Genomic DNA, 57,671 nt, shown 5'->3' with positions numbered 1-57,671 from the left:
TATAAATATGTGGAGACAGACGATTGAAGCAGTACTGGATGAAACTGAAATATTTACAGATTAATAATCGAATAGGATGAAGCAATGTCGAAAGAAAATTTGTCCGGTTTGTGGGCGTAAGCTTTGGTTACATAGTTTTTATAAATGTGCTTCCGGGTATAGTTCACATTGTAAGGAATGTGTAAGGGAAGAAAAGAGGCAGGAGTATGCTAGAAACCGTAAAGTTCCTGATGGTTGCTTTTTCCATGAGGCAAAAGGGCGGCTAGTGGAACATAAGGGATATAGTACTCGGATTTTGTGGACGGGGAATATGCTTAGTTTATTGAAACGGTACTATCCAACTACCCGGAATGAGGAATTAGCTGAATTAATAGGGGTATCTCCTAGGACAGTTACGCGTAAAGCTCGCGAATTGGGATTAGTTAAGGATCCCGACTGGTTGAAAGAAGTGTATAACTACAATCGAAGGGATGCGCAAGCAGCTAGTAAACGTAAGGGATATCCTGGATCTTTTCAACCAGGTTGTAGGACTGGTGAGAAATACTGGTTTAAGAAAAAAATGAATAGATAATTTAATAATGAGCGAAAAATCAATATCAATTTCTAAGGAGCAAGTTATTTGGCTTAGAGAAATGTACGAAACCTACCGGGCATTACTGGAAGGGACTCCCGATGATGGAAATGCGGCGGAGCTAAAGCAAGTGAAAAAGCATGTTCTTCCGCTTATTAAGGAATTAGAGAAGATTACTAAATGACGTATAACAAATTAAAAAGGAATCAAATGATAATAGCGTGGTTCTCATGTGGTGTAACATCCGCAGAATATAAGGAGTAGAAAGTATGAGAGAAAGTATTTTGCCTGAAAGTAAGGGGGAAGAGCCTGTAAAGGAGGATCGCCGATTAAGAAACCTAAAGTATCAAATGAGAAAGAAAGGTTATGTTATCAACGACAAAGACCGTGTATGCGTCCTTGCTGATGAAGATAGACGATCTCCATTACAAGAAAAGAGAATTAAGACATTTTCTTTTCGCCTACAATATAAAATGCTTTAGTTAGTGGATATATCCCCAAAAAGATAGAAAAAAGTTTGTAACCGTGTAACTTTAGAAGTTATGATTAAAGTTAGTGACATTTATAGCAAAACGCATGATGGACTAGATATAATCTTAGATTATTATCCACAGGCCGAAGGATGCGTCGATAACAAAAAGAAATTTAAACGCCGCCCGGAAGAAGACGACGCTTCGGCATGTATCAAGAAATTCAAAGTAAATAACGACTATGAAGTCTATAAGGTAACGGACTTCGGGGATCAGTCTACAGCAATGTCCCCGGTTGATATTTGCATGTATGAAGAAGGTATCTCTTTTTCAGAAGCGATTTTTAAGCTGGCAAGTCGTTATAATGTGACTAACGAACTAAATAAGTCAGTCAATAAGCCGGATATCAGAAAGCGACCGGCTAAAGCTGACGAAAAGGAAGGATCCCGCTTCTTTGAACTTGAAAAAACATTCACGGCAGATCAACTTAAGATCATGGGCCCGCGCGTAAAGCAGGAACATATTGATCGGTTAAATTGGTACGTGGCAAAATCGATTTCTTATGTTAAGAATAGGGAAGTTACCACTAAATACACAACGCCTACCTATCCTATATTTATGCGTGAATGTATTGTACAGTCTAGTAATGATCCTGAAAAGGTTGTTAAGTTCTACAAGATATATGAACCGTTGAACCCGGATAAACAATGGCGTTTTAGTTATACCCCTGATGGGGTGAAGCCCAAAGAATTTATTAACGGTCTGGAAGAACTAAAGAAATTGTACCGGGAATATAATGCGAAAGAAGAAGCTTTATTTAAACAGGATCCCAAAAATGAGGATAAACCTTATAAAGAAAAAAAGCTGGAAGAAGCTTTCATTTGTTCAGGTGAACGTGATTCACTTTGTGTTGCTTCGCTTGGCTATTCTCCTTTGTGGTTTAATTCTGAAACCTACAAAGTAAGCCCGGAAGAGATTAAGGAAATATATAAGTATGTAGAGAAACTATATAATATACCGGATATCGATTCGACCGGTATAAGGAAGGCTACGGAATTAGCACTTAAGTATATGGATATCTTAACGGTCTGGCTACCTTCTTGGCTGACTACCTATAAAGATTGGCGCGGGAAACCACGAAAAGATTTCCGGGATTTCATGGAGTTAAGGCAAAAAAATGAAGATTTTAGGAACCTTCTTAAAATGGCTATGCCAGCCCGATTTTGGGAGATAACGCAAAACGAGAAAACCGGGAAGAAACAGTACGAAATAGATGCGGATTGCCTACATTATTTTTTGAAACTAAACGGATTTCATGCCTTAAGGGATGAAAATTCGGCTAATACTCAATATGTACGCGTAGTAGGACGGATCGTTTCGTCTATAAAGGGAAAGGATATAAGAACTTTCCTTCGCCAATTTGCGAGGGAACGTTATTTGGATCGGAATATTCGTAATTTGATCCTAAACTCGCCACGTATGAGCGATGGGGCATTGGAGAATCTGGACGAAATAACGCTGGACTTTACAAGTTATACCAGGAAGAGTCAGTATTTTTTCTTCCCTAATGCAGTATGGGAAGTTACAGGGGGTAAGATAGAAACCCAATTGGCGAACATGGGCATTACAGACCGCTATGTTTGGGAAGAAAATGTAATACCGCACAATGTTAAAGTATTGCCAGATATGTTTACGATAAAACGAAATAAGCTTTCAGATGGGACAGATGCTTGGGATATCGATATACACGAACATGCTAGTAATATTTTTCGATACTTAATTAATACGAGTAGAACACACTGGCGGAAAGAGCTTGAATATTCTCTGGATCACTTGGATAATGAGGAAGCGGATCGATATCGACTAGAACATATTTTTGATATTGCAGGGCCTAACCTGGAACCGGCAGAAATAGCGGAGCAAAAACAGAACTTGATAAATAAGATTTTTGCGATCGGCTATATTCTTCACCGGTATAAATCCCCTTCCCGTGCCTGGTCACCTTATGCGATGGATAATAAACTAGGAGAAGACGGGGACAGTAACGGAAGATCCGGAAAATCTTTTCTTTTTAAAACTTTCGATCACTTTATGAAGACTGTTAAGTTATCCGGCCGTAATCCTAAATTAATGGATAATCCCCACGTGTTCGATCAGATCACCCAACACACCGACTTTTTATTAATAGATGATTGCGATAGATATACTTCTACCGGTTTGTTTTACGACGTTATTTCGTCTGATATGACCGTAAACCCGAAGAACAATCAATCATTCAACATACCTTATAAGGATAGCCCGAAAATTGGATTTACAACAAACTTTGTGCCGGTGGATTTTGATCCATCAACAGAAGGAAGGTTGCTTTATATGGTATTTTCAGACTATTATCACCAACGTACACCGGATAATGACTATTTGGAAACAAGATCTATTCGGGATGATTTCGGTAAGAATTTGCTAACAGACTATAACGAGGAAGAATGGAACCAGGATATTAACTTCATGTTGCAATGTTGCAAGTTCTATCTTTCATTGATTGATGATTCAGTTAAGATACTGCCCCCAATGGATAACATCATGCGTCGAAAATATAAAGCTGATATGGGAGCCGGTTTTGAAGATTGGGCTAAAGGATACTTTGCCGAAGATGGGGATAAGGTTAATGTATTAGTTGATAGGCAATCCGCTTTTCAGGACTTTATAAACTTTTCTGGTATGCGTAAATGTACCATGCAGCGTTTTACGAAAGCTCTAAAAGGATTTGCGAATCTTACGCCTTATGTGAAATGTCTTAATCCAGAAGTTATGCGAAATAGTTCTGGACGTATCACCAGGAAGATAGACGGTAAATCCTGTGATATGATCTATATTCAGACTGTTAGCGCCACTGGAATTAATGATATGGAGATGGGGGAGAGTGAAGCAAACCGGACGCCTGCGCAGACAGTGATTGAAGGTTTTACCGATACAAAAACTGATTCTGGGAATGTGCCTTTCTAAATATAAACTAAAAAGCTACCAGGAATTTAGGGATTTGATGCAGGTGCCCGGATTCTATGAATTTGCTAAGCCGGTATACGACTTTTTGGAAGTGATGGAAGAAGGGACTATCTTCAATTTCGCTACAAAATGCCAGGACGAACAAAAACTGGAATGGTTTATTAAGATAGCATGTTTGTTTATATGGTGCGGGCATTTTGAGTATGAGTTTAACGATGATTTTACAAAGATAAGGCGTAAACGTCTTATGGAGATCGAAAAAAAATGGAAAGAAGAGTATTACGAAAGGTTACGAAACAGCTAACCATGTGACTACATTGCGTCCAGGACTGTAACGAAGGGTACAAAGTAAAGAGGTCAGATACGAAAGTGTCTGGCCTTTTTACTTGAAAAGCGCCCGGCGCCAGCCGCCCTGCCTTTCGGTTTCCCCTTACCCCTTCCCTTTTTACTACTAAAATTTTGTAACTCTGTATCCTATGTTTGAAAAAGAAGATAAGTAACTAATAATAAGAAAGATAATCGGTTTCAAATTTGGTTGCAAACTTGGTTACAAACTTGGTTACAAAAAAACAGTGTTTGTAACCTTGCATTTTGTGACGGTGGGAAATAGCCTGGTTACAAACTGTTTTTTCTCTTATTTTTTTGTATCATGGTTTTGTGACTAAATTAAAATATTGATATATAGTAAGTTAAGATAAGAAAGTTACAGGTTACAAAATTACAAAGATTTAGAGCGAAATTTGAAAAAACAGACGATTGAAGAGTATGTTTAACAAGCGGTAAATTTATCGCTTATTAAATAGTGTAAATATATTTATATTCTCCGTTATGGAATCAATGATTTAATTTATTGTATATATAATGCTGTTAATCAATATTTTATTTATATTTTTGTAGCAAAATTCAAATCATGGTAACAACGAAAATAACAATCGAGGCACATTTAGCGGAATATTGCTGGTCTAAATTTTCCGCAGATCCAGACGGGGCACCAGTGAAGTTTCCCGATAATTTGGATATCTATCATCTTATTTATGATTTGCTAGAAAAACGACCGATAAACAGTTCTAGGGATCAGGGTAATTTAGAAATTATATTGCCGGATCGTAGGGAAGGGGATCTGGCCGGTGGGAAATCCCCGGAACGTTTCAATTATCTAGGAATACGCAGTCAGAAAATACTTAATAAGAAAATAAAATTGATGATGCGTGCAGAACTTCACGATCTGATTGATGAAAATAAACACAAATTCGGGATCGATCAGATCCAGTCTGTACACTACTTTATGAAAAAATACTGCATTGAATCAATAACCGAAGAAGCATTGCAGAAGGATTACCAGCGATGGAGAGATAATATAAGACGTTCAAGTAAAAAACGTCCATACAAGAAAAAATAGAAGTTTTTTTCACCTACGAAGTGTATCTTAATGTCCTTTTTTTGCTGGAATTTTGCCGGAAAAATGCCGGAAAAATGCGGAGTAATTGAATATCAAATAGTTATATAGTATGAGAACAAAGAAAACACCTTATTCAGCAGCTAATTCGCTTCGACTGATACCGATAGGCAAAATAAATCGTTTTGCCCTAATTATGTCACGTGCTTTTGTTTCCTTCCAAAATGGAGATTATGAGATTCCAATCGTGCCAGGATCATTTACACCTGACATCCAACCGGAAGAAGCAGAAGGCGGCCTTATATATAATGTAGGGCATACGTTTAATGTTGCCCTGATCGATATAGCTAATGAACACTTGCTGGCTGCATTGAGCAAGCAAGAGTTAATCGCCATTTATACCAATGAAGCCGGTTGCGAAATTGTATCTGGAACACAACAAACACCCTTGGCGTTTACTTATGCAAAGGTAGCCGGGCAATATCAATGTAAACTAACCGGGATAATGTCACATTCAGAAGCCTTTTACAGTCCTTTCTAGCCCGCTTTTAAACGGTTTCTTTTGCAGAAAAAAGAAACCGTGGATAAAATTCAGCAGATTTTTAATGAGAAATGGGCGATCGAGGCAAAGGATTATCACCACCTTTTGTCACTTATCTTGCCTTCTATAAATAACGGTAACTTAGCAGCTATTGAACAGCATCTTTTGCAAAATAAGGTTACGGCTTATGCCGCTATGCCTTATGTGGCGGATCGATGGGAACTGGAAGACGCTTCGTTACCGGAAAATTCAGTCGTTATACTTACCTGTGATGGCGTTTTATATTCTTGGGAAACTTACCGTTTGGAACAATTTATTGCAAAAGCCCTAGCAAATCCAAAGATAGCCGGTATTGTCTTATTTGTAAACGGCCCTGGCGGAATGATTACCCGTGTGGATCTTTTGGAAAGAATGATCCGGGAATCTTCTAAACCAATTGCAGCATACATTACCGGTGTATGTGCTTCCGCGCATTTTTGGTTTGTGTCTGCATGTGGGCGGAAATTCGTTTCTTCCCCAATGGACGAAATAGGATCCTGCGGGATTATCTACACTTATCAAAGCTTTAAAAAGTATTATGAAGAGCTAGGCGTTGAGCTTAAGGATATTTATCCTGATAGTGCGGATCTGAAAAATAAAATGATTCGTGATATGGAAGAGAAACAGGATGATAGCCTTATTAAAGAGAAGCTTTCTTTTTATCACAATCTTTTTGCACAGGCAGTTGCCAGGAATCTGGGCATAAAATACGATCGAAACGATCCTCTTTTTCGTGGGCAAACCTATTTTGCTGATGTAGCCCTGGCAAATGGTTATGTAGATGCTTATGGTACGTTGGAAGATGCTATCGTATGGGTATTATCACAAGCGACACTAAAAAGGGCTAATGAGATAATTTAATATTCACTTTTTAATCAATTTGTTTTATGAAAAATCGTTTTTCACAATTCGTTCCGGCTGTAATGGCTATTCTGGGGATTAAGGACTGGAATAAGGACGCGGACAAAAAAAACGCTTTACTGGCAGAAGAGAAAGAAAAGCTTAAAAACATGGGCTTTAATGAAACTTTTCTCACTGGTTTTTGTGAAGCGTTAAGTAATGACTTCCCGGATGATAAACCGCAAGGAAGTACGGAAAATGGAACTGTTATCCCGGAAGATAGTGCTTCCAATGCAGTAATAAAAGGTTTGCTAGCTGATATTACAGCCAAATTAGCTACCGCGCAGGTAGAAATCGAAACTCTGGCTAAAGAAAAAGGAGAACTTTCTACGGAAGTAGCAGCTAAGAGAACAGAGATTACCGGTCTTAATCAAAAAATTAAAACGCTCTCTGATATGGCAGAACTGGACAAGGGAACCGGGGCACAAAACGGGACTATTATACCGGATGCTAAAAACATTGTTTTGAATTGGGATGATGATAAGCAGCTAGGCGGTATTACCGGTGAAATGTACGGTATGGATAGAGCTTATAATCAGCGTTTACGTGCTGAAATGCTTTATCGTAAGGGTATTGCAGTTCAGGTACCTACGGCTAGTTCTATCGATTATTCTAGGCTGAAAGAAGATTTAGGCGCTTTCTATCGTGTACCGTGGCAGGATCGTTTGCAATCTTTTTTGATGGTTTTGCCATCTATCGAGAGTATTTTCCCTTTGGAGAGTGGTTATCAAGATCTAGCAGTATTAACTAATATCTGGTTAGGTGAGTTTTCACAAGCAGATAATACCGCTAGTGACTTCGATAATGTCACTAAGGGCAATTATGAGTTTGACAATGAAACGCTGCGTATGTTTAGCGTTATGTTTGCTCATAAGTTCAAGGATTTAAAAGCGCTGGAAAAATCTTGGATCGGAAGCTACAACAAGGAAGGATCCCAGGTTATTAAGTGGTCTTTTATTGAATACATTCTCGCAGAGACAGCGAAGAAGCTGCATAACGAACGTGAACAGCGCCGTGTTAATGGTGTGCGTAAAGAACCGGATCTGAATAAGCCGGGCCGTGCTATGGGGGCCGCTGATGGTATCTATGAATTTCTGAATAAGAAAGTAGTAGGCCATATTGATATCAATAATGGTAAGCTGGTTTATCAGGTGAAGCCGTTTGAGCTTGGTACTTTGTCACCAGAGAATATCGGGGAAAAAGTTTATCAGGCTACATCAATGATACCAGCCGTTCTTCGCGATTCTGGTACATTAGCTTTGTATATGCCTTCTCACATGATTGTGTGGTACCACAAGTACAATGAACTGCATTATGCGCAGAATCAAGACTACAAGGCTAATATTATGTACGTGAAAGAATATCCGTCGGTGAAACTTATAGCAGTGCCGAACGCTGATAATCACCATCGTATTTTTTGGACGCTGGAAGGTAATATCCATACATTCGAAGATCAGCCGGGAGAAATGACGAAATTCAATATTGAGCAGCAAGACTGGACTTTGAAAGTATGGAGTAACTGGAAAGAATCTACCTGGGCTTATGCAGTAGGATTCAAATACACAAAGAAAGAAGACATGGACTATTCGCGTCAGATGATTTTCTGCAATGAATACGACCGTCCGGCATCTTATTTTATCGAAGCCGATAAGGATACGCAGCCGTCTGCAAAGTATCATACTTCTATTGTAACTGTTGCTAATACTAATCTATTGGCTATTACTGATATTGAAGATGCAGAGGTCGGGAAGATTGTTACGCTGAAATGTGGCAATACGAATAAGGGCGTTAAGATTGATAAGTCCGGTAATTTCTCCCTTATTTCGGAAGCTTGGAACCCTAAAAAGGGTGATATGATCCGTTTAATGAAACGTGATGACGGGAAATTTATTGAGATAGGCCGCGAGACTGGCGCCGCCGATGCTTTGCAGTTTGCCCCAGATGAAACAACGCCTTCTTTACAGGGTGGATCTGTTTTCGTAACAGGTGAAAATACGAAAGCTACGGCAATCACCAACTTTACAGATGCAATCGCCGGAAAAACTTACACGATCCACGGAAGTGGTAAAGAAAATGCTAGTACAATTGCAACCGGCGGAAGTTTTGTTTTAACGTCCGCCCTAACGTTAAGTACCGGTAAGTTTATCAAGCTGGTTAAAACTGACGATGGCAAGTTCTACGAAGTTGCACGCGGCTAATTATTGGTGGGGGAATATTTTCCCCTACCTATTATTAATCTCAAAAAAATAGCTATATGAAAACTTACATTAAAACATCTGTACCCAGACCGGCAGGAAGTCCGGGTAAGGGAATAACGCCTAAAGATGTTCTTACGTTGATCGACGTTGAAGACATTGTTTCTTTTCCGCCGCGTGATGGTGCCGGTGTCGTCCTGGTTGGTGATATTGTAGTAAAACCGTCGGCGTACTCTGTGGATCTTTATATTACGCCTGGTACGGTTGAACTGGCTTCTAACGGTGAAGGTGAAACCGATGCGAAAGGTTTTACGCCTTCGGTTAAAGGGAAGCATCCAGGGAATAAAAGAGAAGTGCGCGAATTTAAGACGAACTGGCTAGGTCGTCATTGTATTGCTATTTTGCAGTATTGTAACGGGGAACCAGCAGATATTATCGGATCACCATGTAACCCGATTGAAATGTCTGTGAACTATACAGGCAATAAAGATGCAAATTCTTCTGAATTTACTTTTACGCAAATTAGCAAGGGGGACGATATCGGAATTTATGAAGGCACGATCCCGCACGAAGAACCCCTGGCAGTAGTTCCGGCGGCTGCAACGGAAATAACCTTCAAAGGTACAGGGCAATATCAGCTAAGTGCCGGAGCTGCGAAAATAGCAACTGTTACAGGTGCTCAACATGGCGACGTCTTAACGTTGATTGGTATTACGGCTGGTGTTGCACCAACAGTAGAAACCGGCGCTTCGTCTGTCTTTTTATTGCAAGCTGGTAAGGTGTTCACCGCGTCACCTGGAAGCCAGATCACATTTAAGGCTTTTGATACCGGAGGTGGGGCAATGAAATTTGTTGAGCAATCAAGATACGAGGCTTAATTTTTTTACTTGTAACTACTTGTAAGCCCTGGGCAGTGATGTTCGGGGCTTTTTTAGTCCTTTGCCTGGCAATTGCCTTTTTTAATCTTTGTGTCTCACTTAATAAATTAATCAAATGAAAGAACAAATTATTTCCTATTTACAAGGGCCTAGAAACTTCGCGGAAGGTGTGGCGCTTTATGAAATATTCGGAGTAAATCGCATGTTGAAAGCTAAATTTCGGCAGATTGGAGAATGTGAAATGACTAAAGGAGCGCTTTTCGAAGAATTACGTAAGCTGGCCGGATTATCTGAAATGGATTTTTCTTCAATGCGCAGAACTGCATACAAGAAGCCGGAACCGATACCAGAAACCGTTAAATCTGTTTTGCCTAAAACGTATGTAGATGATTCACTTATCGCATTGGCTGACCGCTTCGGTGTTACTGTTGATGAACTTGTTAGCGATGAATTTATCGAGAAAGTGTTATCAGCAGACGAAAACCAAGATAAAGTAGACGAACTGGAAGAGGAACTAGAGGAAGCAAAATCAAAGTATTGTGAAGTCCCTGAAACTGTACGTAAAACAATTCGTTTCCGGGAAGAATTTCCCTTCTTAAATGAAAAGGATTGTCCGAATGAGTTTAAAATATTGGTATCAGATATGTTTTCAGCTTATGACCTGTACCGGGAAAGTCATGAGATGTTAGCCAATACACCGGATGATGTTGCAAGTGAGGAAACGTTCAGATGGGCTAAGACAGCAGTAGAAAATTATCTGGATAACCGGGAAATGTGGGAAGAACTGGAATATTACCGGGAAAATCATAAGATATTAGGGAAAGCAAAAATTATGCAGGAACTCGCTGAAAGAAATGAAATTTCAGCTTTGCCGGATCTGGATCTCGTGAAGCAACTGAATAATGCAAAGTCGAATATATCCAAAGGTAAGAATGACCTTGAAAAATCCGACAACGAAGAAAAAAAAGCAAAGGCCCAAGCGAAAATCGAAAAATGGACTAACAAAAAAGATATCCTGGAAAAAGAAATCGAAGCTAGAAAAAAAAACTAGGTTTCCATCTTTGCAAACTGGAAATAAAGCGGGCTACATGGCGAGCTATGAAAACCCGCTTTTCTCACCCGTGCGATCGATCCGAAGTCGGGATCCAGAGTCAGAAAGTAGGTGCTGAAATTCAGTCTGATTATGAACGTCTTAATATTTTAAATAATGAATAACTTACCGGTAGACTCTTTCTTTTTCGATATAGAGCAAAGGGAAGATATACAGCGAATGGCAGCGTTAGGATACAGCCCTAAAGAGATAGCAATTTATCTAGGCGTAGATGTTGATTCTTTTGTAAAGGATGCTTATATAGAGGGTACAACAATTAACGGAATAATCCGGCAGGGAATATTAGTTTCTAGGGCTAACCCGGAAATGAAACTGCATGAACAGGCCGAAGGGGGGAATATAATTGCTATTCAACAACTGGAGAAGGTGAATAGGAGACGAACATTTGAAATAATTGTAGAGCAAATCGATGAAGATGAATGTAACTAAGCCGACACGGCTAGATCTTGAAAATATAGATATTAACCAGATCACACAGATTTTATCTACTGGTGATTTAGATACCTTACCGCCAGAGGAACGCGCCTACTACGAGCTTATGGAAATGGTTAGAGGGCTAAGGGCTAGAATGAGGTATAACGGTAAGGTAATAACAAAAGCTGGTATTATCAAGTTACTTAAGTCAGAAATTTACGGTTTGTCTGACTGGATGGCCCGACAGGTTTATTCTGATTCTATAAATTTCTTCTACGCACAAGAAAATATAAGGCCGGAAGCATTTGCGAACCTATACGCCGAGAAGCTGGAAAAGTGGGCAGATTCTATGTTTCTGATGGGGAAAGGTGAAGAAGCTTCGCGTATTCTGGAACGTGCCGCTAAATTAAGGTTACGCTTTGCTTCGACTGAAACAGAAATCCCGGAAGAACTTCTAAATAAAAAACAGATAGTCATTTATACGACAAAACGATCTGATCTAGGTGTACCGGAAACGGATCGAAAAGAGCTGGAAGAGTTTATCGATGAAATTCCAGATATACCAATGATTGTACGGGATAGGCTAAAAGAAGATGCACAGATAAAGAAATTTAATCTTAAAAAACGAATGATCGAAGATGCCGAAGAGTTCAGAGAAGACGATACAGAGGATTAATACCGATGATGTTGAAGTAAGATATTCACATATTATAAAGGTACTGACGGACTGGATAGATACTACTAATCTAATCACAAGTGCCGGTCGTGGAATGGCTAAAAGTACTGTTATACAGGCCAGACGCTCTGCCGATTGTGTTTATGATATGCCAGGTGCGGCGCTTGCTTTTGCAGCTAATACCTACACGAATTTAACAGATAATATAATGCCAGCGGTAAAAACAGGCTGGGAGTTAATGGGGCTTTATGAAGGTGTACACTACATTTCTAACAAACGCCCGCCTGAATCTTGGCGAAAAAGGTGCAGTATAATAGTAGATGATTATAAAAATACTATTTCATTTTGGAATGGATCTATAATTTTTCTAGGATCCCTAGATCATCCGTCTTTGTTGGCTGGTAAGTCAGTAGTTCATTTATTCTTTGACGAAGCTAAATACGATCAAGATAAGAAGGTTAATAGAGCTATGCCGATTTTGCGTGGTGATGCCATTCGTTACGGGCATAGTCATTACTTTTTAGGGGTAACCATTACTACGGACATGCCGGATGTTTTGGAGGGAGAATATGACTGGTATTTTCGTTATGTAAAGCTGATGAAGCCAGAACGTATTCTAAAAATAGTCCAAGCGGCAGGGGAACTAAATGAACTGCGTATTAAGCTAGTACGGGAAGAAAATAAAGAATCTCCTTCTCCTGATAAACTAAGACGGATTAAAAAAAAGATAATCTATTATGAAGCTGCCTTACTTAAGATGCGGAAGGGGGAAAGTTATTTTATTAATGCTTCTAGCTTTACGAACATTGATATTCTAACAATTGGGTATATAAAGCAACTTTTTAACGGAACACTTGAATTACACGAATTTAAAAAATCGGTGGTAGGTATGCGCCCTGGGCTTCGCCGAGATATCCGTTTTTATGTGGCTTTTTCTGAAAAGCATAAATATACAGATGGTGTGTATCATGGGGAACCGGCAGTAAATTCTAGGGATCTGCGCTTTTTACACCATGATAACCCGATAGATGCAGGCGTCGATTTTGGTAATCAACTATCCCTAATCATAGGGCAGGAAGACGGTGCATATTACCGATTACATAAGAATTTTTTTGAGTTACCGCCTAATTGGTTTAGAGAATTGGCAGATCAATTCTTAGGCTTTTTCCTGAATCACGAGGAAAAGGAATTAAACTTGTATTATGATCGTGCCGGAAATAATTTTGAAAAGCAGAAAGAAGACTATGCGCGAAAATTGAAAGAAGCTATCGAGATAGACGGGGAAGGCAACCGGACAGGATGGATCGTTAATCTTATGAGTCGCAAACAAGCTAATATCCGGCAAGATGAAGAATACGACTTTATGTTGGAGCTAATGAAGGGGGAAAACAGAGCATTACCAATTCTTTTAATTGATGCAGTTAATTGCAAAGAAGCCGTGTCTAGTATTGAGAAGGCACCAGCCGGGATCCGATACAAGGGGCAGCAAAAGATAGTTTATAAGATTAAGAAGTCGGAGAAACTGGCACCTAAGAAATTGCCTATGCTTTCTACGAACTTCTCTGATGCTTTTAAATACTTAATGATGCGTAAGCTCTGGCGGCGGGCTATTAGGGGCAAAGGCAAGGCTAGTAATGCCAGCCCTTACGTGCCGGGATTCGATGACATGGAAGGGTGATGAAGGCAATTGCCCCAATAGGCCGACCTTATACCGGGGTCGGCCTTTTTTGTCGCCAAAGTTGCGAAATGTTAATAATATTAACGTAATTAATCATATTTCACATTTCAAAAAACGAGGCAATCGCCTTTCGACTTCTGAGCGGCTCGGTCTTCGGTGTGTGACTAAAAAAAAGAATACGTACCCGTTTATGCTTATTCTCTTGTTTTTCAGTGCTTTGTAGTGAGGATGAGCAAAATTTACCCTTCAAATACAGTGTTTTTCTGTTTTTTGAGACAAAAACAGGTTCAAAAACGGGAAATTCTGCACTTTTTAGATTTCACATAGATGTTATTCATGTATATTATGATTAAAAATAAAAAATATATCTCTTAAAAACTTCCACATTTGGGAATTTTTTGTATCTTTGTATCAAACAAAAAGAAGTTATGAAAATAATCGATTCTGAAAAGCTGGAAGAGTTCATAAAAAAACATGCGGATGCTAGTAACGCTATCGAAAAATGGGTAGAAAAAATAGAGGCCGCAGACTGGAAAAATCACAATGAACTGAAAAATGATTTTCTTTCAGCCGATTATGTGGGAAATAACCGGTATGTGTTCAATATCCGAGGAAATAATTATCGAATAGTTGCGATCGTTGTTTTCTTTGCTGGTAGAATGACTATTCGCTTTATTGGTACCCACAAAGAATATGATAGGATCGACGCTAAGAATTATTAAAAAGGAGGGCATTATGAAAATTAGTAGTGATTCCCAATACAGGGAATATAAAAAGGAAATGGAAGTTTTGATCCAGAAGGGAACAAAGCTTGGTGATATGGAATTGCTTTCAGAAGCAGACAAAGAAGAATTTGTACGCCTTACTGATGCGATTTATGAATGGGAGGCCGCTTATCATCCTTTGCCTGGTAAGGTATCGACAGTAATAACGGACGCTATCAAACAACGTATGAGCATAGGCAATATAAAACAGAAGGATGCCGCTAAAAAACTGGGTGTCTCTGAATCTCGTGTAAGTGAACTTTTATCCGGTAGGCGATCGCTTAATTTAAACATGGTGAAACGTTTACGCGATAATTTTGGAATATCGGCTGATTTTATTCTGGATAATATGTAAAAAGTGAAATAATAATAAGACGAGAAAGCTTTATCTAATCGGATAAAGCTTTTTTATTTGTGGCTTTTTCTCTACATTTACCAGCTAATCATAATATAATGCAGTATGAACACACTAAAGCCGAATTTTGCCACAAAAGAAGATAACGGCGTGAATCTTTTGCGTAAATCTTCAAAGATATTTTTAATAGTCTCGCAAATAGCCGGAATTATAGGGGCTTTTGCCGGGATAATGGATTTTGATAGTTTAGGAATACCGGTTATTGCAATAGCCATTTTAATCTTTGTTGCAGGGTATTTAGTACGTGGTTTTGCTTTATGTATTGCTACGATTGCGGAAAATTCCGAAAAACATAAAGAGTAGCCAGTTAATCAGAATATATCTATTTATTTATAGGGTGCATCGGGAACGGTGTGCCCTTTCTTTTGTCCTTTACCTACACATCTTAAAAGCTCATATTTGCCTAAAAATAGAGCAATATGAATGAAATATTAATTACTACAGTAATCAGTTCTATTTGTACTGGTGGTATTACTTGGCTTTTTACTCTAAAATATACTAGGAAACAGGCCGAAGCTGATGCGATGCTATCCGTGCAAAACGTATATCAGCAGATAATTGAAGATCTTAAAACGGATCGGGTGGAGTTGAAAGAAAATATCAAGGAACTGGCGCTAAAGGTGAGTGAGAACGAACGAGAAATTAAAGCAATGAAGCCGAATCTTTGCGGGCGGAAGGCATGTACACAAAGAATACCAATCAATTAATTATATGAAAAAATATGCTTTGTATATTGTACTATCGGGAGTCTTCCTTGCTAGTTGTAGCCGCGCAACGATCGATCACCGGAAAACAAATGAAACGGTATTGTCAGACAGCGTTAAAGCTCGCACAGATACGCGAGAGGAACAAGATAAGCAGCAGGGACATAGTACAGAACGTAATACTAGAACTGACGAGGAAAACCGCGTCGTTATTAAATTTGATACGGAAAAGCCAGTTACGAAAGAAACAGGTTTACCACCAATCAAAGAAATCTCTTTTACCGGTTCCACCACTAATCAAGAAAAAGAACTTTATACGGAGATCGACACGGAGAAAAATATAAAATCAGTAATAAACGATTCAACAGCAGTAAATCGTAAGACTGATAAGAAAGAAGATATTAAGACGAGCAAAGAAATTAAGCCTTCGACTAGTTTATGGAAGGCTTTGTTATATATCTGCCTTATTGTTTTCTCCTATTATTTATTTGATGTATTGCGGGCACACTGGCCGAAAATAAAACAGTTATGGCGAAGGGTATTCAAACTATAAACCTATATACCGCTATCGAGCAGATGAAGCAAATTTCCGCAGATGGTGACACTTTTTCTATAACATTTAGAAAATACGATCGTCAGCGGAGATCTGGCGGGGATTCGGTTAGGTTGAAATGTGCTAGATTACGGCCTAAAACATCGGATGCAGAGATCGAAAATTCTAGCTATAAATTATTTCTAACTGATACAGAAACAGGCAAACCGCTAAATTGTTGGCAAATACTTGTTACAGAGTTCAACGGGATCAAAATTTACGTTTAATATGGAAATCAGAAGAACAGGCAATTTCGGATTTATAGATACAGGGGAAGGACAATTAATTTCCTTTGCCATGGGGAAAGGCTGGGCGCCTTCTTCTATTAATTTTAGCAGGCCGGATAGTTGGCAGACTAAGAAAATAAGAGTTAATGGAATTGATATCGTGCCGATGGGCGCTAATAACGACTTACCAGGAGACGTACAGCGTTTACTAGATAATTTCTACGGTGGGGAAGGTATCATGGGGAAAATACAGGGCCTACAATGGGGAGAAGGCCCGCGTTTTTTTGAAGATGCCATCGACGAAGGAAATAATAAGTTTTATCGGAAATGGATACTAGATGATAAGATCCAGGAAGATTTAGAGCGCTGGGATCATCGCGAGTTTATGTTACGATCCTTAGTTGATCTTATCCACATGCAGGGGTTTTGGACTAAGTTTATTAGAAACCGGGGGCCGCGTATTGGTGCAGCAGGTAAATTTCTAAAGTTGGAACATATACCTTATAAAAAATGCCGTTTTGAATATCCAGACGATAACCACGACTTTCCGCAAAATGTATATGTAGGTGATTGGCCGTTTCCGGATCCTACTAAATTGGCTAAATATCCGGTTTTTAACCCGGCAGATCCTTTTAAACATCCGATATCAGTTGGCTATTTCAATATTTATTCTTTTTGTAAAGATTTCGTAAGCACACCTCGTTTTCTTGGCGCTTTCCCATGGCTAGAGCTGGCCGGTACGATTGCGCCATTACTGGCCGCTTATAATGCTAATTCGTCGGCCTTAAGCTTGCACATTGAGAGCCCGCAGGGATATTGGGATGCAGCGGAAGAACGAATAAAAGACATTTGCAAGCGTAAAGGTATTGCTTATTCCGCTAAAATGCTGGAAGACTTTAAAGATGAAGCAATGGAAAAGTATGCGGCAGGTGTTACCGGACGCCAGAATGTCGGTAAATATATGCACACTACTAAATTTTGGAACGCGGAAGCCAATAACTTTGAAGGATGGACGATCACGCCTATCGATAAAAAGATAAAAGAGTATATCGAGAGCCAGATAAAAATAGCTAATAAGGCGGATGCTGCGGCGACTTCTGGTTTTGGGCTGGATCCAGTTTTATCAAACCTTATCATGGAAAATAAGTTATCCAGCGGATCCGAGAAGCTTTATTCTATAAAGGTTTATAATGCCAGTGAAACAGCTATACCGGATATGATACTTTGTAAACCGTTGATGCACTATATACGTGCGAATTTTCCGGGAAGTAAGACGCAAATAGGGCTTTATCGAAGTATTGTCAATGCGGAAGAGAACATTTCACCAAGTAGCAGAGTAAAAGAAAATGCGTAAACTTTTTGCGTCAGACATACCCAAAGAACCGGAATTACCTTTGCATGTCGATTCAGGGCCGGAAGAAACTACGGAAGCAGCAGAACAGCCAGGGAAACATGTACAATGTAAAAGGATGAAAGGGCGGCATTTCGATAAACGTGTAAAAAGTGAACTTGCACTAGAAAAGGAATTACCCTGGCATTTTGAACCGGGATGTTCCTATCACTGTATCAGCTTTGGGGATGTGGATAGCTTAACTTATTTACGTGCCATAGTCAAACAGCAGAAGATCGAATATTGCCTAATATCTACCTGGTGTATGGCTATTACTGATGCAAAGGAAATTGAAAACTGGATTGAAAAAGGATATATCGGACGAATTGATTTTTATGTGGGTGAAATTTTCCAGGGAAGTTATTCCGGTGTTTATTCCTATCTAAAGGATGTAGCAAAAAGGAATAATGGGCGGATCTGCATATTTAAGAATCATAGTAAAGTAATGGCCGGTTTTGGGGAACATTTCGATTTTGTTATCGAAAGTTCTGCAAATATCAACACAAATCCCAGGTGTGAACAGGCTACAATAACGATCGATACCGGACTATCCTGTTTTTATAAAGACTTTTTCGATGAAGTGAATAGCTTTAACGGAGACTTTGAAGGGTGGAATAAGTATGAATTTAACCAGAATAAGAAGTGATGAAAACAATCTTTGATAAAAATAACAATGGTACGTCGGAGCTAGTCGAAGCGCTAGGAATGATTGACGCTGCAACCGATTTCTCTAAGTGGAAACCTTACATACCATTAAGTGTAAGGCGCTTAACAGCTATCATAGGGCCGGAAGTTTACGACAAAGTGGTAGAATTTTATCACTCTACGGAGCCAGATTCAAAAACAGAAGAAAAGTATAATACTCTTCTTTTGTTGATGCAGCAGTCCGTAGCTTTATTTACATGGATCAAGATTATCCCCACACTAGACGCCCAACACGGGAACACAGGCCGGCAAAAGCGGTTAGGTGAACATGAAAAGGGACTTACTGCCATACAGGAATATAAAGACGAAACAAATATCCTTAATCTGGCTTATGAATCGGTAGACGCTTTGATCGCTTATTTAGATAAAGAGAACTTCGATTTCTGGTTGAAGTCAGAGAAGAAAAGAGCTATAAATCAGCTCTTAATAAGAAGCAAAGAAAAATTCGATATTTATTATACAATCGGGAGCCATCGTCTTTTTTTAACTCTTATACCGATTATCCGGGAAATGCAAGATCGCTATATTGTCCCGATAATTACGCGGAAGCGGTACGAACAGTTACTTTCAGGGAATGAACTAGGCGAAGACTTTAACGATGCAGTATGCAGACCTTTGGCCCTTCTAACGATGCAGAAGGCAGTTGAACGTTTGCCTGTTGAAGTTCTTCCAGATGGGGTAGTTCAGGTACAACAGGCCGGAACCGTTAAAGAAAAGATTAAGGCCGAAGCCGAAGCCAGGAAAGCAGTGTCTAAAAGTCTGGGAGACGATGCGGGAAAAGATCTTATAGCGTTACAAGACTTTATCGCTACTATTGAAGCCGAACCGGATGAACCGGATTTGTATTTACCTAAAGCAACTATACAATCTAAAGGTATAACGTTTTAGTATGCAAGAGTTTACGTATAATAATAAAACTAGGATGATCCCGGAAGATCTGGAAGAACTTTCGCCAGAACAATATTATCGATATTTGGAACTTGTAATAATGATGAATACCGATAACATTTCACCTTTTGAAATGAAATGCAAGCTTATTTCTTTACTCTTAAATATGAAGTGTAACTTTGTAATGTGCAGAGAGTCAATCGTTAATGAAATAAATGCCCAACTGGGCAAAATGAACTGTTTTTTTTATATAAAAGAGGAAGGGGATAAAGTAATTTACGATCCACATATTAAGACGGGACGTAATTTATTACCATCATATAAAGGCTGGATAGGGCCAGAAGATATGCTTAATGATATTACATACGGGCAATTTGTACAATGCCTAAACCTGGTTAGGGCAATGGAAGTAACCAGAAGGGATAAGGATAACGAGCAAGCAGATTATTTAATGTCTGAATTTGGTAGGATACTTTATAAGAACGAAGATCCCAAAGCAGGGGAAATACCGCCGCTGGTATGCTTTCACTCTTATATCTTCTTTTGTGCAGTATGGGAGTTGATTTGCACCGTTCCCATTCCGATAAATGGCGAGGAAATCAACTTTTCTATTTTATTTCAGGAACAAGGGGAAAAAAGGATTGATGATAAAACGGGGTGGATAGGGATCTCCTTTGAAATTGCATCTTCTGGCGTTTTTGGCAATGTGAAACAGATTAATGAAACTCCCTTTTGGGACATTTTACTATATCTGTATAAATGTCGTTTTGAATCTTTACACAATAAAAAATAGTATATAATGAAAACAAGTGATGCAGCAAAACAGGCCATAGGAACTTTTGAAGGCTTGAAATTGAAAGCGTATCGGTGCCCTAGCGGAGTCCTAACAATTGGGTACGGTCACACTAAAGGAGTATATGAAGGTATGCAAATAACCAAAGAGCAGGCACTAACCTTTCTTGCTTTGGATTTAGCGGATGTTGAAAGGAATCTTAATACCCGCTTCCCCTCAATCAGTCAAAACAAATTTGATGCGATGATAAGTCTTTCATTTAACATCGGGATCCAGGCATTTAATACATCCACTTTGTATCGTAAAGCAAAAGCGAATCTAAATGATCCGAGTATTCGGATAGAGTTTATGAAATGGGTACACAGCAAAGGAAAGGTACTTCCTGGACTGGTAGAGCGTAGAACGTGGGAAGCAAACCTTTATTTTTCTTAGCCATGGTAGATTTACAAGAGTATGAAAATTATTGGAACGGGATTCGGAATCGGATCCCGGAAATAAAAAAAGTAATTCCGGCTACTTTTGAACCGGATATGGGGAATGTAGTACAGGGACTTAAGCCGGAAGAACTTCCAGTACTGTTTTTCATTATTCCTAATGCACAAGGGAAAAGTAAAGACATCGATAATATATCGGAAGCGAATCTTTGTGTTATTCTGATAATGGATAAGACGGATCCGCAAAGGAAGAAAGCTTATCAGGTGCAAAAGGAAACACAACCTATCGCAGAAAAGATAAAAAAACGTATCCTGGAAGATAAAGCCATAGGGTGCCATCTATTTAAAAATCTGGATTTATCCAGTTTATCGACAATTCCAGAAGCTAGTTTTTATTCGATTTTTGCAGGGTGGAGCATAGCTTTTCAATTTGATACGGAATGAATGAGGAAGATCTAATTAAACAGGAATTTATACGGGAAAATATCGAGAGAGACTTCCGGGCTATTTTTGAAGCACAACGTTTGATCGCTTTAGAAAGGATATATAGTCGTGCCAGCTATTCCCAAACAGGGCAAAACCTATCACAAAGAAGATCTGGCGAATTATTGAGGGCTTTACAGAATCCACGTTATAGTATGGAGCTTTCCGGCACTGGTGTTATTGCAACTTCTAATATTCCGCTTTATATTCGTTTCCTGGATATGAAAGAACACGGGAACTATGCCATCTATAACCGGCAAATATGGGGTATCCTTTATAACAACACTCTTATGAATATACGTGACGGGTACGGGAAAGAAGTACGCGACCGTATTTTTGCCCAACTACAAGGGGCTTTCCCATAGTATTTTAAAGGCCAAATGGCCTTTTTTTGTGTCCTTTATCTTCGTAATTTGGCTGTTTACCTTTGCTTTAAAATATAAGATCATGGGAAAATTACAACCGGATTATATCACCTGGACGCTATCGCTTAACGCTGGGGGCTTACAAAAGGAAATCCTAAGAATAAAGAATAATAGTAAGGATCTTAAGGATGAAAATAAACTCCTTAAAGAGTCCATGAAGGAACTTACTTTACAAGGGAAATACCAAGGTAAGGAATACCAGCAGCTAGAAGCAAAACTTAAGGCGAATAATCGTGCTATCGGGGAAAACAACGAAAAAATAAAGCAGTGTGAAAGCCGCTTAAGCAATGTAAATAAGTCGTATGCACAATTATCGAAACAGGCGAAGAAATTGCAGTCTGATTTAGATAATACGGTGAAAGCACTGCAACCGGAAGAATATGCCCGGCTAGAAACTGAACTGGCGAAAACAAAAGCTGCAATGGAGCAGCTTAAGCCCAGAACGGAAGCCGTGAAAGAATCTTTCTTTAGCCTTAGTAAAATGAAAGCTACCGTAGTCGGTTTCTTCGTGGGAATAGGCGCTAGTATTAGTTCATTTTTTACTAACGCTATTTCAAATGCGAAAGAATGGGTGAAAGAAGGAACGAAACTGGCGGCTAATGCTGACGGGGTAAGACATGCTTTTGAGAAGTTGAACCGACCAGGGCTTTTGGATGATTTAAGGGAAGCGACGAAAAACACTGTTAATGATCTGGAATTAATGAAGGCGGCAGTACAGGCAAAGGATTTTCGGATCCCGCTTGAAGATCTGGGGAAATACTTGCAGTTCGCGCAAATGAAAGCACAACAGACCGGGCAATCGGTTGAATATATGACTAATTCGATTGTTACAGGTTTAGGCCGTAAGTCGCTTCTTATATTGGATAATCTGGGCTTATCAGCCGCCGAAATAAATGAAGAAATTGCGATAACGGGGGATCTGATGAAAGCAGTTGCAAATATTGTAGATCGGCAGTTATCCAAAGCCGGTGAAAACTATGTTTCAGCAGCCGATAAAGCCGCACAAAAAACGGCAGAACTGCAAAATCGACAAATGGAGATAGGGCGTCTTCTTCTTCCTCTAAAATCTGCATGGGGGAACTTATTTCATACGGTTAAGATCGGTTTTGCGGATGCGACAGTGTGGATACTAGAACACAAGGACAGTATTATAACGGTCGTGTCAGTAGTAACCGGGCTTATCGTTGTCTATAAATCCGTCACATTGCTTCAAAAAACTTGGAATGGGCTCTTAATGGTGGGCAAAGCTATTAATCTGGCTTATACCTCAATTATGGCTTTACAGGCTGGTAATACTCTTCGGAGTGCGGCGGCTATGAGACTGTATAATGCTTCGGTAACATCTAACAATGTAATAGTAAAGGCGTGTACTGCATCTACTTATTTGTTTGCCGCAGCAAAAGCCGTTCTCACTGGAAACATTGATAAGGCTCGGATAGCGATGCAGGCTTTTTATGCACTTACCAAGATAAGTCCATTAGCCATACTAATAACCGTAATTGCAGCTATTACGTACAAACTAACATCTTATAGAAGGGAATTAACAGCAACGGAGAAAGCAGAACGTAGTTTACTTAAGATCCGGGGAGAGGCGGCAGATTCCGTGGCTTCTGAACATCGAGAATTGAACACTCTTTTAGGAATTGCCCGAAACGAAAAGATTAGTAAGGAACAACGCATTGCAGCAATTAAGCAGCTAAATGAATTAAGCCCGGAGTATCTGGGTAACTTGACCTTGGAAACAATCAATACCAAAGAGGCTACAACGGCATGTAAGAGCTATGCGGATAACCTATTGTCTCTTGCCAGGATTCGATCAGCCAATTCCAGACTAGAGGAAATCCAGCAGGAAAAACGTGCCCTGCAAGATCAACGAAAGGATATTAATGCAAATCGTAATCTTTGGGATAGTTTTAAATTAGGGCTTGCTAAAGGCTTTAATTCGTTATCCGTAGCAGTTAAAGGCTATTCTGATACCTGGTCTGATAATGTCATTAATGATTATTTCGGCAGAGAATTTAACCGGATACAGGAACTTTCAGAAGAGGAACAGAAATTAACGGATGAAATTAAAACGTCACAGGAAGATATCATTAAGGTTAATGCTGAATCTACCCAAAAAGAAAAGGATTTAGTAGCAGCTAAGAAGGAGGAAATAGCGCTGGCCGAACGTGAGATCGCTTCAACACCGGAACTTTTGAAAGCGAAAAATAAAAAAATTGCGAAGCTGAAAGAAGAACTTGAAGCCTTGCAGGATCTAGGAGTAAATAAGAAAAAGAAACCAGGTGATTTTAATTCAGAAATAGATAAGGCTTTGGCTGGTTTGGATAATAAACACGATCAGGAGCTCTTAAAGATACGGGAGGCTAAAGAGAAGGAGCAACAGACGGAAGCACAATATAATAAAGCGGTACTGGCAGAGGATCAGCGCTATTATACGGAACGCTTGGAAGCACTTAAGAAACTGGATAAAACCACCGCAAAGACAAAATTAAAAACGTTGGCAGAAATCCAATCTAAAATAACGGAAAGCAATAAAAAACTCCTAGAAAACCAGAGGAAGCAGGATGAAAATGAAATTTCACTGTTAAAGGAACAAAGGGATAAAAAATTACTTGTACAAGAATCCGTCTACAAAAGTACTAAGACAAAAATAGAACTGGATTACGCTAATCAACAGATTACGCAACAAGCGCGTGATATGCTTTTGTTGGCCTTAGAAGAAACAAACACTAGGGAACGTCTTAATATACTTAAGAACTATCAAACCGAAGTAGGTAAAGCGGAAATACAGACAGGGAATGTAAAGGTTACGGCTGTAAAAGAAGCTGGGCAGGCGGTTTTAGAAGCTGAACTGGCTAACGCCCAGAGCCGGGCAAAACAGCAGAAAGAAATAGAATCCTTACTTTCTTCTTTCAAAAAGGAATTTAGCCTAACGAATTTGCCGGATGAAACGGATCTGCAACTTAAAGTACTGGAAGCATCTTATCAGGCACGTTTACAGATAATACGGGACTCGCTGAAACAAGAGCTTATTACGAAAGAGCAGGCAGCAGCACAAGAAAAAGCCCTCAACGAAGCAAAGGGTACGGCGGAACTTAATATTGTAAAAGATGCAGAAAATCGTAAAAATGGGATTCTCGAAAAATACGGTCTGGCAGGATTCCAACAGCGTTATAATATGCAGATGGATGCCTTACGGCGTGAGAAACAACAAGGTTTAATCAGTGCCAAGGACTATGCAGCAGCCGAAAAGCAAATAAAGCTTACGGCATGGAAAGAAGCTTTCGATTATTTTTCTGGTTTATTCGGTGATGCGATAACCGCTTTACAAGATGCGGAGATCGCCAATATGGAGGCTAAATATGACGTAGAAATCGAAGCGGCGCAGGGAAATGCCGAAGAGGTTGAACGTTTGGAGAATGAAAAGGCCGAGAAAAAACTTGAAATTGAGAAAAAATACGCAGATGTACAATTTGCTGTAAAAGCTAGCCAAATCATAGCTAATACCGCTATGGCAATAATGACCGCTATGGCGCAATTAGGGCCGATAGCCGGGCCGATTGCAGCCGCATTAATGGGAGTGACTGGCGCCGCCCAGCTTGCCGCCGCCAATTCGGAGCGCCAGAAGGTTAAGAATATGACTTTAAACAACAGTAGCAGTTCTTCTTCTACTAGTGCCGAAAGAGTCGTGAATCCGTCTTCGGGATATAGCGAAGGTGGATATACTGGAGATGGTGGCCGTTATGAAGTTGCCGGGGCGGTTCATCGTGGCGAATATGTCGTGCCAATACCGGAGATGAAAAACAAGCGGGTATTTAATATGGTGAAGGTTATAGAAAGTATCCGGCGCCAACGGACGGTAGCAAATCCGTTACCGGGATATTCAGAAGGGGGGCACGTTCAAGATCAATCGGCAAATCAAGTCAATTGCCCGGAACTGATAAAAGCGGCTGAACGACTTGAAAAAGCTTCGGAGAATTTAGGTAAACCAGCAAGAAATTATGTACTCTTATCCGATATCAACGATGCAGAGGAAATTAAATATAAGTCAGAAAAACCATTTACAAGGGGGGATAACTAATGGCATTAACTATTAAGACGCAAAAGGGAATATACGATGTTCCAGGTGATTTCCAGATGGAAGTCGAAATTACTTCTCCTATTTACACGGATAAAGGCAGCCAAACGTTAGCATCCACATTGCCAGGGACTAAACGTAATCTTTACCTAGTTGATTACATACACCGGGAAGATATTGTCAATGCGCCGGGGAAAGACGTAATGGCTATTATTGCCGATGGTATTTATCGAAGGACGGGAAAGCAAAATATAACGTCAGCCAGTAGGGAAAGCGGTGTTGTGGCTAATTTTGGTTTTGATGAAAGTTTGATGTATGAAGCTTGGAATAATGTTTCATTGAAGAAATTACCCGGACTGCCAATATATAAGCCAGAAGGAGGAATAACCGTACTAATGAATCACTTAAGCGATGTCATGCGCTATTATGTGACAGCAGATTATTATGTTTTCCCGGTACAGGTGAAGGCTGAATCTTTGAATGATGTTGTTTATCCTGAATTTATTAATCCCATAGAGAAGGTTAATCACGATGTCTATGATTTAAAGAAAAATGCCCGTACTGAAAAAATGGTACTTTCTGGATCATTGGTAGATGTGAAATTACCCGCTGGGTATGGGATATCTCCTTTTATAAAGGTATCTAGGATATTGGAACTGATCTTTTCGGCCTATGGTTTCAAACTGATAGAGAATCCCTTTGCCACTCATTATCAACTAAAAAAAATGGTAGTGCTTAATAACGTGGCGGATGCAATTGTACAAGGACAGATCGAATATAAAAATATGATGCCGGATTGTTCTGTAAATGATTTCTTAGACGCTTTGTTTTGTAGGACTGGCGCTAAGGTTTTTGTAGACGGTAATACCAGAACGGCCAAAGTTATACTGATAAAGGATGCTATAACGGCGCCTTCTTTCGCAGACTGGACGCTGTTTAAATCATCGGATCTAGTTCCTAGTTATGGGGTGGCGAAACAGTTGAAATTATCCGCTGGGACTTCATTTGAAGGTGCAGACGTTGAATGTGATTCTTTTGAAGAGTTTTTGGATCAATATAAGGGTATTGTTACGGAAGTTAAGAATACAGCCCCTGGATATATCCCGGATGATGTGTATGTCTGTTATCAGGCTTCTACCGGTAGATACTATAAGCGTAATGTAATCACTAAAAATGTGTCGATGGTATCAAGTGATTTTTTTCCGTGGGATAAGAAGACTACAAACGTCGAATATGAAGAAGTAACAGGGGCAGATGAATGTTTGCCTATGGCCTTTACTAATGGCTTCCTAGTGGGCCAATATCTTGCAGGAACGGTTAATCTGAATACAACTCTTAGAGGGGCAAAAGTTGAAGAGCAGAAAGAAGATACACCTTTATGTTTTTGTTTTGCGATGGGACTTGCAACGGATGAAAAGGGAAATTCTTCTGGATACTACTTTGGGAGTTCTCTTTGCAGGGATCCAGCAGGTAACTATTTTCGTGATCGAAGCGGTAATACTTATAATTGTTCATTAGTCTTTCGTGGGGATGATGGTGCATTTAATCGCTTTTTTAAGGGCTGGGATGCAATTTTAAGACATTCTAATCACACTCTTTCTGGTAAATTTAATCTGGATCGAATAAACTTAACTAAGATAGATACCGGACGCCCACTTTCGGTATCCGGTCAAAAAGTTATGATAGAAAGTGTAAAACATACGATGCCCTACCGGATAAATAAGCCGGCTACTGTTAAATTACGGACTATCAAACTTTTAAAGCCCTATGATCTTGAATCAGAACAGGGGATAGTAGTAATGAAGGCACAGACTACTAAATGGGTCATGGTTTCCTATACTGATAACATATTTGAAGCTGCAATTAAGGCAGCAGAGGAAAGGTATTATGTGAATTGGAGAGATATTGGAATGGTTGATATTGAAAAAGAAATAGTAACAAGGCCGACAGATGAAGAGTTTGCAGCATATTTGCCACCGTCAGAAGAAGAGGTATCTAATGGTAAAACTGTACTTAATACATATCAGGCCAAACTAAAATACACCATTGTTTATACTACTGGGACAGGGATGAATACACACTACATTAGAAGAGATATAGTTGATGATTTAACTTATGAAGCTGGGATACGGGCTGAAAGACGCTAATTTTTTGTCCTTTATCATAAAGGATAATATCAGCAAATTTGCAATATGGAAAATGAAACGATACTATCTGCACCGGAATTGACGAACGTTTCTGATGCGTTTTTGGAATTTAGGTTATTGCCTGGGAACGAGACAAAGACAAATAACGATTTTTATTTCCTTTTGACAACGCCTAACGTTGAAAGGGATAAATTCTTATCTGGCTGCAAATTGTCACCGGTTGTAAATGGGAATGTAGTAAGACAACAATTTGAATTATGAGTTTAAGCGCAAATATATCTCCTCGTACCATGGCTCTATCAGGCAATCCGATCCGGCTTGATATAACGTCTTCTTCCCCGGTTACTTATGTAATCCGAGACGGGGAAGAAACGGTATTTGAAGGATCCGGGGAAGAAGGTAATTTTTATGTGTTTATTGACGAGATATTATCGGCCATCCTCGCCCCAATTCGATATACAGGGCAGGAAACAGACATTATTTTGAATACTTCTGGCAATCTAAAGGAATATACTATAAACGTTGCTAATACGGAGGGAGAAAAGAAAGTATTACAGCACAAAGTAATACTAGGGGGAATTAGTAAAAGGGCCATGCGGCATCTAAATCAAGAAGGGAGTAATATTTTCACTTTTAAACTACTTAATGCAGCCGGTAATTTTTTTATGTCTACCAGATCGGAAACACGTATTCTTACGATCCGGGAGACTGAAATACGTCCTTTATTATTTATTGCCCCCAAAACAGCTTTTACAGTTACGGTATCGGACGGGATAAGCAAAGAAATAACTGGCTTAGTAGTGGGTAAATGTTATGCGCTTAATTTGGATGCCCTACGGAGATACTTCTTTGATAGTGAAAATATGCTGGCTAGTCAATTTATTGTAAGCACGGATGAAGGTACGGCAGTTACTATCATAATTCTTCCGGCAGATGTGGCGAAAGAAAGATACTACCTGGAATTTCTTAATTCTTACGGTGCCTATGAATGTATAGATGTTACCGGAAAACCAACTTTAGATCAGGATAGCGGGGAAGAAGAAACTTACGGGAAATATGATGAATTAGTAAATGATTATATCGAATCTCGTGAACGTGTGCGAACCGTAGATACGATCCATGTACAAACCGGTTTTAAGACAAGTAAGGAACTTATGTTTCTTCTTGATATGCTTTCCAGTGACGATATTTATTTGCTAGGATATGAAGATCGAGAAATAAAAGTAAATGCGTCGGCTGATAGCCTGGCAGTTGCTAAGACGATGAATCAACCTCAAAGTTTACCTATAACATTAAGGTTTTCTGACTCTGAAAGACATTTCACCCAGGCATTACAAGGGGCTGATTTTGATAATCCGCGTATTCATACCCAGGAATTTAGTAAAGAATTTAATTGATGGCTGATAATTTACAGGACATAATAGATTCGTTAATCGATCATATTGATAAGGCCATTGCAAAAGGCAGTGTTACGAATCAGCAAGTCGCCGCAGTTTTGGACTTTTTGAACGAAAGGCTTAAAAAAGCGGACGGGGATAAGTACATCCGTAAAGATCAGCCGGATTACACGAATCATCTTTTACAACTATTTGAAGGGCTGGAAATAGGTAAATTCTTTCCTTCTATGACTACTGGAACCGGTGCTGGTATTGATAATAAGGGAAATGCGGAAGTGGAGAGCATGAAAGTACGATCTTTTATGATGATAATGGAGCTTATCATAAATAGATTGTCTTCCGTTGAGTCGGAATTTGTTTTTTCCGAATCTGGTACTATTGATAAAGTTGAAGAGATAGAAGCCAATACCTATTTACTGACTATACGTAAACGATGGGACTTTGATTTTACCGCTTTTGCTTTGCATGATGTTGTTTATGGATCAATTAATACTTTGCTATCAGATGGCAGTTTTTTTACTTCATGGTTTAGAGTATTGTCCGTTGATGTTTCTGCAAACCAATTAACGGTAGTAACATACCCCGATGATGAAGTACCAGCAGGGAAAAACTTTGCCCCCGCTAACGGTATGAATATTTGCCGCCGTGGTAATGCTGTTAATGAAGATCGGCAGAGTTGCTGGTATATTAGTAGTTACGAAGGATGTATTATGTATCTGGAAGGGGTGACTAAACCTATATTAGAAGAAAGTAACTATTATCTTTCATTAGGGAAGCCGAAGCACCTAGAATTGTTTAACGGTCTTCCTATTAATTATAAACATCCGTACTTATTCGCTAGAGGTGCCATAATACAGGATCTTATAAGAATAGACTTTCAGGGTAACCCGATCTATGAAATTGTAGATCTGGGTATTTGGGAACCGCGAGGCATATATATACGTGGATATAGCGAAGAACAGAATAAGTATATACAGCACCAAATCTGGTATAAGTCATGTTGCTGGCGGTGTGTGTCTGACGCTGCGACGGTAGGTTTACCGCCTAGATGGAATAATACACAGTGGGTATGTATTGTGGGAGATAGTAATTTTAAACTAGAAATTACCAGCACGAAAGGGCGTTTTTTTCGTTTTGGGCAAGAATATACACAGCTTGGATTTATTCTGACACATGGGGACATGGATATTTCCGTAGATGCTTCACAGGTTGAATGGACGCGGGAAAGTGATTTATTGGAAGAGGATCTATTATGGAATATCGAACATGCCGAAAATGCTAATACCGTAGATATAACGCCGTTGGATATGCCTACAAACTGGTATGAAGCCAAAAAAGTAGTTTTTCGCTGCAAAATATCAATCCGGGACGGCGAGGATCTGAAATCTTTTAGTACAGAATTTAAAATAAATAATAAGTTATGAAAACAGCATCAGCCTATATTTTGTATACACCGTTGGATATCTCTTTACTTATGCTAGAGGTAGGGGGAAATACGACGCAAAATAAAAGCAATGTTACGGGTGAATTTGATCCCGACCGAACTTTGTTCCCGCTTGTACTTCGACCTAGTTTAGTAATAAAGGATCCGGATCACGTTTTAGATGATGGGGATCATACTAAGAAGTTGATAGATAATCGCTGGTATATTGGTACGAATGAAACCGGTTCCCGTATAACAAAGGATACCGACGGTTTTATTTTGGGGCAATATGGGGAATTGACTGTAAAACGTAACGTGGAACCTTCGGTACCGCTTTCCCTGTTTTTTACGTGTGCTTATATTGACAGCCGCACGCAAAACACTTTTCGTAAATCGTTCCTGATTACACTTACTACAAATTTAACGACAGAGCTTAATTTGAGTTTGGAAATAGATGCAGCGCGTAAAATGCCTATAAGCCCTTTTAAGTCTGTTTCAACCCGGACAATTAAGGCTACCTTCCGTAATGGTGAGAACCTTGTAGCCGATGCGGACGCCGTTTATCTCTGGAAAACACGGGATTCAGTTACTAGGCAGTTAAGGGCAATAACGGTAGACGACTTATTTTATGTATCTGGGCTGAATACTAAATCTCTGACGATTGATCGTCGGTTTATAGACAAAGAATTGATTCAGTTAGAAGCTTATCACCGGGCAGATAATAGCCGGAAGGTTTACGCACAGACTAAAATATTCCGTTGGTACGGGCAATGGGATGAACGGGAAGTGATTACGCGCGGCAAGTTTGTAAGGCCCGATACTAGCGAGATAGAAGTACGTGCTTTTGTTGATTCACCCAAAGGGCAGATTATAGATCCGCAAAACTATTTTGATATGACTCACATCTTTACTACAAATGAGAAGGGGGCACCGCAAACAGTGATCGGGTACGGTGAAACTGTAGTAGTGCCAGCCAGTATCGTAGGTAAGGATCCGAATGTACGGCCCGTTTTTGGCGTGGAAGTGTTTGAAAGAACGGCTTTAAGGCCGATGATGATAAACGGTAAGGCGGTAGTTATTAACGGCAAGATAGCCACAATTAGTATACCTAAAAAATGAATGTGAAAATGTACTCGGTGCCCGAAGCGATAGTTTCGGAACTGAACTTGAAGGATTATCGGCAAAGTGACGGGAAAGGGAATTATTTACTATCGTCTCGTGATTTACGCTGTTATGGGATTGATAAGGCTATTTCGGAAGGTGCTGTATTAATACAGGCAGATGAAGAAAAGCAGAAGTTTAATAAATAAATAGTAACGTTATGGATATAAGTGCAATAGATACGCTAGAAGCTATTATCGACGGTGATACCGTTGTTCCTGGGATGAATTTCGTTTTGCCGGCTGGTATCGGGAAGACTCAATATTACAACCCTTCTACAAAAGCATGTACGCCGGATTATACTAAGGCGGCAAATCAGATCATAATTTACCCAGCCTGTTATTCTTCTGGTAGCGGCAAATTCTTAATACCGTCTTCGGCGGACATGATGTGGTATTATGATGATCCGAATACAACAGCTGCGCAAATTTTGGCGGCAAAGGGTGGGGCTATCGCTGATAAGTATAAGACATTGTTTCAAAAAACGACTTATACAGTGAATAATCAGACGTTCCCCGCATTAAAGATTATAGGCAATTTGGCGGCGGCAGATAGTTTAAACGATGTCTCTATTTATTTCAAATCAAAGTTTAACGATATGGAAATAACTTGTCATGGTACAATAGCGATAAAAGAAAGCGTGGGAAGCCTTTTCGATATTCTGATAAATTGCGTAAATGAAGATGGAGTAAATGATACAGTAATTGATAATGATAGCGAATACCTGGTACTAACTGCATCTTTACAGGATAGCGGCTTGGATGTGGCTGCGACTGGATCTTGGGGATGGAAGAAAGCAACATCCGGCGGTTTGGTTACGGTAAGTCATGTTCCTGGTGTTACTGAATTGTCTAATACAAATAAGACACTAAAACTATACGATGGTGCAATAGAAGGGACGGAAGAATACTTCGCCTGTGTTACTCATAATGGTGTGACTTATCAGAAAGGAATACAGGTAAGCGACACACATGATCCTTTTTATATTAATATTGGGCGTAATCAGGCTAGTAATATGGTGAAGGAAAGCGATACTATCGTTTATACTCCTTCCGTGTTAGCGAGATCTTCGCGAGCTGTACAGGCGGGATGGAGCTTTTCTTTTACTTTAAGGGATAATAGCGGTAATACCGTCAGGAGCGCGACTGCACAAACTTTCCAGGTAACAGGAAGCGAAGTACATGCTAAAGCAGGGCTTATAACTCATATCATAGCACGTAAATAATATGGATGTGGCAGCTTTTGATAGTTTAATTCCTTATCCTAAAGACGGTAAGGATGGAATCGGGGAACGTGGCCCGTTACCTTATCCGGCTGGAATTTTCCAGTCTGATGTTTCATATACGGCCACAAAAGATAAGACACCGATTGTTTATTATAAAGTTGGAAAGACTTTTTATGTAATGAATAAGGTGGCAACAGTAAAGGGGCTTAATCCAGCGGATGATTATGCGAAAAATGGGAATAATGCAACATGGATCCCATTTGAGAATTATAAAGCCGTATTTACTGAAATATTAATGGCTGAATTTGCGAAATTGGCTTCTGCCGTGTTTTGGGGGGATTATATGTTTTCTCAATATGGAAGAGATAGCGAAGGGAAACTAACGGAAGATTATAGCCAATTTGGTGAATCTGGTTTTTCCCCTAGACTCCAAATTAATTTTAAGACGGGAGATATTTTTTGTGAATCATTGACTACTAAAGGGGCGAATTATAATAAACTGATACCTGCAGAATATGATGATAGAGGCATTTATATAACGAATTGGGGTATGCCGGATGCGGGTAGACCTAATAAGAGTAATTACATTTACAATACGAAATCGGGGCCGATTACAGCGATACTAGGGCCAGAATATCTTTTGACCCCATCCGGTGAATATTATAATCCATGTGCCAATGTGGAATTTATGATGATACAGAGATATGCGGGTGGTGCTAATGATGTGGTTAAAATAAGTACAATAGGGCAGGTCAGTGTTACGTTAAATGGTATTTATTGTGGTGACGGTATAGAATTATATCCGAATACTTTTGTGAAGTTCCTGTATAAAGAGGTGCCCGAAGAAAGTGGATCTATTCATTACCTCATAATAAATAGCGGGGATTTTGACATTGTAACTGTTGGATTAAGTAAGAAGGCCGTAGCTAAGCATCGGTCGTTTTAAGTAAGTAATAATTTATGCATAGAATTTTATGGATGGAATTGATTTAGCAAATGAGCTTGATAACTTAAATGTTGTCGATGAAAATGACCTTATTCTAGGTTATAGTAAAGCTGGTAAGAAATTCGGTTTTGTGCCGGTTTCTTTTGTAACTAACGGTGGTTATGCTTGTAGGCGCTGGAATATAAATAATAGTAGCCCAACCGGTGAAGCAGTTGGGAACTTGGATTATTTGCGTAATTTACCTTCCCTTTTAGGACTTGGATGTTATTTGGTGGATAAGAATCACGGGCGGCGAAAACTGGATCCGACGAATCATTATAAATTCGCTACGGGTGAAACTGCAAAGCTTGACGGTACAATGGGGGATTATATGTGGGGCTGGTCTACAAAATGGTATTATGCTTGGTGGGTGGAAGGTAATTATTACTATGAAGCTGCAAGCCTTAAACCTATTCCGGGCCGATATAATTATTTGATACCGGTTGCATCTACTTCGGCGCTGGGTGTTGCCATTGTCGATCGGGAAAATAGTGAACTTGTTAGCGTGGTTAATCAAAGCGCACGTTATCGAGGTGGGAACAATGACGCGGCTAAAGATTCGACTTACAAAACATTGCTAGGTCGTGCGGCCACAGGCTTAAGCGCGGAAACTTTCGGGGCTTATGCCAGGAAGAAGGGAGAAGGCTGGGAAGGATATTGGTATGCTCATTCTGGGATTATTGGGGCCCTATTTCGTATTATCTTTGGTACTCGTAATGTACAATCGGCTTATAATGCGAATAAAGACAGTAACGGGCTTTTTCAGGGCGGTTTAGGTAATGGCGTTACTGATGCTGGTGCTTGGTGGAGTGGTGCAGACGGTTACGGTACTTATCCTTTCTTACCGACTAGCGCAGGCGTTGAACTGGCTGATAATTGTGGGGTTTCTAATTATGCGGTTAAAGGGGCTGACGGATCAACTGTATACACTGCACCTATACCGTCTTTCTTTGGACTTAAAAACTTTTTTGGTTATATGGGGCGTTGGGGGCGTGGCGAACTTATTAGTAAGAAGGCGGATGGTAGCGGTGATATGTATATCGTACCTCGTCTACATTCGACTTATAGTATGAGTTCTCTTACCGGTCTTACTAAAATTGCGTCTTTTCCAAAAGCGGCTGTTGCAAGTACTTGGGAATATACAAAACAATTGAGTATGCAGAATCTTTGTCATACGCCGACGCTGACGGGGGGAACAACCAGTACTTATTATGCTGATGGCTTTCATAATGATAACGCTGTTTCCGGCCTTCGTGTGCCTGCCCGTGGTGGTAGCGCGGACAATGGTGGTCATGCTGGCTTTGAGTGCTTGAATGTGTACCATGGTGTCTCGTCGTCCACTGCGCACTGCGGCTCGCCCCTCTGCGAAGCAGATGAAGACTGGGACACTACGCCATTCTTGGCGGTCTAATGTGGCCTTATGGTGCCTAAAGGGTGCGAAGTTCTCTTACAGTGTACAAAAGCACCCAAGGCACGTAGTGCCGCAAAGCCCCGGTAGGGGCTGTATTAAAATTGATCTTTGACATTTTTTCATATCCCAATTTTCTAAGTATCTTTGTACCGTGATGAAAATCATAGGTTGTTTTTCTTGGAGCTGTTTCCGGCCTTCGTGTGCCTGCCCGTGGTGGTAACGCGGACAATGGTGGTAATGCTGGCTTTGAGTACTTGAATGTGAACAATGGTGTCTCGACGTCCAATGCGAACTACGGCTCGCCCCTCAACTTTGATGTGTGGTTTGTTGTCAGCTACCACACATATAAAATAGAAAAAGGCCTCGCCCGACGGCGGAAAATAAACTAAACGAAAGATGCTGGTAGATCGTAAATTGTACGAGCCGAACGCGTGATAAGTAAAAAAGCAGACAAAACCGATGTAACACCGACTTAAGACACCGAAAATGAGAAGAAAAGGTTACTTTTCTAAGCATATCGCAACGAAGAAAAACTTTGAAGATGCCTTCAATGGCTATGCAGATCAGAAACATAGCCGTAAAGATATTCAAGTATTTGAAAAAGATCTGGGAGATAATCTTCTTAGTTTGCTTCGTGCGTATGATGCCGGTACATGGCAGACATCCCCGTATGAATATAAATTCATTGATAATCCCAAACCACGAAAAATAAGTAAATTGAAACCTGCGGATCACGTTATTCAGTGGGCTGCATCACTCCAATATGAACCTTATATGATAAGTTCTTTATATTGGAAATCTTGTTCCTGCGTGCCGGGTAAAGGAACGCATTATTTTGTGAAGATTGAAAAAAAGGATCTTTATTATGCACCGCAAAAGGAGACTTATTATTTTGTACAACTTGATATGCACCACTATTTCTTACACATATACCATCCGTTAATGAAAGAAAAACTGGAACGTAAGATCAAGGATCCGAAATTACTTAGTTTCTTATTTGAAATTATTGATAGCTTCTTGCAAGGTTTGCCGCTTGGTATTAAGATATCACAGCTTAACGCCAATATGTATTTGTCTGCCTTTGACTGGAAGGCTATAAAGTGTTTCGGGATAGCAGAAGATACTGATAAAATGAGTTATTGGCGTGACCGATATGTAACGGATAAGCTATTAACTTGTCGGACAGGGGAACAAGCGGCTGAATTATCTAGGGGAGTACAGTTTTTGAATAGCCAGTTTGACCGATTCGCCAAACAAGGTTTGAAACATTATGCTAGGTTTGCTGATAATATTATAATAATGCACCAGGATAAAGTGTTTTTGCGTATTATATCGGAACTTGCTATAATGTACTTGACACGTGATTGTTTACTTACTGTAAATGGATGGAATGTAAGGCCGGTATATGCTGGCGGAATTGATGTTTGCGGATATGTCTTTTTTCACGATCATTTGCGATTAAGGAAGAGAAACAAACAGTCCCTTTGCCGGCAGGTCGCAAAATTAAAGAAGAAAGGATATTCTAAGCGTGATATACAGTTAAAATGTGCTTCGCGCATTGGTTTCGCAATGCACGCGGATACAAGGAACTTACTTAAAAAATTAGATATTGATATGGAAAAGAGATTAGGCAAAGTTATTACAAATCGGCGGAAGAAAGCACCTTTCGAGGGCATGGCCGTAGAACAAAAGAAGTTAATAGAAGAAATCGTTTGTTTGAAAGATGAGGATGAAGAAAAAAAATTGATCCGATTACTGGATTACAAAATCGATGATTCTATTATCGAAAAAAATGAAGACGGTTCACCAAAACAACGGATAGCTATTCGTTATAATGTGATCGATCATGTGGAGCATCAAGAAGGGGAAGAAGATCCGATTTATATTTGGGGGTCGGAATATTATTCTTTTTCTGGCTCTAAAGTAATGATCGATCAGGCCGAAACAGACTTTTCAAAGAAAGATCTGCCTTCGCCTACCGTCATAAAGGAGTTTACCAATAAACAGAAAAAGAAGTTTTATAAATTTACGTGATATGAAAAGAGAAATTTATTATTCTAAGAGATCATTTAGTAAATATGATGATAGCCATTATATTGTTTATTTGAATGAGGAAGTTTTAGAAAACTTTGTGCCTGAAACTTTTGAAGGTGATAAAGCCCCAGAACCGCAGATTGCATACGCTTATACAGGGCCAGAAGAAGACGGGGGAACTTTGATCGAAGCTAAGTCGGCAACATACGACGAATTTGTTTCCGGGCTTGTACGCCTAGAATTTCCCCAAGCTAAAGTCGAAGCTATTTTGCTGAATCAGGGGGACGGGAACGATGAACATCTAGCTGAATATAATAATTTGCAGCTTTACAGAAGAGAATGTAAATTATTTGCGAGTAAGTTGCTAGCTGATTAATAACCTTTAGGGGGATAGGTTTAAAAAGAAGCCCCCGACCATGATATAGTATAGACGCCAATCTCATACATACATACAACGGTAACACCGCCGGTCGAGGGCTAAAAACCTTCTTCCGCAGTGTTACCGTTTTTTATATGTTTATTGAGATTGGCATTGCAAAGATATATATTATTTGGTTTTATGACAGTATTTGATGTGCTTTCTTTTAATAAAGAGCTTATAAGACGTTTAGATCTATTGGGATTGAAGCTGGGCGATTATAAATATATTAACCTATATAGTGAGTATGAGGATATGTATAAGGCTGGCGAAAAAATGACTTATATAGTATCTTTTTTATCGGTGAAATATGGTATAAGCGAACGTAAGGTTTATATGATAGTAAAACTGTTTAAGAGTGACTGCAAAATGCTTGCAGTATAAACAGTATCTTATATGATGATAAACTAATTCGGCTAGGTTACTTTTGTGTCATTATTAAAACCAAAAGTTAGGGACTATGAACAAATACTACATGATCTTGGAAAAGATTCTCGTACTAGGGAAGATGCAGGATAATAAGAAAGGGAATATCAGGTGTCTTTTAAATGAACAGCTAGTATTAACACCGGCAGATCTGCTGGATATTTTTGAAGGGCATAGCATTGCCAGAAAGAAACTGAAAAATGAACTACAACTATTTATGCAGGGGGAGCGATGCGTAGAGAAGTATCGGGAAGCTGGGATTAACTGGTGGGATTATTGCGGTGCTATCCTTGTAAACAGTTACCCGTCATACTTTGAAAAGCTTCCGCCACTTATAGCCAAGATCAACCGGGAGAAACGGAACAGTAAGAATTATGTGTTACATCTGGGGGCTACTGGTGTTGAAAGCAATCAGGCACCATGCCTAAGTCTTGTACAGTTCCAGATAGATGAAAGTGAACTCGTGATTTCTGCCTATCAGCGTAGTTCTGATGCTAATCTAGGCTTACCGGCGGATATTTATCATTTATACCTAATGTCGCGCCAGATAGAGTTGCCATTGAAGTCTATTACCCTCAATCTGGGTAATGTGCATATTTACGAGAATAATATAGAAAAAACTCGTAGTTTAATTAGTGGGGAAGAAACCGTAAGGTTTGATCTGAATGTTTGAAAATAGCGGGTAGGCCACATCGAAAATATCTTTGTGGCCTGCCCTGCTAAAACTTCCCTTCATAATTTAATAGTAATTCGTTTGCATTTTGGATATCTTGTGGTGTATACTTGTTTGTCATTAATATAGAACTGTGTCGGGCTTGATCCCTTACTGTTAAAGTGTCGCAATTCCGAAGCATTGCAGTTATGCCGGAATCCTTTAAAGAATAAAACTTGTAAGTCTTTGGGAATTTTAGTACTTTCCTTACTTTTCTATCCCAGAAATCCCGGAAGGCTTTTTCACTTCTCCTTTCTTCGCCAGGGCAAAAATTATCACTGAATAAATAATAATGGTTTGGTGAATTGAATATGCCTAAGTCTATCATTAAATGAATCACTTTGGCAGGCAAGGTTACAACTGCACTTTTTTTATTTTTTGCTATGGTACCAGAAATATAAATAGTCTGTTTTGCCAGATTGAAATCAGATAATTTTAACCAGGACATTTCTTTAGGTCGGATTAAGGCATAATGTAATATATAGCTGGCTAGTAAGAAATGTTTGTTTTCCTTTTCTAAATATTCGCGTAAACGTATCATGTCCCTATCTTCGATGCCTTCGCGCTCCTTTTTATAGCCGTTCTTTTTAATGCTTGTTATCCCCTCTGTTGCTTTAACCTTTGTGTAGGAGTGCTGCACCAAGTATCCGTCAAATGTGCTTAACCAGGTCAGATAATTGTTTCTGGTAGTGATTGAATTATTACGATCTAAATAAATATAGTCTAAAAATTCGCTGACTAACATCATGTCGAATTGATATATATATGTTATAGGCACTTTTCTTGCCTTATTCCAGGCTATAAACATACGTAACATGGAAAGATAACCGTATAATGTTTTCTCTCTTAAATTTCCATCGCTAAAAAGTTTTTGTAGATAGTTCTTATACCGTTCGCAAACATCATTGAATTTGTGGTAGGCTTTAGAATTTTCCGCTTCGATCCAAGGATTCCAACCGTTTTCCAGTTGCTTACTAAGGCGATAAATTAATCCAGAAGCAAATTTTCTTCGCTCTGTAATCTTTTCGATGTGATTCAACTTGATTTTTTTGCGGCGCATATTTCCACTTGCCGGATCGAAAGCATTAAAGCCGATGTACCATTCCTTCCCGGTGTAGAGTTTTGGGTAGGAATACCCTATTATTTCTTTAATAGAGCTGTTTTCTGATTTTGACGCAAACATTTTTTTTACATTCTTTCGATTACGAAGAATGTAGTGTTAATAATCTGCCAATTAGGGCGTTTCGCGATGTGTCCCGGTTTTGTCCCGGTATAAAATCGGAAACAGCTAATAATCATTTGACTATTAGCTGTTTATCTTACCTTTAGTTGCGGAGATCCGACTCGAACGAATGACCTTTGGGTTATGAGCCCAACGAGCTACCAACTGCTCCACTCCGCGATGTTTAACGGGTGCAAAGGTACGGCTTTTTTTGAAACAAACAAATATATTGCTGAATATTTTTCGAATAAATCTTCACTTTTTTCTTATTAGGTTGAGAATGAGCGAAATAATGATGAAACTTTTTCTTAGCACCTATTAATATACAAATGTTAATATTCTCTCTATTTTCTTGTATGGTCTAAAGAAAAGAATTACTTTTGCTCAAAATATTCAGCAATGTGCAATTTGTAACCTATGACCGTATCCAAGACAAAAGCCAAATTAGTAGATGTAGCCCGTCAGCTTTTTGCGAAGATGGGAGTAGAAAACACAACTATGAACGATATCGCTCTTGCTTCTAAAAAAGGTAGACGAACACTCTATACTTATTTCAAAAGCAAGGACGAAATTTATTTGGCTGTTGTGGAGTCGGAATTGGATATTCTGTCGGATATGATGAAGCGGGTAGCCGAGAAAAACATCTCACCGGACGAGAAATTGCTGGAGATGATATATACCCGGTTGGACGCGGTAAAAGAGGTAGTCTATCGAAACGGAACACTGCGTGCTTATTTCTTCCGTGATATATGGCGGGTAGAGAAAGTCCGCAAGAAGTTTGATGCAAAGGAAGTCCAGCTTTTTAAAGCCGTTCTCCTGGAAGGACAGGCAAAAGGAGTTTTTCATATTGACGATGTGGAGATGACTGCCGACTTGATTCATTATTGTGTGAAAGGAATTGAAGTTCCTTATATCCGTGGTCATATAGGCGCGCATCTGGATGAAGATACAAGAAATAAATATGTGTCCAACATCGTGTTTGGCGCACTGCATAGAACAGAAATTTAATTAAATAACTTTTAGTATGGGATTATTAGACGGAAAAACAGCCATTGTAACCGGTGCTGCTCGCGGTATTGGTAAGGCTATCGCTCTTAAGTTTGCCGCCGAAGGTGCAAACATCGCATTTACTGACCTTGTCATTGACGAAAATGCAGAAAATACAGCTAAAGAACTTGAAGCAATGGGCGTGAAAGCCAAAGGCTATGCATCTAACGCTGCTAACTTTGAAGATACTGCAAAGGTCGTAGAAGAAATCCACAAGGACTTTGGACGGATCGATATATTGGTAAACAATGCCGGTATCACTCGTGACGGTTTGATGATGCGCATGAGCGAACAGCAATGGGATATGGTGATCAACGTGAACCTGAAGTCGGCGTTTAACTTCATTCATGCTTGTACACCTGTCATGATGCGTCAGAAAGCCGGTAGCATTATCAATATGGCATCTGTTGTAGGTGTTCACGGAAATGCAGGACAGGCTAACTATGCTGCTTCCAAAGCAGGTATGATTGCATTGGCTAAGTCTATCGCACAGGAGTTGGGTTCTCGCGGCATCCGTGCCAACGCTATCGCTCCGGGATTCATCCTGACAGACATGACAGCTGCTCTTTCTGATGAAGTAAGAGCTGAATGGGCAAAGAAAATACCTTTGCGTCGTGGTGGTACTCCTGAAGATGTGGCAAACATCGCTACCTTCCTTGCTTCTGATATGTCATCTTATGTATCGGGCCAGGTGATTCAGGTAGATGGTGGTATGAATATGTAATCGAACAGAATGACTGTTGTATACGAAGACAACCATATCATTGTAGTCAATAAGACCGCTTCCGAGATTGTCCAGGCAGACAAGACGGGTGATACGCCGCTTTCGGAGACTGTGAAACAGTATCTGAAAGAGAAGTATCAGAAACCCGGAAATGTTTTCCTCGGTGTGACACACCGGTTGGACCGCCCCGTAAGCGGTCTTGTTATTTTTGCCAAAACGAGTAAAGCGCTTACACGACTCAACGAAATGTTTCGCACCAGTGAGGTGAAAAAGACTTATTGGGCGGTTGTGAAAAATGAACCGGAAGAACCGGAAGGCGAACTGATACATTTTCTTGTGCGTAATGAAAAGCAAAATAAAAGTTATGCATATGATAAGGAAGTTCCGAACAGTAAGAAAGCGATTTTGCATTACCGGTTGATCGGTCGTTCGGAGAATTACTATTTGCTCGAAGTTGATTTGAAGACCGGACGTCATCATCAGATTCGTTGTCAGTTGGCCAAAATGGGATGTCCTATCAAAGGAGATTTGAAATATGGTTCTCCACGCTCCAATCCGGATGGGAGCATTTGTCTGCACGCCCGGAGAGTGCGATTCATACATCCTGTTTCCAAAGAGCTGATAGAGCTTGAAGCTCCCCTTCCCGAAGGGAATTTATGGAAAGGATTCATCATAGATTAACACGGATTTCTATAATAAATTTAAGCACGGATTTCACGGATTGGCGCTGTTGCTTTACAATTCATTATTCTAAGAAACATGGAATCTGTACCTAATAATATACGATTGTTTAGCAAGAGTGCTTGGTATACAGCTTTTTTTGTGGAAATTCGGGTAAGTCTGTGATTGGAACTCTTGCCAAAAGAGTAAACTTGCCTGCCATTTTTCTAGTAAACTCCAGCGACATTTAGTAAATTCCTGAATAGGTAGTATATTTGCATCATTCGCTAATTGTTATTATCAATCATACCAAAGAAGAATACGAATGAAAGCATTTAAACTACTTGCATTGACTTCCTGCTTCTTGTTTGCAGCGGGAAATGGAGTTGCGCAACGGGACTATTCAAAAAGTGAAGGATTATTGCAGTACGTCGATCCGTATATCGGATCCGGTTATCATGGACACGTTTTTGTTGGGACGAGTGTTCCGTATGGAATGGTGCAGCTGGGCCCTACTAACATCCATAAAGGTTGGGACTGGTGTTCGGGTTATCATTATTCCGATAGCATCTTAATCGGTTTTTCACATACCCATTTGAGCGGTACGGGCTGTACTGACTTATGTGATATTCTCATCATGCCATTGAATGAAATCCGTACGCCTAGAGGCAATCAGGATGATATACGAGATGGCTATGCTTCCGGATATTCCCATACGAATGAAATTGCCCGTCCCGAATATTACTCTTTGCTTCTCGACCGTTACAATATCAAAGCTGAGCTGACAGCTACAGATCGTGTAGGCTTCCATCGTTATACTTATCCTGAAGGAAAACCGGCTTCCATATTGATCGACTTACGTGAAGGGAACGGCTCGAATGCTTACGACAGTTATATCCGTAAAGTAGATGATTATACAGTAGAGGGGTATCGTTATGTGAGAGGCTGGAGTCCTTCCCGCAAAGTTTATTTTGTGTTGAAAAGTGATAAGAAGATAGAGCAGTTTACTGCCTATGACGATAATACCCCGAAACCTTGGGGGCAACTGAAAGTGGCATCAGTGAAGAGTGTCCTCACTTTTGGTAACGTGAAAGAAGTGAAGATAAAAGTCGCTCTTTCTTCTGTCAGCTGTGACAATGCGGCGATGAATCTGCAAGCCGAACTTACCCACTGGGATTTTGACAAAGTAGTGGATAGGAGTGCCGCCCGATGGAACAAGCAACTGGAGAAGATGACAGTAGAAACCGATGATGAGGCTTCCAGACGTGTGTTCTATACCGCACACTATCATACCATGATTGCTCCTACACTTTTTTGTGATGTGAATGGAGAGTATAGAGGAATGAACGACATGATTTACACGGATCCTAAGAAAGCCAACTATACAACTCTTTCTTTGTGGGATACCTACCGTGCATTGAATCCTCTGATGACTATCACCCAACCTGAAATGGTGGACCATGTAGTCAATTCGATGATTTCCATCTATCGTCAGCAGGATAAACTCCCCATCTGGCCTTTGATGAGCGGCGAAACCAATCAGATGCCGGGCTATAGCTCCGTGCCGGTGATTGCCGATGCGTATCTGAAAGGATTTATCGGTTTCGATGCGGAAGAAGCATGGCAGGCTATGAAAGCTACGGCTACTTACGAGAAACAAAAGGGAGTACCCTATGTGGTAGAAAAAGGATATATTCCTGCCGACAAAATCCATGAGGCGACTTCGATAGCAATGGAATATGCGGTGGACGATTGGGGAATTGCTGCTATGGCATATAAGATGGGAAAGGCCGAAGATGCTGAAACATTCTCGAAACGTGCTCATTATTATAAGAACTATTTTGATTCTTCCATCCATTTTATCCGCCCGAAATTGGAAGACGGCTCTTGGCGTACTCCTTACGATCCGGCACGTTCCATTCATACTGTCGGAGATTTCTGTGAAGGAAACGGATGGCAATATACTTTCTTTGCTCCACAAGATCCGTATGGACTGATTGCCTTGTTTGGCGGTGACAAACCCTTTGCGACGAAGCTTGATAGTTTCTTTACCAACACCGACAGTATGGGCGAAGGAGCATCGAGCGATATAACCGGATTGATCGGACAATATGCGCACGGAAATGAACCGAGCCACCATGTTGCTTACCTTTATGCGTATGCCGGTGAACAATGGAAAACGGCGGAAAAGGTCCGTTTCATCATGAGTGATTTTTATACAGACCAACCGGATGGTATTATCGGCAATGAAGATTGTGGACAAATGTCAGCTTGGTATCTGCTTTCATCTATGGGACTCTATCAGGTGAATCCGTCGGACGGTGTATTTGTTTTCGGTAGCCCCTGTTTTAAGAAAGTAGAAATGAAGGTACGTGGTGGTAATACTTTTACTGTAGAAGCACCAAATAACAGCAAAGAAAATATCTATATCCAGAAAGTGTATTTGAATGGCAAGCCTTATGATAAGAGTTATATCACTTATCAGGATATAATAAATGGCAGCACATTGAAGTTTGTAATGGGGAAAAAGCCGAATAAGAATTTTGGTAAGGCTCCGGCAAACAGACCGGTTGTTTTGAATAATATAAATAGATGAAAGACAGCTTATAAAAGATAAGTCCTTATTGAAAGGAGGGAAAAGTCTCCGGCAATGAAAGAATAAAGTTAGTTCCCGAGTATTAATTCAGTTTTCAATAGGTATTGTAAAGCTTTCCGGTTGTAACATTTAGTTCAGCTTCGGAAAGCTTTATTTTATACACTAAAAACGGCTGAAAAGTAAATCCTTACAGGAACTTACCGTTTTCAGCCGTTTGAGAGGATGTAGTTTTAAGAAATAAGTTAGTCGTGATTACTTTCTTTCTTTTAAAGGAGAATGTAATCCGTGTCTGAATGATTATATAAACTACTTGTGTGCATATACTTAATTATGGCAGCGGATCAGCCTTTGCCGGCCGTTTCGGATCATAAACGGCTACTCCTACTTTGGAGTCGGCACAGCCATAATACAAATACCATTTGTTTTTGAAATAGACCATTCCTTCGATAAATACGGTTCCGTCCACATATTGTCCACTCTTTTCGAAGCTATCCATCGGGCGGAAGAACGGTTCGTCGAGACGGGTGATAAAGCGGGTAGGATCTTTGGCGTCGAAGAGCGCTTGTCCGGCAGCATAAACATTGGCAGTATAACGTTTGTCACCTCTTCCTGAATGGTTCTTACCATTGTAAAGAAGGACGATTCCTTTCGGAGTGTAGATGGCCGGTGGTCCACATTCGGTGAGATGGCTGTCAAAGTAGCCGTCACGGGGAGAAAACAGCTTCTTCAGGGAGCCGTCAATGTTGACAATCGGAGTCCAATGGATTAAATCATCAGAAGTAGCCGCAAATACGTGTTCTTCGCCCCAGTACATAAAGTATTTTCCGTTGATTTTCTTGATAACCTGTTTGCCTTTGACAACCTCCGTCAGGATAGAGCCGGATTTACAGCCCAGATTAAAGAACTTTCCGTTGTATGCCGTGGCAAAAGCAGGCCCATGCTTTGTCCAATCTTTTAGATTGCGGGAGGTCGCTACTGCCAGCCGAGGCACATGGCGGTTCCATTGGGTGTACATCATTACATAAAGTCCGTCATCGGTTACAGCAATCCGTGGATCTTCACAGCCGCCGGGCCATTCCAATTCTTTTTGTGAATCGTCATCCGGATAGAATACAGGAGTCTTTTCCCGTTGGAAATGTGTGCCATCAGTAGAGGTTGCATAACCGAGGCGTGAAGTACGGCGTCCGATGCCGACCCCTGATTTATCCTCTGCACGGTATAACACGACAATCTCTCCATTGTAGATTGTAGCTGCCGGATTGAATGTATCATTCGATTCCCATGCAATGGAGTCTTTTGTGAGCGGACAATAAAATTGGGTGTTTTCGATGGGGGATATTACCGGATTTACGCTCTTCGGACGTTCGAAACCACCGAAAGCCCAATCGGGTAACTGGTTCTCTTTATGATTGGAAGACTGGCCGTTGGCAGCACAAGTCATCACTGTCGTAGCAAGTAAGAATAAAAAAGTTGATTTCATATTGTCTATATTATATGGGTTGTTTATTTTCAGGAGTCATATAACTCTCTACATATAAATTGAAAAATGAATAAAATGCTGTCATCTGTCACCTGATTGGATATAAATTATTGATCCTGAAAATATTACGGTGTGACAGCATGGTGTGATGGCAAGGTGACGGCATGGTGTGCTGTCACTTTGTCGAAAGCTGGGATTTTATTGTTTTTCTGCTATGAGGGTACTTGTTTCTCTATTCGGAGTTGTATTCGCTCATTATCATACTATTACAGGTGAGAGAAGGTTTCATTGCTTGAAACTTTAGTTTCATCAGTAGGAAACTTTAGTTTCATTGGTGAGAAACTTTAGTTTCTGTTGCTTGAAACTATGGTTTCAAAGGCTTGAAACTATGGTTTCAAAGGCTTGAAACTAAAGTTCTTCTGCCTTGAAACTATCTTGGAACCGTAAGTGTCAATGTTAGAAACAGTTATTCCGTAAGCAGGAATACAATAATTCCTGATATGAGCAATCGGCTACTCCATCGCTTGCATACCGGCACTGCCGGAGAGGAGGATGGATAAACCAACTATTTTAGTTATATTCATGGTAATAATAATGGATGAAGTTAATTTATTTCGGCAAAAAACTCAATGAGGCAGGCATTGTCGAGCAACCATTTATACGGTTCCTCCTTATGTCCCGACCAGTCTCTTCCCAATAGTCCGTTCTCATCCCTGTAGTTTTCCCAAGCATGAAGAACGTTGTTCACCATGGCATCTACATAAACCGGATTGTTGTCAATCTTGTACAGAGCTTTCAATCCCCTGAACAGAATCACATTAAACCAAGCCATATCTTTGTGTACTTTGATTACCGGATCTTTCTTGTCGGCTTGCGTACGGAAAAAAGCGTCTGTTCCTGCAGCTGTTTGTCCGGCATCACGCAGATATTGTTCGTCTCCTGTTTCCTCATAGAGCAACACGCCTGCCTGAATCATCTGCCCACTGTTGTAGGCATACTTCTCTTTGGACACTTTTCCTTTCAGGTTGACGTTATCCCAATAAAGATGGTCGTCGGGGTCACAAAGATGTTCCCTGGTCCAGGCATAGGTAGCCTTTGCTTTTTCCAGATACTTGGCATCTTTTGTCAATCGGTATAACTTGACACCGAGCACAGTTGACGGGGCATTCGAACAAGTGTGTTTTGCTTCCTTTTGCTGTTCGCACCAGAAAATACCTCCACCCAGTTCGTCAGTCCAGCCGCTGTAAATGTATTGATACAATGCGATGGCTTTTTCCAGATAAGTTGGGATGTGGGTGAGCTGGTAATAGTCGCAATAATCCAATGCAATCCAGATGTTGTCGTCATAATAACGTCCGTGCTGACCATATTTGGCCGGATATGACTGATAACAGGCTGGTTGGCGGCTGTTATCCCAATACTGTTCCATCCCCGGCAAGATTCTCTTTTCGAGTAATTTCTTGTACTTCTTGTTACCGGTAGCTTTGTACAACGCCACACAACCTGACATCATCCCGGAGTAAGGCCATAGAAAAGAGGCTTTCAGCGTTCCGTTCTGTTGCATTCCTCCAGCCAGATAAGTGATTTTCTGGTCGGGATTGACAGGATAAGTCTCTGTCAGTAATCCGTCCTTCGTCTGATAAAGATTCAATACATTGTGCAGAATCGAGTCGGCAATGGAAAGATAGCGATTGTTTTCCGGTGTCTTTCCCGTTGCGGACGTAAGGAAAAATAACATACAGGCTAGGGTGTATATATTTCTCATAGGAATATCAGGTTGTGTGGTGAAACTTTTCAGGTTATTTTTAACTAATAAAATTATTTCTGCCGACGTTCGTCAAACTCCAACTCTACCTTTACAGGAAAGTGATCGGAAGGAGTGCGGGCTTGATATGCTTTGATGTCGATTTCTTCCGGACAGTCGGTTGCATTTTTTTTGTCTCCGTTTCCTACGATGCTCCGGTAAGTATCTGTCAGTACGCCGTATCTTTTCACATGGAAAGACGGAGATACGAATACATGGTCGATGCGGCTTTCTGTAAAGCTGTTCGGGTCGAAGTCATTGAAGGTTCCGTTGATAGCATAACGGAAATCGCATTTTTCGTAGGAATCGCACAGCACGCCTTTGCTTACAAAAGCATCGTATGACTGATGAGTCTGATCGACATTGAAGTCACCGGTCAGGATAGCCGGAAGATTCTTGCCTTTGCCCAGTTCCTTCATCTTCTCCTGTACAAGGAACGCACTTTCCACACGGGCTTTCTTCCCGATATGGTCCATGTGCAGGTTGAAGAACAGGAATTCGAAACCGGTATCTTTGCATTTGAAGTGTCCCCAACTGCAGATACGCGGTAGCACGGCATCCCAGCCTTTGCTCGGCACATCGGGAGTCTCCGACAGCCAGAAGTCGCCTTTCTCTACAAGATCGAACTTGTCGGTACGATAGAAGATTGCAGAATGTTCACCTTGATCTTTACCGTCGTCACGGCCCACACCGATATAGTCATAACCGGAAAGTGCTTCCTTCATGTCTTTCAGCTGATGAAGGAAACATTCCTGTGTGCCGAAAATATCGAAATCGTGGTATTGCACCATCTTGGCAATGACCGGATAACGTTGTCCCCAACCGTTTCCGCGAAGTGAATCGCTGCCGTTGGCATTTCTTAGGTTATAAGAGGCAACAGTAAAGGTGGTAGGCTGATAGTTACTCTGGCAATTGCAGAATACGATCGCAACAAGGGAAATTAGTAAAAGACTTTTCAGTTTCATGTTTTTATAGTTTGTTTGGTAGATAATTCATTGACCTCCAAAAGTACAATATTTTATTCAAATGAAAGAGAGTAAGGTACATCTTTTTCTGTGATTCCCCGCTGTTTATTGGGTACGGGGCTCATTTGGAATTGGATATTGGCACCTTTTGTCAGCTGGTCATGTGTAAGGAAATTGCGGGTTTGTGATTTCCCGTTCACCTTCATTTCTTTAATGTAGCGGTTGGCAGGCTGGTTGTTATCTGCTTTGATCGTAATGGTCTTTCCGTTTTCCAGATGTAACTTCGCTGATTTGAAGAGCGGAGTTCCTATGATATATTCATCTGTTCCCGGACAAACTGGATAGAAACCGAGTGCGGAGAATACATACCATGCGGAAGTTTGTCCGTTGTCTTCGTCGCCGCAATAGCCGTCGGGACCGGCGGTGTATAGCTTGTTCATAATCTCACGTATCCAGTATTGGGCTTTCCAGGGTTCGCCTGAATAGTTGTAGAGATACACCATATGCTGAATAGGCTGGTTTCCGTGCGCATATTGCCCCATGTTCATCACTTGCATTTCACGCATCTCATGAATCATGCCGCGGCTCTCCATTCCCTGTCTGCCCGGAATGACGAAAACGGAATCCATCATCGTATTGAATTCTTTCTTGCCTCCCATCAGGTTGATAAGTCCTTGCGGATCGTGGAATACGCAGAAGCTCCAGTGCCAGCTGTTTCCTTCACAAAATTCACCGCTCCAGTCTACAGCGTCGAATTTCGGATTGAATACGCCTTTGTCGTTTTTACCTACCATCAGTTTGTGTTCCGGATGATAGACATTTTTATAGTTCAATGCGCGCTTCTTGTAAATATCGGTTTCGCTTTCCGGTTTACCGAGTTTCTTGCCTAATGTATAAATCGCCCAGTCGTTATATGCATATTCCAATGTACGTGCAACGTTTTGTCCTATGCCGATATTGTTGGCGACATATCCCAGTTGGTTGTAAGATTCGTAGCCGAGACGCCCCGAAGCAGTTCCGCTAAGATGTGCATTGGCTCCATGTTTCAATGCTTCCCAAAGAGTTTCGATGTCATACCCGCGCAACCCTTTGATGTAAGCGTCGGCCACTACGGAAGCCGAGTTGTTGCCCACCATGCAATCCCTGTGTCCCGGGCTGGCCCATTCCGGCAGGAAACCGCTTTCTTTGTAAGCATTCACCAGTCCCTCCTGCATCTTCTGATTCATTGACGGATACATCAGGTTGAGGAAAGGAAACAAGCAGCGGAACGTGTCCCAGAATCCGGTGTCGGTAAACATATAGCCGGGACGCACTTCGCCGTTGTAGGGGCTGTAATGCATGACTTGTCCCTTAGCGTCTATTTCGTAGAAACTGCGTGGAAAAAGCATCGAACGGTACAGGCAGGAATAAAATGTACGTAAATGATCAATGTTGTCATCTTCTACCTCTATCTTGCTCATTTCACGGTTCCAGACCTCTCTTCCGTTTGCTACCAGTTGGTCGAAACTGTTTTTGCCAAGCTCTTTGAGATTCAACTCCGCCTGTTCGGGACTGATAAAGGAGGAAGCAACACGTGCGTGTACAATTTCTCCTTTTTGGGTGGCGAACCCGATCACGGCACCTGTGTGGTTTCCTTTCGCTTCTGTTTCATTCGGAAGAATGTTATTTTCGGAAACTGCGGAAAGGAATGTGAACGGTTTGTCGAACTGAATCACAAAATAGTTTTTGAAGTTTTCCGGCACGCCACCGCTATTCTTGGTTGAATAGCCGATAATCTTGTTTTCTTCCGGAATCACTTTCACGTAAGATCCCTTGTCGAAAGCATCTACAATCACGTAGGCATTCTTTGTCTCCGGATATGTGAAACGGAACATGGCGGCACGCTCCGTAGGAGCAAGCTCGGTTGTTACATCGTGGTCGGCAAGATATACCTTATAATAATAAGGCTTGGCGACTTCCGCTTTGTGAGAGAACCAACTGGCACGTCGGTCTTGGTCGAATACCAGTCCGCCGGTGACAGGCATGATGGCAAACTGCCCGTAGTCGTTCATCCAGGGACTGGGCTGATGTGTTTGTTTGAATCCCCGGATTTTGTCGGCATCATACGTGTATGCCCAACCGTCTCCCATTTTACCGGTCTGCGGTGTCCAGAAATTCATTCCCCACGGCAATGCCGTAGCCGGATACGTGTTTCCGGTAGACAGTTCAAACTTGGATTGAGTGCCTACCAGTGTACTGACATAGTCTACCGGATTCTTAACGGCAGAAGATTGCAGGCTGTACAACACGACACCTCCAAGAAATAGCAAGTGTTTAAATGAAAAAGGTGTTTTCATGAACCAATGAATTTATAGATTTGAAAATAATTTCTACGACGAAAATAGGGAGAAAAGGAATGCGCTTCTAGTAATAGGGAGTTTAAATCGTCTCTTGTCACTGAAATTAACTACTCTGGCACGGATATTTACTTATATCTCGGCCAAAAAAAAAGCTCGGAATGTTTTTTTGTTTACCTTTGTCATATAGCAAATCTAAGAATAATACACTATGGGGAAACAGTCGTTTTTTATTCTATTCTTTTTTCTTAATCTGTTGATACATAACGCTTATGCTTATAATTTGAAGCAAGTTGCAGATAAAGAATATATGTCTAATAGTTCGATTACATCTCTGTGCCAGGATGAACGTGGATTAATGTGGATCGGGACCTGCGACGGACTGAATATTTATGATGGACAAGAGATTGAGGAATTTAAGACCCGTGACAAGGAGGATTACTTATCTGGTAATCTGATTGACAATATTGTGTATACGGGTGAAGACATTTACTGGATTCAAACCTACTATGGGTTGAACCGTTTGAACCGGAAAACCAATACAATCACTCACTATAATGAATTTCAGAAACTCTTCTTTATGAATAAGGATAGTCATGGTAATCTGTTCATTATCCAGGATAGTAACTGCATTTATTATTATCATAAAAAAGAAGGCGTCTTCAAGAAAATCAATATCACGGGAATTCCGATTTCCGATATCGTAAACTTCTTTATCGACGGTAATAACCGGATGTGGGTAGTCATGAAAGGATACAACCGTTGTTATGACATACAGCAGGAAGCCACATCGGGAGATATCACCCTGTTACCCCAAAAAACGAATCTGATTTATCAGACCTCCTTGATCTATTGTTTCAATGACGAGCAATCTCTTTATTACATAGACAAGGAATTTAATTTTTATGCTTTCCATATTCCGACCCAGAAGAATGAATTTATTGCCAATCTGGGTAAGGAAATACAGGAACGTGGCAAAATCTCTTCCATCGTTCATTATCATAACAGCTATTTTGTGGGCTTTTTGATGGATGGTATTCTGCTGTTGGAGAAACAGAAGGAAACGAATCATTATCAAATTCAGCCGTTGCCAATCAACAGCGGTGTATTTTGTCTCAAGAAGGACCGTTTTCAGGATGTTGTTTGGATTGGTACAGACGGGCAAGGTGTTTATCTTTATTCGAACCCGCTTTATTCTATCAAATCAATGGTGCTTAGCAATTACACCGAGAAAATAGAACGCCCCGTGCGTGCCATCTATCTTGATGATGAACGTACTTTTTGGGTGGGAACCAAAGGAAACGGAATTCTTAAAATCTATGATTACGAATTCGATAAAAACATCTCTGACTGCCGATCAGAGGTGTTGACTACCTCTAATAGTGCTTTGAGTAGTAATGCCGTTTATTGTTTTGCCAAAAGCCACCGGAATTTGCTTTGGATAGGAGACGAAGAAGGATTAACTTATTATTCATATCGGGAAAAACGTATCAAGAGTATACCAATACGGATCGGCAACGAAGATTTCAAATACATCCATGACATTTACGAAACAGCAGATTCCGAACTGTGGCTGGCGAGTGTCGGCATGGGAGTGGTGAAGGCTCGTATTGCCGGAACACCGGACAATCCGGTGATTGTGGATGCGCAACGTTACATCATTAATGATGGCGAACTGGGATCGAACTATTTCTTTACTATTTATGCGGAGAATGAAACCAACCTGTTGTTTGGTAATAAAGGATATGGGGTGTTCCGCTATAACGAAACGACGAACGGCCTGGAACCGGTGTCTACTCACAAATACGAAAACATGACCCTGAATAATATTCTCGCCATCAGTAAAGACAGCAGCAATAACTATCTTTTTGGAACGAGCTACGGATTGATAAAGTACACTTCGGAAACTTCTTATCAGCTCTTCAATGCCAAGAATGGTTTCCTGAATAATACCATTCATGCAATTCTTAGAAACTCGTCCGACAATTTCTGGTTGAGCACCAATCTCGGATTAATCAATTTCGATACGAAACGGAATGTCTTTCGTTCGTATGGTTTCGGAGATGGTTTAAAGGTGGTAGAGTTTAGTGACGGTGCCGCTTTTCGGGATTCCCGGACTGGTACTCTGTTCTTTGGAGGAATCAATGGAGTCGTAGCTATCCGGGCGGATGGCCGTCCGGAGCAGCTTTATATGCCTCCTGTTTATTTTGATAAGCTGTCTATCTTCGGTGAACAATACAATCTGGGAGAATTTCTCACCCGGAAAAAAGAAGCTGAAGTCTTGAATTTACAGTATGACCAGAATTTCTTTTCTGTTTCATTTGCTTCTGTGGATTATCTGAATGGTAATAACTGCACCTATTTCTATAAACTGAAAGGATTGAGTGACCAATGGGTAAACAATGGCTCGGAAAGTGGAGTCTCTTTTACGAATATGGCTCCTGGTGAATATACCTTACTGGTGAAATATTACAATAGTGTCTTTGATAAAGAGAGTGATGTCTATTCCCTGGTCATTCGTATAGGCGATCCGTGGTATGCTTCCTGGTGGGCTTATTTGATTTATGCCTTCTGTCTGCTTTTACTGGCAGCCTTACTGATACGTTCTTTTATACTGCGCTCCAAACGTAAAAAGCAGGAATTGCTGAACGAGATAGAGAAACGCCATCAAAAGAATGTCTTTGAGTCCAAACTTCGTTTCTTTACTAATATCGCACATGAGTTTTGTACTCCGCTGACTTTGATTTATGGTCCTTGCGGACGAATCCTTTCATCGAAGGGACTTAGTAAATTTGTCGTGGACTACGTACAGATGATTCAGACGAATGCGGAGCGTCTCAACAACCTGATTCATGAGTTGATTGAATTCCGTCGGATTGAAACAGGAAACAGGGAAGTACGGATTGAGTCATTGAATGTGTCTTCTATTGTGAAAGGAATAGCTAAAACGTTTGTCGAAATGGCTAAATCCAGAAACATCACTTTCTTGAGCAAGATACCCGAACAGGTGATGTGGAACTCGGACAAGGGATTTCTGAATACGATTATTATTAATCTGATTTCTAATGCCTTTAAATATACTCCCGACGGACAGAGTATCAAGATTGAAGTGGATACGAGTGGGGAAAACATGCTGACTCTTCGTGTAGCAAATGAAGGAAGTACCATCAAGGAAAAGGATTTCCAGTATATTTTTAACCGGTATGCCATTTTGGATAATTTCGAGAATCAGGATGAAAAGAACTTTTCACGGAACGGACTGGGACTAGCCATCTCTTATAATATGGCAAAGTTACTGAATGGTACGTTGAAAGTGGAAAATACTCCTGATGGATGGGTGATGTTTACATTAACCTTGCCAGTTATGGAGCAGACTACCGGAGTGGCGGAAGCAAAGCGGCTCACGGCGGAATATATCCCCAAGATAGATACTCAACCGATACTGAAACTTCCACAGTATGAGTTTGACAAGATGCGTCCCACGCTTTTGGTGGTTGATGATGAAATCGAGATGTTATGGTTTATTGGAGAAATATTTTCCGGCGATTTTAATGTAATAACCTTGCAAGATCCCGAGCGGCTGGATCAGGTGATGAATGAGGTTTATCCGAATGTGATTATCTGTGATGTCATGATGCCGGGAATGGGTGGCATTGAACTGACTAGGCGGATCAAATCGGTGAAAGAGACGGCGCATATTCCTATTATTGTGGTTTCCGGACGGCACGAGATGGAACAACAGATGGAGGCTCTTTCTGCCGGTGCGGAAATGTATATCACGAAACCGTTTAGTGCGGAGTACCTTCGTATTTCTGTCTGTCAGGTGATGGAACGGAAAGAGGTGTTGAAGAATTATTTCAGTTCGCCGATTAGTTCTTTTGAAAAGTCGGACGGGAAGTTGACGCATAAAGAGTCGAAGAAGTTCCTACAGTCGGTTTTGAAGATTATCAATGATAATATAACGAACAAAGATTTGACTCCGCGTTATATCGCTGATCGGCTGGCAATCAGTCCCCGGAGTCTTTACCGGAAGATGGAAGAGATAGGAGAGGATAGCCCGACCGATCTGATTAAGGAATGTCGTTTGCACATAGCGAAAGATTTATTGCTGACCACTAAAAAGACGATTGATGAAATTGTATTCGATTCGGGATTCTCGAACAAAGTTACTTTCTTTAAGGTGTTCCGTGAAAAGTATGAATGTACGCCAAAAGAGTTTCGGATGAAACATTTGGAAGAGGTTCAGCAGTAGCCTGTGGCGGGAATTTTTAAAGAAAAAGAAGAAGTAAATATCCGTGTTAATGTAGTAAATATCCGTGCCAAAAGGTAAAAAAAAGCAGTTAATTTTCTTTTGGTAGAGTTTAGTGATTTTATCTTTGTCTCATCGAAGTTTTAAGTAGATAAACTTGAAAAGTATTAATTTATTAATCTTTAATCTAATGAAAAGGAAACTTAGTTTTTTATTTCTTTCAGCATTGACTATCCCATTTTTTATGGTATCGTGCAGTGATGATAAAGAAGAACAGGAAGTGAAACCGGCAACAGATCTGGTTGTCGATAATAATTCGGTGACACTGCTACAAGGAGATGAGATTACGGTAAGTATCACTTCCGGTAATGGAGATTATTATGTGAAGCCATTTGATGAAAATGTGGCGACGGCTACAATCAATGGTAATAAGGTGACTATTAAAGCTACCGAAAATAGTCAGTTGGAGGAAAATAACCGTACGGAAACCACTATATTAATAGTAGATGGGCGTAAGAAAGTGGCTAGAGTGCTGGTTCGGGTAGCAAAACTTTGGGATTTGACGGTAGATGCACCGGAAGAAGGGTTTGACCTCTTTATCGGTGAAAAGAGACTGGTGAAGATTTTGACCGGTAACGGAGATTACCAGATTTCCATACCGGAAGATGCTGATAAGTTTCTGGAAGTGGGCGAACTATCGGGACAGGTTATTCCGTTGACTGCCAAGTTCGAGACTGGAGATGATCCGGTAAATGTTACGATAACAGATAAGAAAGGCAAAACGATCATCCTTCCTGTGGTAGTGAACATCGTGGATCTGACACTGAAAAGTAATGAAGCCATTTTTGTCGAACCGGATGCCGAATCTCAATATATATCTATAGAGAAAGGTAATGGTGGCTATAGTTTTACTTATCAGGTAGGAGATGGTGAGCCTACTACGGATGCAACGATTGTGGAGGCCACTGAAAAAGAGAATCTGATTACCTTGAAACCCAAAGCCAGAGGTGATGTGAAAGTGATTGTGACAGACCAAAAAGGTTCCATGGAGGAGATTGCGGTGAAAGTGAATCCGTATAACCTTAAATTGGAAAATGAAGCAACTTCTTTAATTATTGGTGGCTATGAGGCATCTACAGAAATTGCCATCGCCAGAGGAAATGGCGATTATAAGTTGGCACAACTCACAGATGATAATAAAACCTATTTGAAAACCGCTGAATTGATTACGGAAGACGGGGCTACCAAGTTAAAACTAACAGGAAAGAAGCTTGGAACTACTACACTGGAACTGTCTGATGCGGCAGGTCAGAAATTGACTTTACCAGTTTATGTGAATCCGGTATGTTATCGTTTGGAATATGACGTATGCTTTAAAATTGATATTAAGAAGTATGCGGAATCACATTCAGAGGTGAAAAGTATGAATCAGCTTACTCTTGAGGTTGTTTTCTATCCGACTTATACTCGTTCTTT

51 protein-coding genes and 1 tRNA gene (2 of these 52 cut by a window edge) are annotated in these 57,671 nt (G+C 40.4%); 46 read left to right on the top strand and 6 right to left on the bottom strand.

The window, feature by feature from the left end; translation table 11 throughout:
- The 40 genes from I2I13_RS08945 to I2I13_RS08755 all read left to right on the top strand — a co-directional run.
- Positions 1 to 64, top strand: the 3' end of a protein-coding gene (locus I2I13_RS08945; RefSeq protein ID WP_195649273.1) for a hypothetical protein. Its footprint begins 206 nt before the window's first position; 64 of the gene's 270 nt are visible here — the last part of the coding sequence; the start codon falls outside the window, past its left edge; its stop codon occupies positions 62 to 64.
- Positions 65 to 76: 12 nt separating this feature from the next.
- Entirely contained in the window at positions 77 to 571 is a 495-nt protein-coding gene (locus tag I2I13_RS08940) for a helix-turn-helix domain-containing protein (RefSeq protein ID WP_007209427.1), read from the top strand.
- A gap of 7 nt (positions 572 to 578) precedes the next feature.
- The gene (locus I2I13_RS08935) at positions 579 to 755 is read left to right on the top strand and encodes a hypothetical protein (protein WP_007209428.1); all 177 of its coding nucleotides are present in this window, start codon (positions 579 to 581) and stop codon (positions 753 to 755) included.
- A gap of 358 nt (positions 756 to 1,113) precedes the next feature.
- The gene (locus I2I13_RS08930) at positions 1,114 to 4,044 is read left to right on the top strand and encodes a hypothetical protein (protein WP_007209429.1); all 2,931 of its coding nucleotides are present in this window, start codon (positions 1,114 to 1,116) and stop codon (positions 4,042 to 4,044) included.
- Positions 4,031 to 4,348: a hypothetical protein gene (locus I2I13_RS08925; RefSeq protein WP_007209430.1), complete on the top strand. Its 318-nt coding sequence runs from the start codon at positions 4,031 to 4,033 to the stop codon at positions 4,346 to 4,348. The genes I2I13_RS08930 and I2I13_RS08925 overlap by 14 nt, the downstream gene beginning before the upstream one ends.
- A gap of 606 nt (positions 4,349 to 4,954) precedes the next feature.
- Entirely contained in the window at positions 4,955 to 5,443 is a 489-nt protein-coding gene (locus I2I13_RS08920) for a hypothetical protein (RefSeq protein WP_007209431.1), read from the top strand.
- Positions 5,444 to 5,552: 109 nt separating this feature from the next.
- Positions 5,553 to 5,981, top strand: coding sequence for a hypothetical protein (locus I2I13_RS08915; RefSeq protein ID WP_007209432.1), 429 nt, complete (start codon positions 5,553 to 5,555; stop codon positions 5,979 to 5,981).
- A gap of 39 nt (positions 5,982 to 6,020) precedes the next feature.
- Positions 6,021 to 6,881, top strand: coding sequence for a S49 family peptidase (locus I2I13_RS08910; protein ID WP_044153137.1), 861 nt, complete (start codon positions 6,021 to 6,023; stop codon positions 6,879 to 6,881).
- A gap of 26 nt (positions 6,882 to 6,907) precedes the next feature.
- Positions 6,908 to 9,118, top strand: a complete 2,211-nt coding sequence (locus I2I13_RS08905) for a hypothetical protein (RefSeq protein WP_007209434.1) — start codon at positions 6,908 to 6,910, stop codon at positions 9,116 to 9,118.
- A gap of 56 nt (positions 9,119 to 9,174) precedes the next feature.
- A complete protein-coding gene (locus I2I13_RS08900; protein ID WP_007209435.1) occupies positions 9,175 to 9,993 on the top strand; it encodes a hypothetical protein in 819 nt (272 codons plus the stop codon).
- A 115-nt stretch (positions 9,994 to 10,108) separates the two neighbouring features.
- Entirely contained in the window at positions 10,109 to 11,044 is a 936-nt protein-coding gene (locus tag I2I13_RS08895; RefSeq protein ID WP_195649272.1) for a hypothetical protein, read from the top strand.
- A 156-nt stretch (positions 11,045 to 11,200) separates the two neighbouring features.
- Positions 11,201 to 11,533 (top strand): helix-turn-helix domain-containing protein, encoded by a 333-nt coding sequence (locus tag I2I13_RS08890; protein ID WP_007209437.1) that lies wholly within the window; start codon positions 11,201 to 11,203, stop codon positions 11,531 to 11,533.
- Positions 11,514 to 12,194 carry a hypothetical protein gene (locus I2I13_RS08885; RefSeq protein ID WP_007209438.1) on the top strand — a complete coding sequence of 227 codons (681 nt, stop codon included), beginning with the start codon at positions 11,514 to 11,516 and terminating at the stop codon, positions 12,192 to 12,194. Before I2I13_RS08890 ends, I2I13_RS08885 begins: the two co-directional genes overlap by 20 nt.
- On the top strand, positions 12,157 to 13,872 hold the full coding sequence (locus tag I2I13_RS08880) for a hypothetical protein (protein ID WP_007209439.1): 1,716 nt from the start codon (positions 12,157 to 12,159) through the stop codon (positions 13,870 to 13,872). Before I2I13_RS08885 ends, I2I13_RS08880 begins: the two co-directional genes overlap by 38 nt.
- A gap of 428 nt (positions 13,873 to 14,300) precedes the next feature.
- Positions 14,301 to 14,594: a type II toxin-antitoxin system HigB family toxin gene (locus tag I2I13_RS08875; RefSeq protein ID WP_002562738.1), complete on the top strand. Its 294-nt coding sequence runs from the start codon at positions 14,301 to 14,303 to the stop codon at positions 14,592 to 14,594.
- Positions 14,595 to 14,607: 13 nt separating this feature from the next.
- Positions 14,608 to 14,991, top strand: a complete 384-nt coding sequence (locus I2I13_RS08870) for a type II toxin-antitoxin system HigA family antitoxin (RefSeq protein WP_002562737.1) — start codon at positions 14,608 to 14,610, stop codon at positions 14,989 to 14,991.
- 105 nt (positions 14,992 to 15,096) lie between these two features.
- Positions 15,097 to 15,354, top strand: coding sequence for a hypothetical protein (locus I2I13_RS08865; RefSeq protein WP_007209441.1), 258 nt, complete (start codon positions 15,097 to 15,099; stop codon positions 15,352 to 15,354).
- 116 nt (positions 15,355 to 15,470) lie between these two features.
- Positions 15,471 to 15,758 carry a hypothetical protein gene (locus tag I2I13_RS08860; RefSeq protein WP_002562735.1) on the top strand — a complete coding sequence of 96 codons (288 nt, stop codon included), beginning with the start codon at positions 15,471 to 15,473 and terminating at the stop codon, positions 15,756 to 15,758.
- A gap of 4 nt (positions 15,759 to 15,762) precedes the next feature.
- Complete coding sequence (locus tag I2I13_RS08855) at positions 15,763 to 16,308, top strand: hypothetical protein (protein WP_002562734.1); 546 nt, start codon at positions 15,763 to 15,765, stop codon at positions 16,306 to 16,308.
- Positions 16,284 to 16,574 (top strand): hypothetical protein, encoded by a 291-nt coding sequence (locus I2I13_RS24710; RefSeq protein ID WP_007209442.1) that lies wholly within the window; start codon positions 16,284 to 16,286, stop codon positions 16,572 to 16,574. The genes I2I13_RS08855 and I2I13_RS24710 overlap by 25 nt, the downstream gene beginning before the upstream one ends.
- Before the next feature lies 1 nt (position 16,575).
- Positions 16,576 to 17,928: a hypothetical protein gene (locus I2I13_RS08850; RefSeq protein ID WP_007209443.1), complete on the top strand. Its 1,353-nt coding sequence runs from the start codon at positions 16,576 to 16,578 to the stop codon at positions 17,926 to 17,928.
- The gene (locus I2I13_RS08845; RefSeq protein WP_007209444.1) at positions 17,921 to 18,610 is read left to right on the top strand and encodes a hypothetical protein; all 690 of its coding nucleotides are present in this window, start codon (positions 17,921 to 17,923) and stop codon (positions 18,608 to 18,610) included. Before I2I13_RS08850 ends, I2I13_RS08845 begins: the two co-directional genes overlap by 8 nt.
- A complete protein-coding gene (locus I2I13_RS08840; protein WP_055229926.1) occupies positions 18,610 to 19,557 on the top strand; it encodes a DUF6712 family protein in 948 nt (315 codons plus the stop codon). The genes I2I13_RS08845 and I2I13_RS08840 overlap by 1 nt, the downstream gene beginning before the upstream one ends.
- A 1-nt stretch (position 19,558) precedes the next feature.
- Positions 19,559 to 20,350 carry a hypothetical protein gene (locus I2I13_RS08835; protein ID WP_007209557.1) on the top strand — a complete coding sequence of 264 codons (792 nt, stop codon included), beginning with the start codon at positions 19,559 to 19,561 and terminating at the stop codon, positions 20,348 to 20,350.
- 6 nt (positions 20,351 to 20,356) lie between these two features.
- The gene (locus I2I13_RS08830) at positions 20,357 to 20,782 is read left to right on the top strand and encodes a lysozyme (RefSeq protein WP_007209558.1); all 426 of its coding nucleotides are present in this window, start codon (positions 20,357 to 20,359) and stop codon (positions 20,780 to 20,782) included.
- Entirely contained in the window at positions 20,755 to 21,228 is a 474-nt protein-coding gene (locus I2I13_RS08825; protein WP_370540812.1) for a hypothetical protein, read from the top strand. Before I2I13_RS08830 ends, I2I13_RS08825 begins: the two co-directional genes overlap by 28 nt.
- Complete coding sequence (locus tag I2I13_RS08820; RefSeq protein ID WP_007209560.1) at positions 21,225 to 21,632, top strand: hypothetical protein; 408 nt, start codon at positions 21,225 to 21,227, stop codon at positions 21,630 to 21,632. Before I2I13_RS08825 ends, I2I13_RS08820 begins: the two co-directional genes overlap by 4 nt.
- Positions 21,633 to 21,714: 82 nt before the next feature.
- Positions 21,715 to 25,776, top strand: coding sequence for a hypothetical protein (locus I2I13_RS08815; RefSeq protein ID WP_044153150.1), 4,062 nt, complete (start codon positions 21,715 to 21,717; stop codon positions 25,774 to 25,776).
- Complete coding sequence (locus tag I2I13_RS08810) at positions 25,776 to 27,920, top strand: hypothetical protein (RefSeq protein ID WP_007209562.1); 2,145 nt, start codon at positions 25,776 to 25,778, stop codon at positions 27,918 to 27,920. Before I2I13_RS08815 ends, I2I13_RS08810 begins: the two co-directional genes overlap by 1 nt.
- A 257-nt stretch (positions 27,921 to 28,177) precedes the next feature.
- Positions 28,178 to 29,317 (top strand): hypothetical protein, encoded by a 1,140-nt coding sequence (locus tag I2I13_RS08805; protein WP_007209564.1) that lies wholly within the window; start codon positions 28,178 to 28,180, stop codon positions 29,315 to 29,317.
- Entirely contained in the window at positions 29,317 to 30,741 is a 1,425-nt protein-coding gene (locus I2I13_RS08800) for a hypothetical protein (protein ID WP_007209565.1), read from the top strand. Before I2I13_RS08805 ends, I2I13_RS08800 begins: the two co-directional genes overlap by 1 nt.
- Positions 30,738 to 31,859 carry a hypothetical protein gene (locus I2I13_RS08795; RefSeq protein ID WP_195649271.1) on the top strand — a complete coding sequence of 374 codons (1,122 nt, stop codon included), beginning with the start codon at positions 30,738 to 30,740 and terminating at the stop codon, positions 31,857 to 31,859. Before I2I13_RS08800 ends, I2I13_RS08795 begins: the two co-directional genes overlap by 4 nt.
- Positions 31,856 to 32,050, top strand: a complete 195-nt coding sequence (locus tag I2I13_RS08790) for a hypothetical protein (protein WP_007209568.1) — start codon at positions 31,856 to 31,858, stop codon at positions 32,048 to 32,050. The genes I2I13_RS08795 and I2I13_RS08790 overlap by 4 nt, the downstream gene beginning before the upstream one ends.
- Before the next feature lie 11 nt (positions 32,051 to 32,061).
- Positions 32,062 to 33,126, top strand: a complete 1,065-nt coding sequence (locus I2I13_RS08785) for a hypothetical protein (RefSeq protein ID WP_195649270.1) — start codon at positions 32,062 to 32,064, stop codon at positions 33,124 to 33,126.
- Between the two features lies 1 nt (position 33,127).
- Positions 33,128 to 34,072 (top strand): hypothetical protein, encoded by a 945-nt coding sequence (locus tag I2I13_RS08780; protein ID WP_007209570.1) that lies wholly within the window; start codon positions 33,128 to 33,130, stop codon positions 34,070 to 34,072.
- Positions 34,073 to 34,100: 28 nt separating this feature from the next.
- Complete coding sequence (locus tag I2I13_RS08775; RefSeq protein WP_195649269.1) at positions 34,101 to 35,522, top strand: hypothetical protein; 1,422 nt, start codon at positions 34,101 to 34,103, stop codon at positions 35,520 to 35,522.
- A 486-nt stretch (positions 35,523 to 36,008) separates the two neighbouring features.
- A complete protein-coding gene (locus I2I13_RS08770; protein WP_007209573.1) occupies positions 36,009 to 37,556 on the top strand; it encodes a hypothetical protein in 1,548 nt (515 codons plus the stop codon).
- Between the two features lies 1 nt (position 37,557).
- Positions 37,558 to 37,932, top strand: a complete 375-nt coding sequence (locus I2I13_RS08765; protein WP_007209574.1) for a hypothetical protein — start codon at positions 37,558 to 37,560, stop codon at positions 37,930 to 37,932.
- Positions 37,933 to 38,115: 183 nt separating this feature from the next.
- Entirely contained in the window at positions 38,116 to 38,358 is a 243-nt protein-coding gene (locus I2I13_RS08760) for a hypothetical protein (RefSeq protein ID WP_007209575.1), read from the top strand.
- A 76-nt stretch (positions 38,359 to 38,434) separates the two neighbouring features.
- Complete coding sequence (locus tag I2I13_RS08755) at positions 38,435 to 39,073, top strand: thymidylate synthase (RefSeq protein WP_007209576.1); 639 nt, start codon at positions 38,435 to 38,437, stop codon at positions 39,071 to 39,073.
- Between the two features lie 46 nt (positions 39,074 to 39,119).
- On the opposite strand, the gene I2I13_RS08750 is transcribed toward I2I13_RS08755, so the two are convergent.
- Positions 39,120 to 40,295 carry a site-specific integrase gene (locus I2I13_RS08750; RefSeq protein ID WP_007209577.1) on the bottom strand — a complete coding sequence of 392 codons (1,176 nt, stop codon included), beginning with the start codon at positions 40,293 to 40,295 and terminating at the stop codon, positions 39,120 to 39,122.
- 146 nt (positions 40,296 to 40,441) lie between these two features.
- A tRNA-Met gene (locus I2I13_RS08745) sits at positions 40,442 to 40,514 on the bottom strand.
- Between the two features lie 237 nt (positions 40,515 to 40,751).
- Between I2I13_RS08745 and I2I13_RS08740 the strand changes: the two genes are divergently transcribed.
- The 4 genes from I2I13_RS08740 to I2I13_RS08725 all read left to right on the top strand — a co-directional run bounded on the left by I2I13_RS08740 (position 40,752) and on the right by I2I13_RS08725 (position 45,361).
- Entirely contained in the window at positions 40,752 to 41,342 is a 591-nt protein-coding gene (locus I2I13_RS08740) for a TetR/AcrR family transcriptional regulator (protein ID WP_007763961.1), read from the top strand.
- Positions 41,343 to 41,358: 16 nt separating this feature from the next.
- Complete coding sequence (fabG, locus tag I2I13_RS08735; RefSeq protein WP_010536417.1) at positions 41,359 to 42,105, top strand: 3-oxoacyl-[acyl-carrier-protein] reductase; 747 nt, start codon at positions 41,359 to 41,361, stop codon at positions 42,103 to 42,105.
- A 9-nt stretch (positions 42,106 to 42,114) separates the two neighbouring features.
- Positions 42,115 to 42,786: an RluA family pseudouridine synthase gene (locus I2I13_RS08730; RefSeq protein ID WP_195649268.1), complete on the top strand. Its 672-nt coding sequence runs from the start codon at positions 42,115 to 42,117 to the stop codon at positions 42,784 to 42,786.
- A 304-nt stretch (positions 42,787 to 43,090) separates the two neighbouring features.
- Complete coding sequence (locus tag I2I13_RS08725; protein ID WP_195649267.1) at positions 43,091 to 45,361, top strand: GH92 family glycosyl hydrolase; 2,271 nt, start codon at positions 43,091 to 43,093, stop codon at positions 45,359 to 45,361.
- Between the two features lie 328 nt (positions 45,362 to 45,689).
- On the opposite strand, the gene I2I13_RS08720 is transcribed toward I2I13_RS08725, so the two are convergent.
- From I2I13_RS08720 to I2I13_RS08705, 4 genes are all read right to left on the bottom strand, one after another.
- Positions 45,690 to 46,850 (bottom strand): glycoside hydrolase family 130 protein, encoded by a 1,161-nt coding sequence (locus tag I2I13_RS08720; RefSeq protein WP_195649315.1) that lies wholly within the window; start codon positions 46,848 to 46,850, stop codon positions 45,690 to 45,692.
- 595 nt (positions 46,851 to 47,445) lie between these two features.
- On the bottom strand, positions 47,446 to 48,579 hold the full coding sequence (locus I2I13_RS08715; RefSeq protein ID WP_229128602.1) for a glycoside hydrolase family 76 protein: 1,134 nt from the start codon (positions 48,577 to 48,579) through the stop codon (positions 47,446 to 47,448).
- An 80-nt stretch (positions 48,580 to 48,659) separates the two neighbouring features.
- Positions 48,660 to 49,610, bottom strand: coding sequence for an endonuclease/exonuclease/phosphatase family protein (locus I2I13_RS08710; protein WP_195649266.1), 951 nt, complete (start codon positions 49,608 to 49,610; stop codon positions 48,660 to 48,662).
- Between the two features lie 53 nt (positions 49,611 to 49,663).
- Complete coding sequence (locus I2I13_RS08705; RefSeq protein WP_195649265.1) at positions 49,664 to 51,946, bottom strand: GH92 family glycosyl hydrolase; 2,283 nt, start codon at positions 51,944 to 51,946, stop codon at positions 49,664 to 49,666.
- A gap of 211 nt (positions 51,947 to 52,157) precedes the next feature.
- Between I2I13_RS08705 and I2I13_RS08700 the strand changes: the two genes are divergently transcribed.
- Positions 52,158 to 56,198 carry a response regulator gene (locus I2I13_RS08700; protein ID WP_195649264.1) on the top strand — a complete coding sequence of 1,347 codons (4,041 nt, stop codon included), beginning with the start codon at positions 52,158 to 52,160 and terminating at the stop codon, positions 56,196 to 56,198.
- Between the two features lie 187 nt (positions 56,199 to 56,385).
- Positions 56,386 to 57,671 carry the 5' portion of a LamG domain-containing protein gene (locus tag I2I13_RS08695; RefSeq protein WP_195649263.1) on the top strand. The gene runs 688 nt beyond the window's last position, so only the first 1,286 of its 1,974 coding nucleotides appear in the window; it begins with the start codon at positions 56,386 to 56,388; its stop codon lies off the right edge, out of view.

Source organism: Bacteroides sp. D55t1_190419_B8, assembly GCF_015558905.1.
Taxonomy (GTDB): domain Bacteria; phylum Bacteroidota; class Bacteroidia; order Bacteroidales; family Bacteroidaceae; genus Bacteroides; species Bacteroides vicugnae.
Note: the sequence above shows the minus strand (reverse complement) of the source record. Positions and strands in the feature narration are given on the sequence as shown.

Coding starts and splice junctions, on each gene's coding strand:
- I2I13_RS08940 (WP_007209427.1), top strand. CDS start 77: ATGAAGCAATGTCGAAAGAAAATTTGTCCGGTTTGTGGGCGTAAGCTT.
- I2I13_RS08935 (WP_007209428.1), top strand. CDS start 579: ATGAGCGAAAAATCAATATCAATTTCTAAGGAGCAAGTTATTTGGCTT.
- I2I13_RS08930 (WP_007209429.1), top strand. CDS start 1,114: ATGATTAAAGTTAGTGACATTTATAGCAAAACGCATGATGGACTAGAT.
- I2I13_RS08925 (WP_007209430.1), top strand. CDS start 4,031: ATGTGCCTTTCTAAATATAAACTAAAAAGCTACCAGGAATTTAGGGAT.
- I2I13_RS08920 (WP_007209431.1), top strand. CDS start 4,955: ATGGTAACAACGAAAATAACAATCGAGGCACATTTAGCGGAATATTGC.
- I2I13_RS08915 (WP_007209432.1), top strand. CDS start 5,553: ATGAGAACAAAGAAAACACCTTATTCAGCAGCTAATTCGCTTCGACTG.
- I2I13_RS08905 (WP_007209434.1), top strand. CDS start 6,908: ATGAAAAATCGTTTTTCACAATTCGTTCCGGCTGTAATGGCTATTCTG.
- I2I13_RS08900 (WP_007209435.1), top strand. CDS start 9,175: ATGAAAACTTACATTAAAACATCTGTACCCAGACCGGCAGGAAGTCCG.
- I2I13_RS08895 (WP_195649272.1), top strand. CDS start 10,109: ATGAAAGAACAAATTATTTCCTATTTACAAGGGCCTAGAAACTTCGCG.
- I2I13_RS08890 (WP_007209437.1), top strand. CDS start 11,201: ATGAATAACTTACCGGTAGACTCTTTCTTTTTCGATATAGAGCAAAGG.
- I2I13_RS08885 (WP_007209438.1), top strand. CDS start 11,514: ATGAAGATGAATGTAACTAAGCCGACACGGCTAGATCTTGAAAATATA.
- I2I13_RS08880 (WP_007209439.1), top strand. CDS start 12,157: ATGCCGAAGAGTTCAGAGAAGACGATACAGAGGATTAATACCGATGAT.
- I2I13_RS08875 (WP_002562738.1), top strand. CDS start 14,301: ATGAAAATAATCGATTCTGAAAAGCTGGAAGAGTTCATAAAAAAACAT.
- I2I13_RS08870 (WP_002562737.1), top strand. CDS start 14,608: ATGAAAATTAGTAGTGATTCCCAATACAGGGAATATAAAAAGGAAATG.
- I2I13_RS08865 (WP_007209441.1), top strand. CDS start 15,097: ATGAACACACTAAAGCCGAATTTTGCCACAAAAGAAGATAACGGCGTG.
- I2I13_RS08860 (WP_002562735.1), top strand. CDS start 15,471: ATGAATGAAATATTAATTACTACAGTAATCAGTTCTATTTGTACTGGT.
- I2I13_RS08855 (WP_002562734.1), top strand. CDS start 15,763: ATGAAAAAATATGCTTTGTATATTGTACTATCGGGAGTCTTCCTTGCT.
- I2I13_RS24710 (WP_007209442.1), top strand. CDS start 16,284: ATGGCGAAGGGTATTCAAACTATAAACCTATATACCGCTATCGAGCAG.
- I2I13_RS08850 (WP_007209443.1), top strand. CDS start 16,576: ATGGAAATCAGAAGAACAGGCAATTTCGGATTTATAGATACAGGGGAA.
- I2I13_RS08845 (WP_007209444.1), top strand. CDS start 17,921: ATGCGTAAACTTTTTGCGTCAGACATACCCAAAGAACCGGAATTACCT.
- I2I13_RS08840 (WP_055229926.1), top strand. CDS start 18,610: ATGAAAACAATCTTTGATAAAAATAACAATGGTACGTCGGAGCTAGTC.
- I2I13_RS08835 (WP_007209557.1), top strand. CDS start 19,559: ATGCAAGAGTTTACGTATAATAATAAAACTAGGATGATCCCGGAAGAT.
- I2I13_RS08830 (WP_007209558.1), top strand. CDS start 20,357: ATGAAAACAAGTGATGCAGCAAAACAGGCCATAGGAACTTTTGAAGGC.
- I2I13_RS08820 (WP_007209560.1), top strand. CDS start 21,225: ATGAATGAGGAAGATCTAATTAAACAGGAATTTATACGGGAAAATATC.
- I2I13_RS08815 (WP_044153150.1), top strand. CDS start 21,715: ATGGGAAAATTACAACCGGATTATATCACCTGGACGCTATCGCTTAAC.
- I2I13_RS08810 (WP_007209562.1), top strand. CDS start 25,776: ATGGCATTAACTATTAAGACGCAAAAGGGAATATACGATGTTCCAGGT.
- I2I13_RS08805 (WP_007209564.1), top strand. CDS start 28,178: ATGAGTTTAAGCGCAAATATATCTCCTCGTACCATGGCTCTATCAGGC.
- I2I13_RS08800 (WP_007209565.1), top strand. CDS start 29,317: ATGGCTGATAATTTACAGGACATAATAGATTCGTTAATCGATCATATT.
- I2I13_RS08795 (WP_195649271.1), top strand. CDS start 30,738: ATGAAAACAGCATCAGCCTATATTTTGTATACACCGTTGGATATCTCT.
- I2I13_RS08790 (WP_007209568.1), top strand. CDS start 31,856: ATGAATGTGAAAATGTACTCGGTGCCCGAAGCGATAGTTTCGGAACTG.
- I2I13_RS08785 (WP_195649270.1), top strand. CDS start 32,062: ATGGATATAAGTGCAATAGATACGCTAGAAGCTATTATCGACGGTGAT.
- I2I13_RS08780 (WP_007209570.1), top strand. CDS start 33,128: ATGGATGTGGCAGCTTTTGATAGTTTAATTCCTTATCCTAAAGACGGT.
- I2I13_RS08775 (WP_195649269.1), top strand. CDS start 34,101: ATGGATGGAATTGATTTAGCAAATGAGCTTGATAACTTAAATGTTGTC.
- I2I13_RS08770 (WP_007209573.1), top strand. CDS start 36,009: ATGAGAAGAAAAGGTTACTTTTCTAAGCATATCGCAACGAAGAAAAAC.
- I2I13_RS08765 (WP_007209574.1), top strand. CDS start 37,558: ATGAAAAGAGAAATTTATTATTCTAAGAGATCATTTAGTAAATATGAT.
- I2I13_RS08760 (WP_007209575.1), top strand. CDS start 38,116: ATGACAGTATTTGATGTGCTTTCTTTTAATAAAGAGCTTATAAGACGT.
- I2I13_RS08755 (WP_007209576.1), top strand. CDS start 38,435: ATGAACAAATACTACATGATCTTGGAAAAGATTCTCGTACTAGGGAAG.
- I2I13_RS08750 (WP_007209577.1), bottom strand. CDS start 40,295: ATGTTTGCGTCAAAATCAGAAAACAGCTCTATTAAAGAAATAATAGGG.
- I2I13_RS08740 (WP_007763961.1), top strand. CDS start 40,752: ATGACCGTATCCAAGACAAAAGCCAAATTAGTAGATGTAGCCCGTCAG.
- fabG (WP_010536417.1), top strand. CDS start 41,359: ATGGGATTATTAGACGGAAAAACAGCCATTGTAACCGGTGCTGCTCGC.
- I2I13_RS08730 (WP_195649268.1), top strand. CDS start 42,115: ATGACTGTTGTATACGAAGACAACCATATCATTGTAGTCAATAAGACC.
- I2I13_RS08725 (WP_195649267.1), top strand. CDS start 43,091: ATGAAAGCATTTAAACTACTTGCATTGACTTCCTGCTTCTTGTTTGCA.
- I2I13_RS08715 (WP_229128602.1), bottom strand. CDS start 48,579: ATGTTATTTTTCCTTACGTCCGCAACGGGAAAGACACCGGAAAACAAT.
- I2I13_RS08710 (WP_195649266.1), bottom strand. CDS start 49,610: ATGAAACTGAAAAGTCTTTTACTAATTTCCCTTGTTGCGATCGTATTC.
- I2I13_RS08705 (WP_195649265.1), bottom strand. CDS start 51,946: ATGAAAACACCTTTTTCATTTAAACACTTGCTATTTCTTGGAGGTGTC.
- I2I13_RS08700 (WP_195649264.1), top strand. CDS start 52,158: ATGGGGAAACAGTCGTTTTTTATTCTATTCTTTTTTCTTAATCTGTTG.